Source organism: Mesorhizobium sp. B2-3-6, from assembly GCF_006442305.1.
In the GTDB taxonomy this organism is placed as follows: Bacteria; Pseudomonadota; Alphaproteobacteria; order Rhizobiales; family Rhizobiaceae; genus Mesorhizobium.
On the sequence record NZ_VFVW01000005.1, the window covers coordinates 342,230 to 399,576 of the forward strand.

Here is a 57,347-nt window from a genome sequence, read left to right on the forward strand (position 1 = left end):
AGTTCCAGCACCTGGCCGAGAAAGACCAGCGCGACGATGACGGCTGCGGCCTCGAAATAGACCGGCACCGCCCCGCCATGGCCGCGGAACTGATGCGGAAAAATGTCCGGGAACAGCGTCGCGACGACGCTGTAGAGATAGGCCGCACCGACGCCGAGCGAAATCAGCGTCCACATGTTCGGGCTGCGGTTGCGGATCGAATCCCAACCACGATGAAAGAACGGAAATGCGGCCCAAAGCACGACCGGGCTCGCGAGCGCCAGCTCGATCCAGACCTTTGTCCGGTCATCTATCAGGTTCTCGAGCGACAGACCGATCATCGGCGCCATGGCGACGATGAGAAGGGGCACCGAGAGCACCGCACTGACCCAGAACCGCCTGGTGAAATCGACCAGTTCGGGATTTTGCCCCTCATCGCCTGTCGGCACGCCCATCGGCTCGAGAGCCATGCCGCAGATCGGGCAGGAGCCGGGCTTGTCACGGATGATCTCGGGATGCATCGGGCAAGTGTATTGCGTGCCCTTCGGCATCGCTTCCGGCGCCGGTCTGTCGCCGAGATAGGTTTGCGGCGCCGCCTCGAATTTCGACTTGCAGCCGGCGGAGCAGAAATAGAAGCCTTGGCCGTCATGGCGCAGAAAATGCTTTGCCGTGGCGCGGTCCACGCTCATGCCGCAGACGGGGTCGGTGGCGGTCAGGTATGTTTCCGGCTTGGCCCGGAATTTCGAACGGCAGCTTTCGCTGCAGAAATGATAGAGACGGCCAGCATGCTGCGATGTCGGCTTGCCGGCGGCTGGATCGACGGTCATGCCGCAGACCGGATCGCGTGTGACGGCGCCCGCATCCACGGCCGCACCTTTTGCCGCGCAGCAACCACCATGCGCGTGATGATCGTGATCTGAATGCGTCATTTCGAATGCCTCTATCAAACTGCTTCGAGCCGGAGGTAGTCCTTCCAGTAACTGGAAGGTCAAGGACTGGCTTGAATTTTATTGTCGCGGGTGTCCCGCACCATGGAAACGCGTCAACCCGCCCCCATACCCAGCGCCGCGGAAACGCGCTATAGACGCCGCCCAAAAGGCAAGGCCAACCGGTACCATGGCGAAAATCTCCTTGAAGCTCGATGAACTGATCGACGGCGACGCCTTGCGCCGCGAGATGACCGCGCTGACGGCGGCCACGACCGGGGACGGCTCCGGATCGGCCGCCCGCGCCGGGGTTCTCCAGCTTCTCAAGGGCCGGCTCGCCGCAGGCCGCAAAACAGCCGAGGCCATGCTGAAGCAGGATGGCGGCGGCAATGCCTGCGCCGAGCGGCTGTCGCATCTGATGGATGAGCTGATCCGGGCGCTCTACGATTTTGTCGCGACCCATGTCTACCGGGTAAAGAACCGGTCGGTCGCCGAACGCATGGCCGTCGTCGCGGTCGGCGGCTATGGGCGCGGCACGCTGGCGCCGGGATCCGACATCGACCTCCTGTTCCTGCTGCCCTACAAGCAGACGCCGTGGGGCGAACAGACAGTCGAATACATGCTCTACATGCTGTGGGACCTGGGGCTGAAGGTCGGCCACGCGACCCGCAACATCGAGGAATGCCTGCGGCTGTCGCGCACCGACATCACCATCCGCACCTCGATCCTGGAAGCGCGCTTCCTGTGGGGTGAGCAGAAGCTCTACGACGAACTGATGCTGCGCTTCGACCATGAGGTGGTGCGCACCACCGGACCGGAATATGTGCAGGCCAAGCTCGCCGAACGCGACGAGCGCCATGCCAAGGCCGGCGAAAGCCGCTATCTGGTCGAGCCCAACGTCAAGGACGGCAAGGGCGGCCTGCGCGACCTGCAGACGCTGTTCTGGATCGGCAAATATTTCTACCGGGTGCGCACCGGCGAGGAGCTGGTCGAGAAGGGCGTCTTCACGCAGGCCGAATACCGCGAATTCCAGAAGGCCGAGGATTTCCTGTGGGCCGTGCGCTGTCACATGCATTTCCTCACCGGCAAGGCCGAGGAGCGGCTGCATTTCGACATCCAGCGTGAGATCGCGGAGCGGCTGGGCTACACCACGCATCCCGGCCTGTCGGCGGTCGAGCGCTTCATGAAGCACTATTTCCTCGTCGCCAAGGATGTCGGCGACCTGACCCGCATCTTCTGCGCCGCGCTCGAAGAGGAGCAGGCCAAGCATGTGCCGGGCTTCAACCGCATCTTCCTCACCTTCCAGCGCCGCAAGCGCAAGCTTGCCGGCACGTCGGATTTCATCGTCGACAACCACCGCATCAACATCGCCGACGACCAGGTGTTCGAGCGCGATCCGGTCAATCTGCTCAGGCTGTTCTGGTTCGCCGACAAGCACGGGCTGGAATTCCATCCCGACGCGCTGAAGCTGCTCACCCGCTCGCTCGGCCTGGTCAACAAGTCGCTGCGGCGCGACGAGGAGGCCAACCGGCTGTTCCTCGACATCCTGACCTCGGACCGCAATGCCGAGCTCAACCTGCGCCGCATGAACGAGGCGGGGCTGCTGGGCCGGCTGATCCCTGATTTCGGCAAGATCGTCGCCATGATGCAGTTCTCGATGTACCACCACTACACGGTCGACGAGCATCTGATCCGCTGCATCGGCGTGCTGGCCGAGATCGAGCGCGGCGACGGCGAGAAGGTGCATCCGCTGTCGCATTCGCTGATGCCGGGACTGAGAAAGAGCCGCGAAGCGCTCTACGTCGCCGTGCTGCTGCACGACATCGCCAAGGGCAGGCCGGAGGACCATTCGGAAGCCGGCGCGCGGATCGCCCGGCGCATCTGCCCGCATATGGGACTTTCGACCGCCGACACCGAAACGGTGGCCTGGCTGGTCGAGAACCATCTGGTCATGTCGATGACGGCGCAGACGCGCGATCTCAACGATCGCAAGACGATCGAGGACTTCGCCTCGATCGTGCAGTCCGTCGAGCGGCTGAAGCTGCTTCTCATCCTCACCGTCTGCGACATCAGGGGCGTCGGACCGGGCGTCTGGAACGGTTGGAAGGGCCAGTTGCTGCGCACGCTGTACTACGAGACCGAACTGCTGCTCACCGGCGGCTTCTCGGAAGTGTCGCGCGCCCAGCGCACGGCGGCGGCGCGCGAGTGCCTGGCCGAAGCCCTCGCCGGCTGGCCCGACAAGATCCGCAAACGCTATGTCGGCCTGCACTATGAGAATTACTTGTTGACCGTCGACCTGCCGGACCAGCTTCGCCACGCCGAATTCATCCGCGAGGCGGATGCGTCCGGCAACAAGCTCGCCACCATGGTCAAGACGCACCAGTTCGAGGCGGTGACCGAGATCACCGTTTTGGCGCAGGATCATCCGCGCCTGCTGTCGGTGATCGCCGGCGCCTGTGCGGCGGCCGGCGGCAACATCGTCGACGCGCAGATCTTCACCACCTCGGACGGCCGCGCGCTGGACACGATCCTGATCTCGAGGGAGTTCGATCGCGACGAGGACGAGCGCCGGCGCGCCGAGCGCGTCGGGCGGCTGATCGAGGACGTGCTGTCGGGCAAGAGCTGGCTGCCGGAGATGATCGAGAAGCGCACCAAGCCCAAGCGCGGCGCCAAGGTCTTCCGGATCGCGCCGCGCGCCGAAATCCGCAACACGCTGTCGAACCGATTTTCGGTGATCGAGGTCGAGGGGCTGGACCGGCCGGGCCTGTTGTCGGAGATCACCGGAACGCTGTCCGACCTGTCGCTCGACATCGCGTCGGCCCACATCACCACCTTCGGCGAAAAGGTGATCGATACGTTCTATGTCACCGATCTCACCGGCCAGAAGATCGACAGCCCGTCACGCACCACCACCATCCGCAACCGGCTGACGGCGACGCTCGAGGGCACGGCCTCCGAACGCGGCAGCAGGACCAGGGCCGCCGCCGAGTGAGCGCCACCATCACTTTGTCCCAATCGCGCAGGCAGTCTCCAAACGCATGAGCCTCGTCAAGAAATTCGCTACGGTCGCTTCCGGCACGCTGATGAGCCGCGCGCTCGGTTTCGGCCGCGAGATGCTGATGGCGGCAGCACTGGGCACCGGACCGGTGGCCGACGCCTTCAACGCCGCCTTCCAGTTTCCCAACACCTTTCGCCGGCTGTTCGCCGAAGGCGCCTTCAACGCCGCCTTCGTGCCGCTGTTCGCCAAGGAGATCGAGACGCACGGCACCGACGGCGCCAAGCGCTTTTCAGAGGAAGTGTTCGGGGTGCTGTTCACGGCGCTGCTGGCGCTGACCATCGCCATGGAACTGGCGATGCCGCTGATCGTGCGCTACCTAGTGGCGCCGGGTTTCGCCGACACGCCGGGCAAGTTCGAGACGACCGTCACTCTGGCGACGATCATGTTCCCCTATCTCATCTGCATGTCGCTGGCCGCCATGATGGCGGGCATGCTGAATTCGCTACGCCGCTATTTCGCCGCGGCGATCGCGCCTGCCTTTCTCAACATCATCCTGATCAGCGTGCTTGGCTATGCCTGGTATCATGGGCTGGATGCGCATGCCGTCGGCTTCAGCCTGTCCTGGGGCGTTCTGGCGGCGGGCCTCGTGCAGCTCGCCATCGTCTGGGTGGCGGTTCGCAACGCCGGCATCTCGATCGGTTTCCGCCGGCCGAAGATGACGCCGAACGTGAAGCGGCTCCTGATCCTGGCGCTGCCGGCGGCGATCACCGGCGGCATCACCCAGATCAACCAGCTGATAGGCACCGCCATCGCCTCGGCGCAGGACAGCGCCGTCTCCTCGCTCGCCTATGCCGACCGCGTCTACCAGCTGCCACTTGGCGTGGTCGGCGTCGCCGTTGCGATCGTGCTGTTGCCGGAACTGTCGCGGGCGCTGAAGTCGGGCAATCTGATCGAGGCGGCCAATCTGCAAAACCGCTCGGTCGAATTCACCTTGTTCATGACCTTGCCGGCTGCGGTGGCGCTCTGGGTCATGTCTGAGCCGATCGTGCGGCTGGTCTATGAGCGCGGCGCGTTCGCCGCCAACCATTCGACGCCTGTCGTGGCGGCGATCCTGGCGATCTTCGGGCTCGGCCTGCCGGCCTTCGTGCTGATCAAGGCGTTCACCCCGGGCTATTTCGCCCGCGAGGACACACGCACGCCGATGATCTTCGCCGCCATCTCGGTGGCGGTGAACGTCGCCACCGCGCTGACGCTGTTTCCGAGGATGGGCGCGCCCGGCATCGCCGTGGCCTCGGCGGTGGCCGGCTGGGTCAACGCGCTGATGCTGCTCGGGGTGCTGATCCGGCGCGGCCATTGGGGCCGCGACGTGCCTCTTTTGAAGCGCATTCCGCGTCTGGTGCTCTCGGCGGCGGTGATGGGCGTCGCCCTCTATTTCGCCGAACACTGGCTGAGCGCCAGGCTCGGCTCCGGCTCGCCGCTGGTCGTCAAGGCGACGACGCTGCTGGGGCTGGTGGCCGGCGGGGCGCTGCTCTACTTCGTCACGGCCTTTGCCAGCGGCGGCGCCGATTTCGGCATGATCCGCCGCAATGTGAAGCGCGGCTCAGGCAAGGCGACACCACCAGCCGTAAACGCCGAGCTGGACGAGTAGGCCGGGCAGCCCGACTGCAATAGCAGTCTTGATTGCAGCGTCATGTTCGTCCATAAGCGCGCCGTCGCAAGACTTTCGCCGCACGCGGTTTCCAGCCGCGTGATTGGCTCCGAAAAGTCTGCAACTTTTCGGAATCACGCTTATACGGCCCTCCACAAGCCACGAGGAAACCATGTCCGCCTTCAAGCCACTCGTCTTCTCCGGCGTCCAGCCGACCGGCAATCTGCATCTTGGCAACTATCTCGGCGCCATCAAGAAATTCGTCGCCCTGCAAGAGACGTCCGACTGCATCTACTGCGTCGTCGACCTGCATTCGCTGACGGCCCAGCTGGTTTATGACGACCTCAAGGACCAGACGCGCTCCATCACCGCCGCATTCCTTGCCTCCGGCATCGATCCGAAGAAGCACATCGTGTTCAACCAGTCGCGGGTGATGCAGCACGCCGAGCTCGCCTGGATTTTCAACTGCGTGGCGCGCATCGGCTGGATGAACAAGATGACGCAGTTCAAGGACAAGGCCGGCAAGGACCGCGAGAACGCCTCGCTCGGCCTGCTTGCCTATCCCTCGCTGATGGCAGCCGACATCCTGCTCTACCGCGCCACCCATGTGCCGGTCGGCGAGGACCAGAAGCAGCATCTGGAACTGACGCGCGACATCGCCCAGAAATTCAACAACGACTTTTCGGACCGCATCGCCGGTCTTGGCGTCGGCGTCGAGATGCAGGTCGGAGAGGAAATTGTGAACGGCTACTTTCCGATCACCGAGCCGGTCATCGGCGGGCCGGCGGCGCGCATCATGTCGTTGCGCGACGGCTCCAAGAAGATGTCGAAGTCGGACCCGTCGGATCTGTCGCGCATCAATCTGACCGACGATGCCGACGCCATCTCCAAGAAGATCCGCAAGGCCAAGACCGATCCGGAAGCCTTGCCGAGCGAAGTGGACGGCCTCGCCACCCGGCCGGAAGCGGAAAACCTGGTCGGCATTTATGCCGGCCTTGCGGACATATCGAAAGAGGCGGTGCTGAAGGAGTTCGGCGGCCAGCAGTTTTCGGTGTTCAAGCCGGCACTGGCCGACCTGGCAGTCGAAAAACTGGCTCCCGTCGCCGCCGAAATGCGCCGCATTTCCGATGACCGCGCCTATGTCGACGCGGTGCTGAGGGACGGCGGCGAGCGCGCCGGCGTGCTGGCCGAAGCGACGATGAAGACGGTGCGCGACATCATCGGGCTGCTGCAGGACTGATCCGCATCCTTAGGCCCCGCACCATACCGGCCAAAGACCGGCGGCTTGCCGCCGGTCAGCCGCAGTGGCAGATTGCGGCCGAAATGACATCGAGTAAATAGACATGGTCTCCAAACGCCTCAGCCGCGAAGCCGGACATCGCCGGAAGTTCCTGGCGATCATCGACGATACGCCCGAATGCGAGCGCGCCGTCGCCTACGCCTCGAAGCGGGCGCTGAGCACCAGCGGCGTGCTGGTGCTGCTCTATGTCATCGAACCGGACGATTTCCAGCACTGGCTGGGCGTCGAGAAGATCATGCGCGAGGAGGCGACCGCCACCGCACGCACCGCGCTCGACAGCTACGCCAACAAGGTGCGCCAGAAGCTCGGCATCGAACCCGAGATGGTGGTGCGCGAGGGCAAGCCCACCGAAGAGATCCACAAGCTGATCGAGGAAGATCAGGATATCGCCATCCTGGTGCTGGCGGCCGGCGCCGGCAAGGAAGGGCCAGGGCCGCTGGTCGGCGCCGTGGCCGGCAAGGGCGCCGCCTTCCCTATCCCGGTGACCGTGGTGCCGCAAAACCTTTCGGACGAGGAAATCGACAGCCTCGCCTAAAGCGTATCGATATTCGGGTGATGCCGGCCTACAAATGCCGGGTTCCTGCGCTTCCGGTGCTCACGTACTTCAAGTACGCTCCGCTCCGGTTCTCGGAAACCACCATTTTCGACTCGGCCTGACCCGAATCTCGACACACTTCATAGTGCTTGGCAGGAGTCGCAAAAACATTCCGCCAGCCAGCCATTCGGGCGATGCGTTTCGCTTGAATGTCCAGCCGATAGGGCTTATTTAGAATTATTCCAAACTATCTGCCCGAGACGGGCACGGAGACGGCCATGTTCATCCAGACCGAATCGACGCCAAACCCGGCGACGCTGAAATTCCTGCCCGGCAAGGAAGTGCTTTTGGAAGGCACCGCCGATTTCCGTGATGCCGATAGCGCGGCGACGGCCTCGCCGCTGGCCGGCCGGCTGTTCGAAATACCGGGCGTCACCGGCGTCTTCTTCGGCTACGACTTCATCACCGTGACCAAGGACGGCCCCGACTGGCAGCATCTCAAGCCGGCGATCCTGGGCGCAATCATGGAGCATTTCATGTCCGGCGCGCCTGTCATGGCCAACGCCGGCCCGGCCGCGGAGACCAGCCAGACCGGCGAGTTCTATGACAAGGCCGACGAGGAACTCGTCATCACCATCAAGGAGCTGCTCGACACGCGGGTGCGCCCGGCAGTGGCCCAGGATGGCGGCGACATCACCTTCCGCGGTTTCGAGAACGGCACCGTGTTCCTGCACATGAAGGGCGCCTGCGCCGGCTGCCCGTCATCGACGGCGACGCTGAAGCACGGCATCCAGAACCTGCTCCGCCACTTCGTTCCCGAGGTCCAGCAGGTCGAACAGGTCGCCTGACCGTTCGCCTTCGCCGAGCGCGACAACGATTCTCAAATGCAAGCAACAAAAAACCGGGCCGAATTGCCCGGTTTTTTGTTGGGGACGTCCGTTGTTGCCTAGACGGTCCGCGTACGAACGGTTTTGACCATGAACCTCGCGGTCACGGTCAGAGAACGATGACTTTGGCGCCGACCTCGGCGCGATCGTAAAGGTCGATGATGTCCTGGTTCATCAGCCGGATGCATCCCGACGACATCGCCTTGCCGATCGAGTTCCATTCCGGGCTGCCATGCAGGCGATAGCCCATGTCGCCGCCCTTGTTGAACAGGTACAGCGCGCGCGCGCCGAGCGGGTTCTTCAGGCCCGGCTCCATGCCGCCGGCGAACTTGGCGAGTTCCGGCTGGCGCTTGATCATCTGCGACGGCGGCGTCCAGGTCGGCCATTCGCGCTTGATGGCGACATGGGCGGTGCCATGCCACTCGAAGCCCTCGCGGCCGACGCCGATGCCGTAGCGAATTGCCCGGCCGTCACCCTCGACGAAGTAGAGGAACTTGTTCTGCGTATCGACGATGATGGTGCCCGGCTTTTCCTTGGTGTCGTAGCTCACCTCCTGGCGGTGATACTTCGCGGGCACCTTTTCGATCGGGATGCGCGGCAGCTGGTAGCCGGCGTCGGTCACCGCGCCATAGTCGTTGGAGAATATCTGCCCGCCAATGGTGCTGCAACCGGCGAGTGCGGTCGACAGCGCCAGTGCGGCAATTACTGCAAGCGACTTCATGCGCATGAGGTGATCCGTGCCCCGCCAAACATCCGCGGCACGAGTCGGCCGCTTTCTTGCCATCATTCATGCTGGCATTTGCTTTGCTTGCCAAGTACGCGATGCCTATATGCAAGACCTCACCTGCCGGTAAGCCAGCAACTGCGGCATTTCGGCAACAGCCTTCACCGGATTGTGAAGGAAATTCAATGGCCATGACTCTCGGGCCAGCAGGAATCGAGGAACAACCATGAATGTCGGCGACGCCGCCCAGCGTTCCGGTCTGCCAGCCAAGACCATCCGCTACTATGAGGAAATTGGCCTGATCGCGCCTGCGCGTGCCGGCAACGGCTATCGCGACTATTCGGGCGACGACATCCATCGGCTGACCTTCCTGCGCCGTGCCCGCAACCTGGGCTTTTCCATCGACGATTGCCGCCAGTTGATGGCGCTTTACCAGGACCGCAGCCGCGCCAGCCACGACGTGCGCGAGATCGCCACCGCCCATGTCAGGGCGATCGAGGAGAAGGTGCGCGAGCTGCAGTCGATGCGATCGACCCTGCAGAAGCTCGTCCAGGCCTGCCATGGCGACGACCGGCCGGACTGCCCGATCATCGATGACATTGCGGGAACCGCGCCGCTCGGCGATAAAGCCGTCACGGTCGCATAGATCCGTGCCGGCCAGGCCCGACGCCTCTCGGCTACGGAGGGAGGATGCCGATGGCCTCGATGACTGTCGAACTGCACAATGTCGAAGGCACCGAAGCCGCCATGGGCTGGGCCGGCGGCCACACGATCGTCGTCGACCGGCCCGAGGGCAAGGCCGGCGGCATGGGCCTGGGCTTCAATGGCGGCCAGCTGCTGGCGCTGGCGATTGGCGGCTGCTTCTGCAACGACCTTCGCTATGTCGCCGACGAGATCGGCGTGAAACTCGGCAGGATCGCCGTCTCGGTGAGGCTTGACCTCGACGGCAAGCCCCTGCTGGCGACCGCGGCAAGGATGACGGTTTCCTGCGAGACCTTGGACGGGTCCGATCCCCAAAGGATCATTGACCGTGCAAGCGTGGTTTCCACGGTCAGCAACTCGTTGCGCCAGGGCGTGCCGGTTACGATCGAAACGACGGGGCCTGGTCGCTCATAAACGCCAGGACTTCTCCCGCGCCGTAGGTCGTCCCGCCACGTTCACCCATCACGGAAAGTGAAGGTGGCCATACGGTTCTCCGTGCCTGCTCATGCTATCGAGCACCCATTGATTTGGGTGGCCACCAAATGAGCGGTACGGGTTCAAATCGTGAACAAAATCTGGCATGGTCCCGTCATGCCAATCATCTCACCGATTCCCCTGAACCCGCTCATCGATGGTCGCCAGTCCGAACGCGCCATGCTGGTGCGGCGCGGGGTGCAGCGCCTGCTCCGCGAAATGGGCGCGCATGTGCTGCCCGAACTGTCCCTGGCGACCGGCCGCCGCGCCGACCTCGTGGCGCTGACCCGCCAGGGCGACATCTGGATCATCGAGATCAAGTCCTCGGTCGAGGATTTTCGCGTCGACCGCAAATGGCCCGACTACCGGCTGCACTCGGATCGCTTCTTCTTCGCCACCCATCCCGGCGTGCCGGCGGAGATTTTTCCCGAAGAATGCGGCTTCATCCTCTCCGACGGCTATGGCGCCGAGATTTTGCGCGAGGCGCCCGAGCACCGCATGGCGGCGGCTACGCGCAAGGCGCTGATGCTGCGCATCGCGCGGGCCGGTGCCGCGCGGCTTTTGGCGGCGGAACTCGCCGGAGTGGCCGTGCCGGCGCTGGAGGGGGAGAGCGAGTAGGCTGCCTCGCAGAACCTGCGCTTGTGGACCTCTACTCCTCGCCTTCATCCGCCCCGCTCGCCGCCGGCGCCATCAGCAGGACCGCCGCTCCGAGCAGCGCCGCGACCAGGGAGCCGGAGAGAATGCCGACCTTGACCGCGTCCTGCAGCGCCGTGTCGTTGGCGAAGGCGAGCAGGCCGATGAACAGGCTCATGGTGAAGCCGATGCCGCACAGCAGCGAGATGCCGATCATGTGCAGCCAACCGGCATGGGCCGGCAGGTCGGCGAGACCGAAGCGGATGGCGAGCGCGGAGGAACCGAACACGCCGACCAGCTTGCCGACGACGAGGCCGGCGGCAACGCCGAGTGTCAGCGGCTCGAACAGCGCGCCGACGCTGAGGCCCGCCAGCGAAACGCCGGCATTGGCAAAGCCGAAGATGGGGATGACGACGAAGGGCACTATTGCGTGCAGGCCGTGCTCGAGCCGGTGCAGCGGCGAATGGTCGAGATCGTGTTCGATGCCGGCTGTGCGTTCGAGCGGAATGGTTAGCGCCAGCGCCACGCCGGCAAGCGTGGCATGCACACCCGACTTCAGCACCAGCACCCACAGGATCGCACCGAGCACGAGGTAAGGCACGAGGCTCATCACCCGCATGCGGTTGAGCACGACAAGCGCGGCGATCACCGCGAAGGCGGCGCCCAAATAGGCAAGCGACAGACCGCTCGTGTAGAAGATCGCGATGATGATCACCGCGCCGAGATCGTCGATGATGGCAAGGGCGGTGAGAAAGATTTTCAGCGAGGCCGGCACGCGGCTGCCAAGCAGCGATAGCACGCCGAGCGCGAAGGCGATGTCGGTGGCGGTCGGGATCGCCCAGCCGGACAGCGCGCCCGCATTGTCACGGTTGATGGCGACATAGGCCAGCGCCGGCACCACCATGCCGCCGGCCGCCGCGATGCCGGGCAGCACCCTGCGCGGCCAGGTCGAGAGCTGGCCGTCCAGCATCTCGCGCTTGATCTCCAGGCCGACGAGCAGGAAGAATACCGCCATCAGCCCGTCATTGACCCAATGCGACACGCTGAGCGGGCCGAGATAGGCGTGGAGGACGGCAAAATAGGTTCCGGAGAGCGGTGAGTTGGCGACGATCAAGGCCAATGCCGCCGCCACCATCAGCATGATGCCGCCGGCCGCCTCGCTGTCGAGAAATTCGCGCAAGACGGAAACCGGCCGCTGTTTCAAGTCCCGCATTTCACCCTCCGTTATGCCGCCCTGTCCGGCAGGCTTTATTGTCGAGGCCGGCGCCGCCCCTCATTGCCCTGCCGGGCATTTCTCCCCGTATAGTGATGGGGAGAAAGAGGCTGGCCGCAGCGTCGGCGCCTTTTTGCAACGCTGGTGGTTAGCGAAATCGGCGATGACAGCGCCCCTCTCCCCGTCACTATACGGGGAGAAATGCCCGGCAGGGCAATGAGGGGCGGGGCCGAGTTCGACAATTGGATGCTTCCCCGTAAGCAGAAACCGGTCCGAAGGAATGCTCAGCGCATCGCGCTCCTAGCGCGGCGCGCGCTTGGCCAGGATGCGCTGCAGGGTGCGGCGATGCATGTTGAGGCGGCGCGCGGTCTCGGAGACGTTGCGCTCGCACATTTCGTAGACACGCTGGATGTGCTCCCATCGCACGCGGTCGGCCGACATCGGATTTTCCGGGGGCGCGGCGCGCTCGCCGGCCGTGCGGGTTAGCGCAGCAAAGACGTCGTCGGCGTCGGCCGGCTTCGACAGATAGTCGACGGCGCCGAGCTTCACCGCCGTCACCGCGGTGGCGATGTTGCCGTAGCCGGTCAGGATGATCGCGCGGGAATCCTCGCGCTTCTCACGGATGGCGGCCACGACGTCGAGGCCGTTGCCGTCGCCAAGCCGCATATCGACCACCGCGTAGGCGGGCGGATTGGCGCGTGCCTTGCCGACCGCCTCCTCGACGCTCTCGGCCGTTTCGACCACGAACCCCCTGGTTTCCATGGCGCGGGCCAGACGGGTCAGGAACGGTTTGTCGTCGTCGACGATCAGAAGCGAGGTGTCCTCGCCCTCAACCATTGCGCCATTGTTTTCATCGCCTGTCATCGTCTTGAAATTCCTGCTGCCTTAATTTTACGCAGATATAGTTTTGCGTGGCGATTGTCCAATTTACGCGGTGTCAAACATCGTCGCGGGCGCCGATTCCGGGTTCAGGAAAACATTTCTGGGCCATGAAATCCGTACCATGGCGCCCTCGCCCAATCCGCTCGAATTGCGAAAGTCGAGCGTGGCGCCCGATCGCTCGAGCAATGTCTTGGCGATGAAAAGGCCCAGCCCCAGCCCGCCGCCGGCCTCCGTGCCCTGGCGTGTCGACATATAGGGCTCGCCGATGCGGTCGATGATCTCGGGCGGAAAGCCGGGACCGTCATCGATGATCGAGAAGGTGACGGTGGCCTCGTCCCAGCTCCAGCGCACGGTGACGCTCTCGCGGGCGAAATCGACGGCGTTCTCCACCAAATTGCCAAGGCCGTAGATGACGCCGGGATTGCGGCGCCCGACCGGCTCGGGGCCGCTGCGCTCGCCGGGCCTGAGCTTGATCGAGATGCCGAAGTCGCGGTGCGGCGCGGTGACCTCCTCGACCAGCGAGGTCAAAGGCAGGCGGGACAAATGCGCCTCTCCCTCGGACGACAGGCTGGTCAGGCGCTTGAGGATCTCGCGGCACCGCTCGCTCTGGGAGCGCAGCAGCGTCACATCCTCCCCATATTTCGCGTCCTTGCCGAGCGCCTTTTCCATCTCCTTGGCGACCAGCGTGATGGTGGCGAGCGGCGTGCCGAGCTCATGCGCGGCGGCGGCGGCCAACCCGTCGAGCGCCGACAGATGCTGCTCGCGCTGGAGCACCAGTTCGGTGGCGGCGAGCGCATTGGCCAGCAGGCGGGCTTCCGCGGCCACGCGGAAGGCGTAAATGGCGGTGAAGGCGATCGAAGACAGCACCGCCATCCACATGCCGGCAACATAGATGAAGGGCATCGCCAGCGGCGCGCCTTCATGCCAAGGCAATGGCAAGTGGAAGAAGACCAGCAAGGTCGCCGCCGTCATCACCAGCCCCCCAAGCACCGCGGTCAGGCGCAAGGGCAGCGACGTCGCCGAAATGACCACGGGCACCGTCATCAGCAGCGAGAACGGATTGGTAAGGCCGCCGGTCATGTAGAGCAGGCCGGCAAGCTGGAGGCTATCAAAGATCAGGATGCCGAAGGCCGCGAACGGCGTGAGCCGGTGCGCGGCCGGGAACCGAAAGGCAAGGAGCAGGTTCATCCAGGCCGAACAGGCGATCAGGGCAAAGCACAGGCTGACCGGCAGTGGGAATTTCAGGCCGTAGGCGACGAAAAGCACCGTCACGCTCTGGCCGACAATGGCAAGCCAGCGCAGCCGGATCAGCGTGTTGAGGCGCAGTCGCTGGCTCTGCTGGAAGTCGGGAGAACGCAATACGTTGATCATGGCCATGAAATACAGCCGCGAAGCGGCGAGCGCTAGGTGGATGACGAAGCGATGGCGTTTGCGCCAATCGCCAAGCAACTACGTCCCGCGCGGCTTGGCGCGGCTGGTGGCGGCGGCGAGCAGCGGATTTTCCGGCCACACGTGCTTGGGATAGCGACCGCGCATGTCGGCGCGCACATCGGCCCAGGAGCCGCGCCAGAAGCCGGGCAGGTCACGCGTCGTCTGGATCGGCCGGTGCGCGGGCGACAGCAGTTCGAGCGTCAGCGGCACGGTGCCGCCTGCGATTGCAGGGTGCCGGTCGAAGCCGAACAGTTCCTGGACACGAACCGCCAAAACGGGCCATTCGCCGTCATAGCGGATCGGCACGCGACTGCCGGACGGCACGTCGAAATGGGTCGGCGCAAGCGCGTCGATCCGGCGCTGCAAATCGTGCGGCACAAGCGCCGTCAGCCCGGCCGGGACGACACCCGGATCGATGGCCGAGAAGGATGCGGCACCCGACAGGAACGGCAGCAGCCAGTCGTCGAGGCGATCGATAAGTGCCGTGTCGGACATATCGGGCCACGGCGCCCCAAGGCCGCGATGCAGCCAGGACAGGCGCTGGCGCAGCGTCTCGGCCTCCTTGCTCCAGCTCAGCAGCGAAAGTCCATGTTCGCGCAAGGCGTCAAGCATGGCGCGGTCGGCCTCATTGCCGGTTGGCGGAGGCAGCATGCGCTCGGCCAGCGTGATAGCGCCGAGGCGTACGGTTTCGCGCACGCGCACGGCGCGGCGCTCGCGATCGAAGCTCGTTTGCCTGCGGGTTTCGATCCTTTCCGCCAGTGCTGAACGAATATCGTCCTCGCTGATCGCCGCCGCCGCCGTGATGCGCGCATTCTGCGCCTTGCCCTGCAGGTCGGCGACAACCAGAAACGCCTCGCCGGCAAGCGGATCGGCAGCATCGAGCATGGCACCGGAGCCGTTGGCCAGCACGAAACGCCCGCGCTCGCCGCGCGCCTTGGCGACGCGGTCGGGCCAGGCATGGATGAGGAGAGGACCAGCGCTGCCACCCTCCCCCTTGTGGGGAGGGTCGGCGCGTAGCGCCGGGGTGGGGGTGCGGCGCCAAAGCCCCCCGCCCCGCTCCGCTTCGCGGATCGACGTTCCGGGGCGAGCCACGGGTCTCGCCCGTCCTTCGGACCCCCATAAGGGGGAGGGTGAAGAGGCCTGCCTCGCCAGGCGTTCGGCGAGTTGCCGCGCGGCGGTGGCGCGCGGCGATCTTTCCTGGCGAAAGCGCATCAGCCGGCGTTCGAGATCGGCGCCGTCACCGCCCAACCCGCGCTCGGTCAGCAGCACCGCGAGCATGGCCGCCTCGCCGGCATGGCCGCCGCGGGCCGCCTCGGCGACCATATGCGCCAGCCGCACCGGCAGAGCGAGCTTGCGCATCGCGGCGCCCGCTTCCGTCAGCCGCCCCGCCTCGTCGATGGCATCAAGCGCGCGCAGCAGCGCCCTTGCCTCGTTGAGCGCCGGGGCCGGCGGCGGATCGAGGAAGGCGAGGCTCGTCGGATCGGCGACGCCGAAGGCGGCGCAGTCAAGCAGCAGGCCGGAAAGGTCGGCCTCGAGGATTTCCGGCGGGGTGAAGGCTGGAAGCGACGCCGTCTGTTCGGCGCGCCACAGTCGGATGGCGACGCCGGCCTGCGTGCGTCCGGCACGGCCGGCGCGCTGGTCGGCGGAGGCCTTGCTGGCGCGCACCGTCTCCAGCCGCGTCAGGCCGCTGGCCGGCTCGTAGCGCGGCAGCCGCGACAGGCCGGAATCGATGACGACCCGCACGCCGTCGATGGTGATGGAGGTCTCGGCGATCGACGTAGCCAGCACCACCTTGCGGCGGCCCGCCGGCGCCGGCCTGATCGCCGCGTCCTGCGCCTTGCCATCGAGCATGCCGTAGAGCGGCACGATATCGGTGTCGGCGCCGACCTTGCCGGCAAGCCGCTCGGCGGTGCGCTCGATCTCGCGCTGGCCGGGCAGGAAGGCAAGCACGCTGCCGCTCTCGTCGGCAAGAGCGGAGCGGATCGCCTTGGCCATGGCATCTTCGATTGCGATGCCGGCCGGCCGTTCGTCGTAGCGGATGTCGACGGGAAAGGCACGGCCTTCGCTTTCGATCACCGGCGCGCCCGACAACAGCCTCGCGACACGGGCGCCGTCCAGCGTCGCCGACATCACCAAGACGCGCAGGTCCGGCCGCAGCGCGCCTTGCACGTCGAGCGCCAAAGCGAGGCCGAAATCGCCGTCGAGCGAGCGCTCGTGGAATTCGTCGAAGATCACGGCCGAGATTCCGGGCAGTTCGGGATCGTCAAGGATCATCCGCGCCAGCACACCTTCTGTGACGACCAGTATTTTTGTCCGGGCCGAAGTGCGGTTCTCCATGCGCATGGCATAGCCGACGGTGGCGCCGGGCTCCTCATCAAGCAATTCGGCCATGCGGCGGGCGGCGGCGCGGGCGGCGAGCCGGCGCGGCTCCAGCAGCACGATCTTGCCCGTGCCCAGCCATGGCGCATCGAGCAGCGCCAGCGGCACCAGCGTCGTCTTGCCGGCGCCGGGCGGCGCCACAAGCACGGCGCCGTTGCCGGAGCCGAGTGCATGGCCCAGCGCCGGCAGCACGGCGGATACCGGAAGCTCCGGCAAGACTTTTGTCGTCATCGCGCCCGCATATCAGCGCTCGTGGTCGCCATGCAACCGGCGCCAGATCAAAGCCGGGTGCGCGAAAATGGGTTCCAGCGCACCGTGCCCAACCGTACTTCCTCGCGCACCATGGTGAGCAGGCCGGACCCACCGACGACCGCGAGGCCGACCAGCGACAGCCAGTCGGGATATTCCCGGAAGAACAGCGCACCGAGGATGACCGCCCAGACCATCTGCGAGTAATGCGTCGGCGCGATCCGGTTGGCGGGCGCGTATTTGACGGCCAGCAGCTGCAGCAATTGTCCGCATGCGGTGAAGGCGCCGGCCATTATCAGCCATGCAAGCTGCCTTGCGTCGGGAAGCGTGAACGAGGTAGCGGCGATGCCGATGCCGTTGAACAACAGGCCGTAGCCGATCAGCACGCCGAGCATGGTCGTGCGCTTTTCCTGCTTTGCCAGCGAGCGCATCAGGATGACGCTGGCGGCTGCCAGAAAGGCCACGCCAAAGGCGGCGAGGTGTCCAAGATTGAGTTCGCGAAAACCCGGTCTCACCACCAGCATGACGCCAGCAAAACCGGCGACCACCGCCAGCCAGCGCCAGGGCCCGACCTTTTCCTTGAGGACGACCGTGGAGAGGATGGTGACGCAGAGCGGCGCCAGGAAGACGAGCGCGTAGACTTCGGCCAGCGGAATGGTGGTGAAGGCATAGACGCTGAGCACGCCCGAGGCGATACCCGCCCAGGCGCGCGCCTGCACCGCCCAGGGTCGTTTGGTGCGCCAGAAATCACGCCAACGCTCGTCCGCCGGCCGGGTGAAGAAGAGCAAACAGCCGGCGAACAATATCGAGAAGAAACCGATCTCGAACACCGTGAACTGCCCGCCCAGGCTTTTGACAACGGCATCGCTGCCCGAATAGCTTGCATAGGCGATCAGGGCGAGCAGGATTCCGTTCGTCACGTTTTTCCATTTCCGGGGAGAGAAGCGTTGAAAATACTGGCGCTCGGCGCGCATCCTGACGACATCGAGATATTCATGTTCGGTACGATGGCGGCCTATGCGGCGCAAGGCGCAGAACTGACTTTTGCCATAGCCACGGATGGTGCCAGGGGCGGCAAGAGCGATCCCACGGTTCTCGCCCGTGTCCGTCGCGAGGAGGCAACGGCCGCGGCCGCGCTGCTCGGGGCGGCGCCGCGCTTCCTCGACTTTCCCGACGGCAGGCTGGTGGCGGATAACGCGCTGATCGGCGCGCTGAAGACGCTGATTGGCGAAACCGGACCGGATCTGGTGATTACCCATGCGTCCAACGACTATCACGCCGACCACCGCGCGCTGTCGGACGCCGTGCGCATCGCGGCGTCGTTCGCCGTACCGGTGCTGCATGCCGACACGATGGGCGGCACCGGATTCTCCCCGACCCATTATGTCGAGATATCAGCCCAGGCCGAGATCAAGGCCAAGGCGATCCGCCTGCACCAGTCGCAGGATCCGGAGCGCTTCGTCGACATCGCCCGCACGCAGAATTTTTTTCGCGCCGGCCAGTGCAACGGCGCGCCGGGATCACAGGCCGAAGCCTTCCGCTTCGAGCCGATGTTTCCCTTTGCAGACATTCGCGACCTGCTGCCGCCGGCGCCGCCGATCCGACCGGTCATCGTGAGCACCAAAAGGGTCGACTGAGCCGGGAGACGGCTGCTCCATCGCGGTGACAGTGCCCGACGACGAGACCACCGGCTGACGCACCGGTGCACACGGCCACATGGGCACGCCCGGGCCGGACCGTTGCTTTTCTTCCCGGAGGCCACGATGTCGCACCTTTGCGGCCAGGACCGGGCCGGATCAGACGAATTGAGGGAAGACATCGCCGGAAAAAACAGCATAGGCTATCGCCGGAGCGGCAAATCTTCCCGGGGAGGAAACGGATGGCTTCACGCTATCACGAGGTCTATGACGGCTGGAAACGCGACCCGGAAAAGTTCTGGGCGGATGCGGCGAACGCCATCGATTGGTACACGCCTTACGACAGGGTGTTCGATGCGGAAGCCGGCGTTTATGGCCGCTGGTTTACCGGCGCCACCTGCAACACCTGCTACAATGCCCTCGACCGGCATGTCGCCGGCGGGCGTGCCGACCAGATCGCGCTGATCCATGACAGCGCCATCACCGGCACCGTGAAGACATTCACCTATGCCGAGCTCAAACGCGAAGTGGTGGCGCTGACCTCGGTGCTGAAGAACCGCGGCGTCGGCAAGGGCGACCGCGTCATCATCTACATGCCGATGGTGGCGGAAGCGGCCATCGCCATGCTTGCCTGCGCCCGCATCGGCGCCGTGCATTCGGTCGTCTTCGGCGGTTTTGCCTCGCATGAGCTCGCCACCCGCATCGACGACGCCAGGCCGAAGGTGATCATTTCGGCCTCCTGCGGCCTGGAGCCCGGCCGCGTCGTCGCCTACAAGCCGCTGCTCGACAAGGCGATCGAGATATCCCGCCACAAGCCGGACGCCTGCCTGATCCTGCAGCGCGACCAATTGCGCTGCGAGCTCAGGGACAATTACGACATCGACTATGCGGACGCGGTCGCGCGCGAGCGGGCGGCCGGCGCCAATGTCGACTGCGTTCCGGTGCTTGCCACCGACCCGCTCTACATCATCTACACGTCAGGCACGACCGGCCAGCCCAAGGGCATCGTTCGCGACAATGGCGGCCACATGGTGGCGCTCGAATGGACGATGGAAAACGAGTTCGGCGTCAAGCCCGGCGAAGTGTTCTGGGCGGCGTCCGACGTCGGCTGGGTGGTCGGCCATTCCTACATCGTCTACGGGCCGCTGCTGCATGGCTGCACCAGCATCCTGTTCGAAGGCAAGCCGGTCGGCACGCCCGATGCCGGCACCTACTGGCGGGTGATCGCGCAGCATGGCGTGGTCGCCCTGTTCACCGCGCCGACGGCGTTCCGCGCCATCAAGGGGCAGGATCCCAGGGGCGAATTCGTCGCCAGATACGACCTGTCGAAATTCCGAACGCTGTTCCTCGCCGGCGAGCGCGCCGATCCCGAAACCATCAAATGGGCGGAGCAAAAACTGAACGTGCCGGTCATCGACCATTGGTGGCAGACCGAGACCGGCTCGCCAATGACCATCAACCCCGCGGGCCTTGGCCTGCTGCCGGTAAAATACGGCTCACCCGGCGTGCCGATGCCCGGCTACGACATCCGCGTGCTCGACGATGCCGGCCACGAGGTGCCGCGCGGCACGCTCGGCAATGTCGTGGTCAAGCTGCCGCTGCCGGCGGGCTGCCTGCCGACGCTGTGGAACGCCGACGCCCGTTTCCGCCAGGCCTATCTCGACGAGTTCCCCGGCTTCTACAAGACGGCCGATGCCGGCATGATCGACGAGGACGGCTACCTCTACGTGATGGCCCGCACCGACGACATCATCAATGTCGCCGGCCACCGGCTGTCGACCGGCGCCATGGAAGAGGTGCTGGCAACGCATCCCGATGTCGCGGAATGCGCCGTCGTCGGCATCGCCGATTCGATGAAGGGCCAGGTTCCGCTCGGCTTCGTCGTGCTCAACGCTGGTGTCTCGCGCGAGATCGGCCTCATCGAGAGCGAAGTGGTGGGGCTGGTGCGCGAGCGCATCGGCCCGGTCGCCGCCTTCAGGACGGTGGTGACGATCAAGCGGCTGCCGAAAACGCGGTCGGGAAAGATCCTGCGCGGGACCATGCAGAAGATCGCCGACAAGGAAGACTGGACCATGCCGGCGACGATCGACGACCCGGTCATCCTCGACGAGATCACGGCCGTGCTGAAGGAGCGCGGCATCGGGGTCTAGATGATCGGGCGCAGCAGACCCGATCCTTCCGTTTGTTGAGCGGTCGGCGCCAACTGTCACATCTGGCCAATCTTTTGTTGTGCAATGCAACAACAGACTCTAGGGTTTGGCTTGGGGGGCCATTCCAAAGGCACGGCATGGCTCAGCACAAGGCGACATTCGGCGGCGTCGACATATTGCGTTTCCTGGCCGCCGTCATGGTGATGTTCTATCACTATGGCTTCTGGGTATGGGCATTCCCTGACGGGGTTTCGGCGCGCGCGACCGGCGGCATCCCGCCCCATCCCGAAATGGCCTTGGTCGGCTCCGGCTGGGTCGGCGTGCAGATATTCTTCGTCATCAGCGGTTTCGTCATCGCCTTCAGCGCCGAGAATTCGACGCCGCTGCGGTTTTTCGAGGCAAGGGTGAAAAGGCTGGCGCCGGCGGTCTGGATCTGCGCGCCGGTGACCGCGGCGGTGCTGCTGCTCACCGGTCTGAGCTGGCCAACCGATGCCGTGATCAGGCTCGTTCGCACCGGCCTTTTCGCGCCCTACGGCCCTTGGGTGGACAGCGTCTACTGGACGCTCGGCATCGAGATCGCCTTCTACGCTGTCGTCTGGATCCTGTTGCGGCTTGGCCGCTTCCACCTGATGGAGACGGTGGCAATCGCGATCGGCCTCGTCAGCACGCTGTTCTGGTGCCTCTATTATCCGCTCGGCTGGTCCGACCTCGCCGAGACACGCTGGCTGCAGCTCGTCCTGGTGCACCATGGCTCTTTTTTCGCCGTCGGCGTGCTCATCTGGCTGATGCGGTTCAAGGCGGTGACGGCCTCGCGCCTGGCCTTCTGCCTGCTGTTCCTGGGCGGGGGCGTGCTGCAAATCGCCAGCTCGGTCGACGTCCACAGCATCAAGGTCGGTGCCGCGATGCCCTATGCGCCGCCGATCCTTGTCTTCCTGGTCGCCATCGCCCTAATGGCGTGGTCGCTGCGGCTCGACCTCAGCTGGAGCGGCTGGCGCCGGATCGGCTTGATGACCTACCCGCTCTATCTGATCCACGACGTCATCGGCGCGGCGATGCTCGGCGCGATGGTCGGCGCGGGATTTCCCTATCTCCTGTCGATGGCAATGGTCGGCGCGACCATGATCGCGGCAAGCTGGCTGGTGGCGACCGAAGCCGAACCGCGCATCCGGCTGCTGCTCGACCACACGGTGTTCCGCTACCGGCTCAGGGCCGCGTAGTCGCGATCTTGTTGACCAATTGACCAACGGGCACCTCGGTGCCTTCCTCGCAGGAGCGCACTGTCCAGCCGCAGGGTTCCGAGGCCTGGATAGTGAGTCGCGGCCCTGTACAAAGTTAGGGACCAATCGATGCGGATCGTCAGGATAGCCGAACTGGAAATCGATCCTGACCAGATCGACAGCTACAAGGCCCTGATTGCCGAAGAGATCGAGGCCTCCGTGCGAATCGAGCCGGGCGTGCTTTTCCTTCATGCCGTGTCGGAAAAAGGTGCGCCTGAAAAGGTGCGCGTGATCGAATGCTACGCCGATCAGACGGCGTACGAAGCCCATCTGACCACACCGCATTTTCTCAAGTACAAGACGCAAACGGCGAACATGGTGCGGTCGCTTCGGCTTATCGAAACCGACCCGATCGCGCTGTCTGCGAAACCCGGTCAGAACTCAAACTGACCAGGGCTTGGATCGACACCGCCGTCCATCCAGAGCGGACGACCGACCTGCCGTCGAAATCGCTGGCAAGCGAAATAGACTGATCTGCTCTGGGGCCGACCTGCTTCCAATCCATGTCGCCAACCTCAAAGCGCGTCGATTCCGCACAATCCGATATTGCTCCGGATGTCATTTCATAGACATCGCCAATCAGCCAAAGAAACCGGGCGTCACGGGCTAGCATGGCGTCTTTGGATCGGGCGCGGCTGCTTGAATCCGCCAAGCAGTACGGAAGCTACCTCGTTATAAATTCGACCCTTGAAGATGCCCGTACTTGTTTCGCCGGCTTGTTCGCTTTACGAACGGCAATGACCCTCATCTCTCGCATTGCCGCCCTTGCTTTGCTCGCCGTCATTGTCTTCGCGACGCTGTCGCCAATCCAGATGCGGCCCCACCTGGGTGACCCAGATTTCGAACGCGCCCTCGCCTACGTTCTGTTCGGCGTGGCGATGGGGCTCGGCTTTCCAAACCGCTTGGCTGGAACTGTCACTATAGTTGTCGTCGTAGCCACTGTGCTGGAGCTGATGCAGCTCCTCGAACCCGGACGGCATGCGCGCCTTTCGGACGGCTCGCTGAAGGCTTTGGCAGGCATCCTCGGAATAGTTGTCGTCCATCTCAGTCTTTTGGTGGCCAGCCGCTATTGGCCGCGTAAGCTGACATTGCCTGCCGGATGATGCCCGGGTTTAGACTCCCACTGTAGCCCGCCGTGGCCACATAGGCGATGACCTGCCTCGTCACTCAGGCACGGAAATCGCCACGGTTGAACTCAGACCGTTGTCTTGCTGCGCACTTCGGTCTTGTCGAGATAATAGCTCGAGTACTGGCCGAAGAATTTTTCGGACGCTCCGAACGAGCCGTATTTGGCGAGCTTCTTGAGATCGACCTTGTTCAGCACCGCGCCGACGATCTTGTTGGCGACATAGGGTTCGGATTCGAGCATCGACCTCACCATCGCGCGCGGCGTGCGGCCCCATTCGGTGACCAGCACGAAGCCGTCGACAAGCGGCGCGAAGGCCTTGGCGTCGACCACAGGCCCCAGCGGCGGCAGATCGACGACGATGTATTCGAAGGTCTCCTTGGCGTTGTCGATGAAGCGCCGCATGCCGGCCGAGGAGAGAAGCTCGCTGGTATGCGAGAAATTGCCGCGCAGCACGGCCGGAATGATCGCCAGCTTCGTCTGCCGGTCGATCTTGCCGACCGACTGCCAGGTCTGGCCGCTCACCACCGCTTCCATCAGTCCCTGCTCGGCCTCCATGCCGAGGCTGCGGCTCAAGCCCGGATTGCGCAGGTCGCCGTCGATCAGCAGCGTCCTGGCGCCGTTGGCGGCGAGCAGTCCGGCCAGATTGGCCGCGACCGTCGACTTGCCTTCGCCGGGAAGGACCGAGATGACGCCGATGACGCGGCTGCCCTGCCCTTCCATGACGACGTCGAAGGCGATCTTTGCGCTGCGCAGCGTCTCGGAGAACATCGACGCCGGAGCATCGACGCTGACGCGCATGCGCGCGCGCTTTTCGGCCGCGGCCGGCGATTTGGCGGTTTTGAGATCCGGGTCGGCCGGCTTTTCCTCCCTGGCGGTCTTGCCGCCGATGACAGGCAGATAACCGAGGAATTTGAGGCCGACGCGGTCGCGGACATCCTCGCCGGTCCTGAAGAAACGCTCGTTGAATTCGTTCAGGCCGCCGAGCCCGGCACCCATCAACGTGCCCAGCACAAGCGAGAGCGCCAGCACAACCACCGTGCGCGGGCTGGAGGCGCTGAGCGGCGTCGATGCATCCGAGATGATGCGGATCTTGCCGACCGGGAAGGATTGCTGCTGGGCGGCTTCCTCGTAGCGGCCGAGGAATGTCTGGTAGAGCGTGGAGAGCGCCGTCGCCTTCTGGTCGAGTTCACGCAGCTTGACCTGCGACTGGTTGTCGATGGCGCTCTTGCCTTGCGCCGCGGCGACATTGGCCCTGAGCGCGGTCTCGCGCGCCAGCGCCACTTCATATTCGTTGCGATAGCTTTCGGTCAGCTGCTTCAGCTCGCCGAATATCTGCGCCGATATGTCGGCCTTCTCCTTGGCGAGCGCCACCGCCTGCGGATGCTGCGGCCCAAAATTGGCCTCGACATCCTGCTGCCGCTTGGCGACGGCGAGATAGCGCGTCTTGAGCGCCGCGATGACCGAGCTGCTCGGCTGGTCGCTCGATATGGCGGCATCCTTGAAGGCGTTCTCCGAACCGCTTTCAACGATGGACTTGTATTGCTGGTAGCGGGCGCTGGCCCGGGCCGTATCGGCCTGCGCCACGATAAGCTGGGCGTTGAGGTCGGCAAGCTGCTTGGCGCTCATCAGCTGGCCGTCGCTGTTGGCGGACAGGCCGTGCTCGGCCCTGAATTTCTCGACCGCGAGCGATGCCGCCTGCGAGCTTTCGCGCAGTTCCGTCAGCCGGCCCTGCAGCCAGACCGCTGCGCGCTCGGTGGCATCGAAGGAGGCGTCGAGCTGGTCGGCGAGATAGGCATCGGCATAGGCCTTGGTGATCGCGGTCGCCAGTGCCGGGTCCGTCGCCTGGTAGCCGAGCGCGATGACATAGCTTCGCCCGACGCGCTCCGCCTGCACCTCGTTCTGCAATTTGAGGATCGCGTAGTCGCGACGTGAGGTCGCGATCAGCGCATCGCGGGTGGCGGGGTCGAGCTTGGTGACGTCGCCGACGCCCGGCATGGGAGGACTGGGGCGAACATACTGGATCAGGCCGCGGATCAGGCCGATGCCCTGGGCGAGCGCCGACTGGGGCGGGTTCATGAATGCGTCGTTGCGGTCGAGCTTCAGCTTGTCGACGACCACGGCGGCAAGCCTCGTCGAGGTCAGGATTTCGATCTGGCTCAGGATGGCCGAATCGGTCTGCATGGTCGTCGACGCCGCCGAAATGTCGTCGACGATCTTGTTCAGCCCCTCATCGATCAGCACGCTCGAGACCGATTGGTATTTGGGCGGCGTGGTCTGCAGATAGAGCAGGCCCAGGACAAGACCAATGACCGCGCCCAGGACAACCACCTTGGCCTGCCGCGCTGCCATGCCAAGCAGCCGCTCGACATCGATGAAGTCTTCGCCGTCTCCTGCTTCCGAATTCGGCAATGGCATCCTCTTGTCGAGAGGAAAGTTGGCATAGTTCATCTTCGGTCCAATTCCAGAGCCCGTCCATCCCAATCATCGGGATGGGCTCTATCTCACTGTTTGAACATGATCTTTTCCGAAAACCGCCTTGCGCTTTCCGGGATCATGCCTTGGCTCCCAGGCACTTCGAAGATCGGGAGCATTGCCAAAAAGCAACGCAAGTTCCATGCCGGACGCCACAGGGCGTTGCGCGCATCGCACCGTCAGCCGTCCGACAATGCTCCCGAAACATGGGCATTATGCGGCTTCTTCCTGTCGTTCATGCGACCGGACGAACTCCTGGAGCATCTCGAAAACCGGACCCTTCATGTCGTCGCGCGCCAAGGCGAAGGCGATGTTGGCCTGGATAAAGCCCTCCTTCGAGCCGCAGTCGAACATGCGGCCCTTGAAAGGCTGGGCAAAGAAGGACTGCTCCTGCGCCAGGCGGACCATGGCGTCGGTCAGCTGGATCTCATTGCCCGCGCCGCGCTGCTGGTTGCCGAGCAGGGCGAAGATCTCGGGCTGCAGGACATAGCGGCCGTTGATGTAGAAGTTCGACGGCGCATTGGCCGGCGCCGGCTTTTCGACCATCGCCGTCACCTCGAAACCGCCGCCAATGTCGGCGCCGCGGCCGACAATGCCGTATTTGTTGGTCTCGGTCGGGTCACAGCGCTCGACCGCAATGACGTTGCCGCCGGTCTCGGCATAGAGGTCGGCGACCTCGGCCAGGCAGCCGCGGCCGCCGAACGAGACCATGTCAGGCAAAAGCAGGGCGAAGGGCTCGTTGCCGATGACCTCGCGCGCGCACCAGACGGCGTGGCCAAGGCCTTGCGGGGATTGCTGGCGGATGAAGCTGGTGGCGCCGGCCACCGGCAGCAGGCTTTCCAGCGACTGCAATTGCGCCTTCTTGCCGCTCTGCTCCAGTGTTCCGATCAATTCCGGATGCAGGTCGAAATAATCCTCGATAACCGCCTTGTTGCGGCCGGTCACGAACACGATGTGCTCGATGCCGGCCTCGAAGGCCTCATCGACGGCGTATTGCACGACGGGCCGGTCGACGACGGGAAGCATTTCCTTCGGCATCGACTTGGTCGCCGGCAGGAACCGCGTTCCAAGCCCCGCCACCGGTATCACGGCCTTCCTGATTTTCTTCATCGCAAGTTCCTTCTGAGGAGATCGACTTCAGTCCATTCGCAGGCCAGGAAAAATCCCTCCATGTGCCTGCATCTTCACCTCCCCGCCCCTACGGCAAATTGTGCCGCTACTCGTCGCAACCGCACGGCGATCGGCATGCCCATATGCCTGACCGCCGCCGGGTCGCTGAGCGCCGTCCGGATCGCCTTGAGCGGGGACCGCGCCTTGATGTGCTGGACCATCGACAGGAACGAGGCTGCCTTGCGCAGGCTGCGGCTGCGCCGGGCGAAGGCCGCTTGCGCGGCCGCGTCCATCTGATGGCTTTGAGCGAAAATTGCATCGGCCTTGCGCATCGCCTCGACATGATGAGGCTCGAGCACGCGCGAAATGGAGCCGCTGCGGATGTGATAGACATAGCCGATGTCAGGCTCGACCACGCACCTGCCGCCCTTGGCCAGGGCGTTGGCCAGGAAAATGTAATCCTCGCCGATGATCAGGTCCTCGTCGTAGCGAAGTCCGTTTTCTTCCAGGAAGCGGCGCTCGAAGATCGGCTTGAGGTAGCCGAGATTGAACTTCGATTCGAAGACGACGTTGCCGGCGATATAGCTGGCTAGCGAGATCTCGCCCAATTCCTCCAGATAGCGCGTCGGGAACATCGCATCCTCGATCACGCCGTCGTCGCGGACGACCTGAAGGTTGTCGACGGCGATTTGCGCGCCCGCCCTTCCGGCCCGCGCGATCATGGCGGCGATGCGGCCGGGATAGACCGCGTCGTCGGAATCGAGGACCGCGACCCAGCGGCCGCGGGCAGCCTCGAGGCCGGCGTTCCTGGCGCCGCCGGGGCCCCGGTTCTGCGCGAGCGCCACGACGCGCACGATGTCCTGCGGATAGGCCCTTGCCACGTCGAGCGTGGCGTCGCGCGACTTGTCGTCGACGACGACGACCTCGACGCTGACACCCTTTTGCGCGATGGCGCTGGCGATCGCCCGGTCGAGGGTCGCCTCGGCGTTGTAGGCTGCAATGACGAAGGAAACGTCCGGGACGAAGCTGACGTCAGGCTGCACGCTTGCCTCCTTCCTGTGGCGAGGGCTGGCCGTAGAGACGAATCTCGCGGATGCCGACAAGGCCGCTGACGACGCCGACATGCATAATGCCGCGCAGCACGCTGCGGTTCCGCCGCACGGGGCTGGCAAGGAAGGGAAACGCCGCGGCGAAGCAATAGGCTGCCTTTGCCGAGGCAATGCCGACCTGTTTGACCAGGCCAATGCCGCTCGCATTGCGCCCCAGGAGATGGCCATGCGTCTGCCCGACGCGGAAGCGGCGGCGGCCAAGCCAGTCGAACGCGGCCCTGGTCCGCGGCACGGCCTCGTCCACCCAAGCCTCCGGAGAAAAGGCGATCGTGCCGCCTGTCTTGTGCATCTGGTCGAAGAACTCGGTGTCCTCGCCGCCGGTCTGGCCACGCGCCAGGCTGAAGCGGCGTCCGCGCAGGCTGTCCGACCCCATGTCGAGCAGCACGTTGCAGGTGTAGCCGGTGCGGATCTCGCCGCGCACCCAGACCGGCAAGGTCGAATGGAAGTCGCCACGCCGCATCCAGTCCGGCGCATCGGCCCCATAGCGCGCCTTGACCGGGCCCAGCACGGCGGCGGCGCGACTTGCCTGGGCTGTTGCGACGAGCTCGGCAAGCCAGCGCGGCGAAGCCGTCTCGTCGTCATCGATGAAGGCGACGAAATCCGACGTGCTGGCGTCAAGACAGGCATTGCGGGCGAGCGAGATGTTGCGCGCCGGGCAGTGGTGATAGCTGATCGGCAGCGTCAGTTCCCGCGCCAGGGCCGCCACCAGATCCGTGGCGCTCGGCGTGTCGTCATTATCGGCGACGATGACCCGGACGTCGAAACCGGCCGGCCTGTCCATGGCATCGAGCGAGCGCAGCGTGTCGGCCAGTTCCGGCCGGCGGAACGTGCACACGCCGATATCGATGCTGCGGTTCTTGCCTGGAAGCGCCATCACGCGACCCCGCGCTGTTTGCCAAGGCCGAGAAGCTGCAGCCAGAAACCGACGGACCAGCCGAAATGCATGACCATCGCCGAGATGCCGGCAAGCGCGATGTCGGCATTGCGCTGGCTTACCGCCGTCCACAGGCCATAGCCGAGGCATACGGATGCCCAGATCAAAAGCGGCACCGCCGCCAGCCAGTGCACGAAGGAAAAGGCCGCGAGCACCACCACCGGGAACACCAGCAGCGGCACCATCTGCCGGACCTTCGGGATGACGCGGTGCTTCAGGACGTTCTTGGCGCGTCCGCGGCCGTAGCCGAGATACTGGAAATAGAGGCCGCTGAGCGACGCGCGCGGATAGTAGACCATCTGCGTCCTGCCGCTCATCCAGATCCTGTAGCCGGCCTGTCTCAGCCGGTAGTCGAGCTCGGCGTCCTCATTATGGCTGAACGTCTCGTCATAGCCGCCGACGGCCCGGAAGGCAGAAATCCGCATCAGCGCGTGATGGCCGTGATCGACCCATTCTCCGGCGGACAGATGCCTGTGCTTGGAACCGCCGGTGCCGAGCTTTGAATTCTGTGCCGCCGCGGCCGCCTTCTGCACGGTGCCGCTGCCGCTGGTCAGCATCGAGACCACGACCGAATCGGCGCCCGTTGCCAGCGCTTCCTCGACCAGTCGGTCGCAATAGTCGGCGGGATAGCCGCCATGGGCATCGATGCGGATCAGATATTCGGCACCATCGCCGAATCTGGCGACGGCAAGATTGATCGCCGCGCTCTGGATGCGCTTTTCATTGTGGAGCAGGACGATGCGGGGATCCTCTTTCGCGCGTTCGCCGACAATGGCCGGGGTACCATCGGTGCTGCCGCCATCGGCAACGACGATCCTGGCACCGAGCCTCGCCGCCGCGGGGCTGAGCTGGTCGAGCAGCACACCGATATGGGCTGCCTCGTTGAGGCAGGGGATCACGATCAGGCTGGAGGGGAACGCTTGCATCATCGGGCGATCTCCATCCTAGGCCAAGGCCTCGGCCGCGAAGGGTTCGCGTATGGCGGCCAGGCTGCGAAGCTTCTCGACCAGCGCCCGGCAATCGCTGCGATCATAGCTCCATATCCTGGGGTTGCGCGACAGAACGCGCTCCTTCAACGTGCTGAAGCGGCGTTCCTCCATCTTGCCGATGGCGGCCTGGAGTGCGTCGGGTGAGGCTTCGGGCAACAGAATGCCGATGCCCTGCCGGCCGAGGAACCGCCCGGTTTCCGTGTTGGCCATCGAGATCGGCACCGCGCCGAATCGGCAGCCTTCATAGAGGCGATTGGGCAGCAGCCATTCGGAATTCTGGCCCGCCTCGAAGAAATCGATCGCCCAGGAGAAATGCACGTCCCGGTAGATCGCCGCCATGTCCTCCGGGTTGCGGTAGGGTCCGCGAAACGAAAGCCAGGGCTCCGCCTCGACGAAGGCGTGGAAATCCGGGAATTCGGTCAACGCCGGGCGGCCGCGCAGCACGATCTCGAACCGGCCGTCGGCGCGGCGCGAGAAATCGGCCAGGAGTTCGAGCGAGCGGCGGCAGCGCAATGCCCCGAACCAGCCGATGCGCCAGGGTGGCGCGACAGGCGCCTCGGCCATCTCATGCTCGGCCGGCAGGATCGCCGCTGCCTCGAAATATTTGTTTTCGACCAGTTCGACCGGCGCCGTCACCTGGCCGAACGGTTCGAAATAATTGGCGGTGAACGCGGGCGAGCTGGTCACCAGCAGCTTTACGTCCCTGGCAAGGTAACGTTCCGTGGCACGCAGCGCCTTGCCGACCGCATCGCTGCGAAGCATCAGGCGATGGATATCGAGGCATTCATAGACGATCGGCACCGCGGCGCCGAATGTCGTGTTGGCGCGCCGGGCGAGCGCCAGCATTTCCAGGTTGCGCGCGATGATGAGATCGGGCCTCGGCATGCCGCGGAGCCTGGTGCCGATCGAAACCGCCGCCTTGGCGACTGCCGTCAGGCGCTGGGCGAATCGCCTGTCACGCGTCGCGCCGAGATCCAGCGGCCGCAATCCCTCGACGTCGGCAATGGGATTTGCCGTGCGACGGAAGCCTGCGAGCGTGACCTGGGCGCCACCTGCCCTGAGCATTGTAATCCGCCGGCGCACTGCCGGGTCGGAAACGTCATGCACAAGGTACAAGACATTCAGCATGAAAACTCGACCGCTGTTGGCCCACCCACGGCGAACCTAGTACAGGTCTTGCTGCATCGCAACATTTTTGGTGCAGCGTAGCAAAATCCACGTTTTTTGTTGCACTGCAAAATAAATGCCGTAATTTGGCCGCGGCGGCGGTTGCAGGGTTCCTGGTCGGAACCTGCATAAGAATCAGGAATCCTGAATTTGGAAGCCAATCCATTCGATCCGCCAGAAGGCTCGCTGCGCAAATCGGTCGGGCGTGGCGCGGTCGTGACGGCCTTGTCGCAGTCCGTGCGGGTCGCCACGCAGATCATTTCCGTCATCGTGCTGTCGCGTCTCCTGTTGCCGCAGGATTTCGGCGTCGTGGCGATGTGCGCGCCGGTGCTGGCCTTCATCGCGCTGTTCCAGGATTTCGGCCTCACCCAGGCGACCATCCAGAAATCGGGCATACGGCACGACGAGGTGAACTACCTGTTCTGGATCAACGTCGCCGTCAGCGCCATCCTGGCCTGCGTGCTTGCCGGCGCGGCACCGCTGGTCGCCGCCTTCTACGGCGAACCGCGTGTGGCTGGCCTGGTGGCGGCGCTGGGCCTGCAGATCATGGCCTACGGCCTCGGTGCGCAGCATCTGGCGCTCCTGACGCGCCGCATGCAGTTCGGCCGCCTGGCCATCATCGATGTCGCAGGCGCCGTGGCTGGTCTTGCCGTGTCGATCGCCTGGACCTTCATCGACCGCTCCTACTGGGCACTTTTCGCCGGCACCTTGACCGGAGCCGTGCTGCCGACGCTGTGCTACTGGGCCAGTTCGCGCTGGCGGCCCAGCTTGCCGCGCAAGGTCGCCGGGATCAGCGAGCTGATCAATTTCGGCGCCGGCATAACCGGCTTCAACTTCGCCAATTTCTTTGCCCGTAATCTCGACAACGTGCTGATCGGAAAATACTGGGGCGAGGCGCAGCTCGGCCTCTATGACCGTGCCTACAAGCTGCTCCTGTTCCCGCTGAGCCAGATCACGAACCCGCTGTCGAAGGTGATGGTGCCGGCTCTTTCCAGGCTGAAGGACGAGCCCGACCGCTACCGCAGCGCCTATCTTCGCGTCATGCCGCTGATCCTGCTGGTGGCGCTTCCCGGCGTCGCTTTCGCCACCGCCATGTCCGACATACTCATCCCCTTCGTGCTCGGTGAGCAATGGCGCGCGAGCGCCGGCATTTTCCTGGCGCTGGGCTTCGCCGGGCTGCTGCAGCCGCTCAACAATCCGGCCGGATGGCTGTTCGTCAGCCAGGGCCGTTCCGGCGACTTCATGCGCTGGGGCATCATCACGGCGGCGACGTCGGTGCTCGCTTTCGTGCTGGGCCTGCCTTATGGCGCGCTCGGCGTGGCGATCGCCTATGCCGTCAGCGAATATCTGCGCACGCCTTTCCTGTGGCTCTATGTCGGCAGGAGCGGGCCGCTGCGGGCAAGCCACGTGCTTCGCGCGGCGACGCCGTTCGTGCTCGGCGCGCATGTGGCGCTGGCGGTGGTCTGGTTGGTCAAGCCGCTGCTGCCGCAGCAGCATATCATTGCCTTGGCCAGCGGCGCGATCCTTGCCTATCTCATCACCATCGTCATCGCGCTGGCCTTCGCAGCCGGCCGTGAAGCCTTGCGCGAGGCCTTGAAAATGCTGCCGGCAAGGCCGCCGGCGGCAGCACCGCGCGAGGCGCAATAATTTTGGCGCTTTCGACCCTTACCGTTCACCCGAGCATCAGGCCTGATCCATGCATTACCGATCGATCTCAGACATGAACGACGCGATCGTCAGCAACCTTCACCGGTTGCCGCGCGACATCGACCTGGTGGTCGGCGTCCCCAGAAGCGGCGTGCTGGCGGCGACGCTGGTCAGTCTCGCGGCGAACATACCTATGACCGACCTGGACTCCTTCCTCGAGGGTCGCGTCTACACATCGGGCATCACCAAGCGCCGTGCGGTGCTCGACCGCAAGGTCGCGGAAATGCGCAAGGTGCTGGTGATCGACGACAGCGTCTCCGGCGGCAACGCCATGCGCGACGCCCGCGCCCGCATAGAGGGTGCCGGCATCGAGGCCGACTACACCTTTGCCGCCGTGTTCGGGCTTGAGCCGCAGCATGCCGAGACCGATGTCGTCTTCGAGGTCGTGCCGCATCCGCGCATGTTCCAGTGGAACTTCATGCACCACAAATTCCTGGCGCAATGCTGCGTCGACATAGACGGGGTGCTGTGCCTCGATCCGACCGAGGCGGAAAACGACGATGGTCCGGCCTACGAGAAATTCCTTAGCGAAGCGCGGCCGCTCCACACTGCGACCCGCAAGATCGGCTGGCTGGTGACCAGCCGGCTGGAGAAATACCGCGCGCTGACCGAGGCATGGCTGGCCAAGCACGAGATCAAGTACGATCATCTGATCATGCTCGACCTGCCGAGCAAGGCGGAGCGTCAGCGGCTTGGCGCGCATGGCAGTTTCAAGGCCGAATTCTACCGCAAATCCGATGCCATCCTGTTCATCGAGAGCGAGCACGAGCAGGCGCTGAGGATCACCGAGCTGTCGGGCAAACCGGTGCTGTGCGTCGAAACGCACATGGTCAGCTTTCCCAACGCGCTGTCGCTCCCGGCGCTCGGCCAGGCGGCGCGCAACCTGCCGGCCAGGTTGCGACAGGCCAAATCACAGGAAGGCCGCAAGGGCGCCGCCAAGGCCCTTGCCCGCGCGCTGCTTGGCGCCCGCGGCTACGAGACGCTGAAAAGCCGGGTCAAGCGCCTGGCCTGATCCGCCAAGGCTGCGAATCCAGATTAACGGGTTCCTTCGGAGTGTTTCGCCGGCGTGCCGGTCGAGAAGCATCAAACGAAAAACCCGCCTGTGCGGCGGGTTTCCGGCGCAACTCAGCACCATGACCAAAAATCTACCATAGCTGCCTTCACCCTGTCAAGAAAAAATTCCTATTACAGGGCTGCCAGGTCCGGTGCCAGCCTGAGCCCTGGCTACGCCGCCTGTCGCGAACGCTGCTGTGTGGCCTTGTCCAGTATGGAAAAGAAGGTGAGGAACTGGCGGTCCGGATCGAGCTCCGGACGCTCGGAGAAGCTGCGCGCCGTGGCCGAGAGCCGGTCATATTCCTGGCGGTCGTTCCACAGCAGCCTGACAGCCGCGATCCAGTCGGCGAGCGGCGCATCGTAATCCAGCACCACGCCGCCCGGGCCGATCGCTTCGGGCAGCCCGCCGCGCCGCGAGCCGATGACGGGAATGCCGCTGCAATGGGCTTCCGAGGCCACACGGCCCCAGGCCTCTTCCCATTTGCTGGGCGCCAGCAGGATCCTGGTGCGGCCATAGACGGTCTTCATGTCGCCGGTGCGGTTCTCCAGCCTGATGTTGGAGAACGGGGCGATGGTTTTCTCGATGCGGGCGCGATGATCGTCGGCAAGCTTCCAGCTCTCCACGAACAGGAACGGAATCTCGGGGCAGGCGCCGGCGATGCGCACGGCGAGCTCGAAGCCTTTCTCCTCGTACGGATTGATCAAGGTGACGAACTGGCCCGTGGTCGGCGTGCTGTAGAGGGCGGCATTGATGGTCGGCGGCAGCACCGCCGCATCGATGCCGAACTTCTTTTTGTAGGCGCGCGCGGTGAATTGCGAATTGGCGATGTAGAGCGCCGAATGCAACTCGCGCAGATCGCCGCCCAGCTCATGGAACTCGACGTTCCTGAGATAGACGACCAGCGGCACGCCTTCGGCCTGCAGCGCCTTGCCCACCGGAACCGACTTGTGGCATTGGACGACGGCCACATCCGGCTTCAATCTGCGGACGGCAAAATCGGCCGCCTTCCAGGGAAACCAGGCCCGCACCACCGGATAACCGGGAAAACTGTCGATGACCGCCGGCTGACGCAGCAGCTTCATCTTGGCGCGCGCCTTGAAGCCGAAGACACCGTCGCCGAACAGGGCGGCCAGTACGGCCGCCTCATGGCCGTGCTCGATCAACTGTTCCGCCAGATGATGGGTGCTCGACTGGACGCCGCCGCTGAATTCGGGCGTGTATCCGTTGCCGCCTGCAAAAAGAACTTTCATGGTTCCTGGCTCCTGGTTCTTTCGCGTTTCGTTCAATGTGGCCCGAGAGCTTGCTCCGACACCGCCTCAGGCACTCTGTTGCTCGAGATTGGCGAACGGATTGGTGCATGGCTGCCATCCGGTGAACCGGATCGGATCGCCCGGCGAACTGCGCCAGGCGTAGTCGGTCAGCATGTGGAATTCGGCGATCAGCCAGCGGTCGAAATGCAGGAGGTCCTGCTTCTTCTGCTCCGGCAGCAGAGCGCGGGCTTTGCCCAGCCTTGTCTCCTCGAGCAAGGTGACGGCGTCGCTGAGTTTCTTGCTCGGGAATATCCATGGGTTCCTGTCGCGGAACGCCAGGACGAACTGCTGCAAATGCTCGATGCGCATGTTGAGCTTGCCGAAATATTTCTCGAGCGTGACGCGCACCAGATCCTCATCCGAAAACGAGGACACTGCCGCGTAGGCAATGCCGGTCGATACCACCCCGCCCGCCATGACGGCCAGTGCGGAGCGTCGCGAGATCTCTATCATCTGGTTTGCTCCTCTCACGCCATCCGGCTCGCCGCCCGCAGGGACAGCGCTGCCGCGGTCAGGCTCGGATTGGCGCATGAACAGCTCGGATATGTGCTGGTGCCGACCACGACCAGGTTCCTGAGCTGGTGATGAATCATGCCGCTGTCGACCACCGAATCGGCCGGGCCCGTCCCCATCCGGAGCGTACCCTGGACATGCGATTCGGTTGGCCGGATGCCGCGATCGAAAAGCTGTTCGACCGGTAGCGGGGCGAGCAGCCCGGGCAGTTTCTCCAGCGCCCGCGCCATGCCCTTGACCGCGTAGTCCGACGGCGCCTTGAAGCTGACGAAGGCGTTGTCGTCCTCGTCGAGCGTGACGAAATTCTCATGGTCGAGCAGGTTCTCGGTCACCACGACAAGCGGCAGAGCCTGGCGCAGCCGTCCCTTCTCGGCGCGCATGCCGTGTTGCCAGCGGTTCTCGAAATAGACCAGCGCCGCGGCGTGCTCGGACCGGTGCGGACCGTCATAGAGGCCGAAATTCAAGCCGGTGGTGATGGTGCTGCCGTCGAAATTGTCGACACCGTCGAGATAGACCTCGAAATTCCAGCCATAGGATTCATGCAGGCCGCGGCCGACGAATTCACCTCCCAGGCCGGAGCGCAGCATGATCGCCGCGCTCTGGATGGCATTGGCGCCGAGAACGAAGAGGTCGCCGCTGACCTGATATTCCTTGCCGGCGTGGACGAAGGTGACCGAGCGGACCGTCCCGCCGACATGGTCGAGCCGGCGCACTTCCGAACCGAGGCAGACCGACACGTCGGGATGCTCGAAGACATGCATCAGGCCGTTATTGGCGGTGAACTTGGCGTCGACCGGGCATAGCCAGCATCTGAGGTTGGCGCAGCACGAGGTGCGCTGCGCGGTCGGCACGCGGGCGCGCGCGGTGGGCATGACGAAATGCTGGCCTGGCTGCGCCGCCTTCATCATCCGGTCGGGCGTCGACATGCGGTGCGGCGGCTGCGGAAAGGGCTTCGAGCGCGGCAGCATCGCCGCCATGTCGGGATCGCCCGAGATCGACATGATGTCTTCGGCGTCGCAATAGAACGGCTCGACGTCGTCATAGCTGATCGGCCAGTCATTGCCGATGCCGTAAGTGCTTTTCAGCCTGAAGTCGTTGGGATGGAACCTCGGCGTCTGCGCGAACCAGCAGTTGGTGCCGCCGCCCAGCCCGATCGTGTAGTTCCAGGGCTTGTCGGAATTGGTCTTGTAGGTCGACTCGTCCTCGATGTCGGTGTTGACGTTCTGCTTGAGCTGCCATTCATGCGTGTTGTGCCGGCCCCATTCCAGGAGCAGGATGCGCGCCTTACGCCGCTTCGTGAATTCGTGCAGGAAGAAGGCCGAACCGAAACCGGAACCGATCGCGACAACGTCGAAGTGGTCCTTGGTGATCTGCTCCGGCTTTACGTCCAGCACCATCAGCCGCAACTCCTTTCCGGGTCTTGTGCGTTCGTCATGGCAAGCACACCGGCCGGCCGCGGCGATCCCACATTGGATTGCCCAAACCCGGTCTCATGCCGCCATCCTGCCGATCGAGTGATATTCGATGCCGTGGCGGGCGATGACCTTGGGATCATAGAGGTTGCGGCCGTCGAAGATGATCGGCGTGGTCAGCGCGTCCTTCAGCGCGTCGAAGGACGGCGCGCGAAAACTCTTCCACTCGGTGGCGATCAGCAGCGCATCGGCGCCGCGCAGCGCCGCTTCCTTGGTGCCGCACAGAAGCAGGTCGTCGCGCAGCCCATAGATGGCCTGGCATTCCTGCATCGCCTCGGGATCATAGGCCTGCACGGTGGCGCCGACGTTCCAGAGTGCCTCCATCAGCGTGCGGGCGGGCGCCTCGCGCATGTCGTCGGTGTTGGGCTTGAAAGCCAGGCCCCAGAGCGCGAAGGTCTTGCCCTTGAGGTTGCCCTTGAAATAGCGGTTCACCTTGTCGAACAGCACGGACTTCTGCTCGTTGTTGCGCTCCTCGACGGCGCGCAGCAGCTTGGCGTCGAACTTGACGCCTTCGGCGGTCTTGATCAGGGCGCGCACGTCCTTGGGAAAGCAGGAGCCGCCATAGCCGAGGCCCGGATAAATGAAGTGGTAGCCGATGCGCGGATCGCTGCCGATGCCCTTGCGCACCTCCTCGATGTCGGCGCCGAGCTGTTCGGCCAGATTCGCCATTTCGTTCATGAAGCTGATCTTGGTGGCGAGCATGCAATTGGCCGCGTATTTGGTGAATTCGGCGCTGCGCACATCCATCACGATCATCTTCTCGTGGTTGCGGTTGAAGGGGGCGTAGAGCTCACGCATCACCGCCTCGGTGTCCTCGCTCGATGTGCCGACGATGATGCGGTCCGGCCTCATGCAATCGGCGACGGCGGACCCTTCCTTGAGGAATTCCGGATTGGAAGCGACGTCGAAGGTCAGGTCCTCGCGGCCTCTTTTCTTCAGCGTTTCGGCGATCCTGGCCTTGATCTTCTCGCAGGTGCCGACCGGCACGGTCGACTTGCCGACGACGATCTTGGGCGCATCCATTTCCCGGCCGATCGCCTCGGCGACCGCCAGCACATATTTGAGATCGGCCGAGCCATCCTCGCCGGGAGGCGTGCCGACCGCGATCATCTGGATTTCACCATGCCTGACGGCGGCGGCCGCGTCGGTGGTGAACTTGATGCGGCCGGCGGCATGGTTCTCCCTCACGATGCTTTCCAGGCCCGGCTCGAAAATCGGGACGAGACCTTGATTGAGCCGCTCGACCTTGTTCGCGTCGATGTCGACGCAGACGACCTGGTGGCCCACTTCGGCAAGCACAGCAGCCTGCACGAGACCGACATAGCCGATACCAAACACCGTCAAATTCATTCTGTTTTGTTCCTGTCCAGGGCAGCGGACCGTGTTCGGCCCGGCCGGTTCAAATCGACTTTTCCAATAGGTTCTATTTTACGCTGCATGCCAGCGATTCCGGAAACTGGCAGGGTTCGCCCTGCGCGGTGAAGGCGACGCGCTCGATCTGCAGCGAAAGCTTGCGTCCGGGATCGGCGAATGCGCCCAACCATCCGGTCATCGTATCGCTGCCCCAGAGGCTGAAGAAGATCTTCTGAGCATGGCTGGGCAGCTTTGCCGGATCGGTGATGGTGTTCACCAGTTGGCCGTTGACGTACCAGCGCAAACTGTCCTTCTGCCAGACGAAGGCGTAGTCGTTGAAGGCCTTTTCCGTGCCGCCCGGCACGTCGACCAGCTTCTCGTTCTTGCCCTTGCCGGCGATGTAGGCATTGACCTGCACCTTGGACGTGTCCTTGGTCAGGATCTCGAAGTCGATCTCGTCCCAGGGCTGCTTGTCCGACGGGCCGATATAGGAGAAGAAAGCCGCGTTGAGGCCGGGACCGGTGTCGGTTTTCATGCGCGCCTCGTAGGTGCCGTAGCCGAATCGCTGCTTGGTCTGGATTTCGCCGCAAGCGTAGTCGCGATCCTTCGTCTTCTGCTTCTCGAAACCCAATGACAGCACGCCGTCCGCCAGGCTGACCTGCCCCTTCGCCCAGGTGCAATTCTGATGGCCGCCATTCGTCCAGCCATCGGAGACATACCAGCGCTGGCGGTTGAAGCTGGTGAAATCATCGACGAATGAGGGCGCCGACTTCAGATCCTGCGACCAGGATGGCGCCGGCCCGGCGAACAGGCCAGCGAGAGCGGCCAGCGCGACCAGGGCAGCCCTGCGTCCGGTGGAACCGCCCGGGCGGGCTTGCCTGGCCTGGCGCGTTGACGATATGCCGCGAACTGCGACGGTGAACGTGGTTCTCGGATCCGCATTCATACGAAACTCAACCTTTGCGCTGTGCATCCCCAACCCAAAGTAGCCATTCGAGCCGTTGCCAAACGGCGCTTTCTTTCTCTCGTCAGCCCCTCCCCAAGCTGCCTTCTCGCCTCGCGCCAAATCCACCCTTCAGCCTTCACCCTCTGCCGGCGCCTGCCGGTTTGGCGAGCCCCTCGCTGGCCGTCATATCGGACGACCCGTCCTCATCGAAAACCATATCCAGCGAATGACGAAGCTCCCGGACCATGCCGTTCTGGCGCGACAGCGCCGCGATGCGGCGCTCGCAATTCAGGATCGACGTCGTCAATTCATCGACCTCGGCGGAACGGCGCGCAGACGCCGAGCCGTTCTCCATGGCCTCGACCAGAAAGGCGGCGTTGGTGGCCGTCGCCTTGTAGCGATTCTCCAGCCCGTTTCGCTCGGCCTCGATCTCGGCCGCGATCTGCTCGAACAGCTTCGCCAGGCGGTCGAGGCGCGAGATGTCGGTCTGGCGGTCGCGGGCCGGATTCCTTGATCTGAAGCCGAATATCGAGGCCATGCGTTCAAAGTCCTGTGGTAGTCCGGCCGTCGGCCGGGCCCCTTACCGGTTCAATATCGGGCAGTCCGATCGGAGGCCGGTTCGTTGGCCATCCTAATTGCTGCACCGCAACATAGACTGCCATCCTCCGGCCGGCTAGGCAACCACCCAATTCGTAAACTCATAAATCCGCCGGAAATGCTTTGCGCGACGGGCTGGCAAGAGCGCGGCCGGACGCCCGCATTCAAGGCTGCTTGCCCGTGCTGGTGCCGGCCATGAGAAAACGCATTGGCGGCACATGTTGACGACGGGAGGCGAACCCGACGCGGCGAAACAGCGCCTCGAGCTTGTCGGACGCCACGCCCTGGACGATGGGAACCAGGTTGGATTGGCTTGCGAAGGCATAGGCCGCGGCCGACGCCAGGCCCCGCTCGGCCTTGACGTCGAGGAAATTGCGCAGCCGGTATTTGTCGCGCACGTGGCGCTCGTGGCGGCGCAGCACCGCTTTGGAACCCTCAGGCAGGCTGTCGATCGCCAGCAGCGCCAGGTCGGCGTCGGCAAGACGCTTCAGGTCCTGGGTCTTGTGGCGGCCGCTCAGCGAATCGGCCCGCACGATGGCGCCGTAACCGCAGGAGCGGATGACCTTGAAGCGCGCGCCGCTGGCGACCGCGCGCGCGTAGAGTTCGTAATCCTCGCCCAGACGCAAGCTCTCGTCATAGCGCAAGCCGTGCCTGTCGAGAAAAGCGCGGCTGATCACCGGCTTGAGGAAACCGAGTTCGCCTCTGCGCACGTTGCGCCTGGAGATGTTGCCTTCGACGAAGCGCTCCAGGTCGAGGAATTCCGGCTCGGCCGCGAACTGCGGTGCGACGATCTGGGTGACATCGCTCAAGGCGTCGTCCCTGATGAGCATGATGTTGTCGGCCGCGAAATCCCAGTCCGCGCCGGCAAACAGATTGTGAAATCTGCCCGCGAGAAAGAAGTCGTCGGCGTCCAGAATGGCGATGAATGGCGATTGCGAGGCGGCGATGGCGGCGTTGCGGGCGAAGGAGGGGCCGCGATTGACGTCGAGACGGATCACCGCGAGCCGGTCGCTGCCGTCATCGGCGGCGCGGGCGACTTGGGCCGTGTCATCGGTGGAGGCGTCATCGACGACGACGACTTCGGCCACTTCCGGTTCGCGCAGCGCGGACGCGATGGCGACCGCGATTGTTCGCGCCGCGTTTCGGGCCGCGATGATCACGCAGACCTTTGATTCCGTCATCGACATGAATTTGCCTCTTGCACAGGTTCCATTCTGCCCTCGCCCTGTACGTGTTCGATGCCCGACAGGCTTCCCGTCACGGGCTGCCCTGCCGTTCGAAGATGCGGCGGCTGATGTCGGCCGATGCCGCCCAGCCGGCTTCCGCCAGATAGCGGACCGGCGCACGACCGCACAACTCCCACAACACGGTGCGCCGCTGCGGCCAGCGCAGGGATGACAGCCATGGCGCGATGACCATGTTGAGCAGGTCCTCATTGCCGATCCGCGACAGCATCCGCGCGGCGCGCTGCGACAGGAGCGTGTCGGCGCCGCCGAGGAGCACGTCGGCGGCGCGCAGGCCAAGCAGCAGCGTGTCGTCCAGCCCCTGCGCCGCGGCGGCATCGAGCAGGCGCTGCTGCTCGGCTTCGTCCAGGCGGTCGGCGCTGGCGCGCACGTCGCAGACGTAACCGGCGCAGGGTTCCCGGTTGAAAAGCGCCTTGGCGACGCTGATGCAGGACAACAGCAGAGTGTCGGCCGCCGATGTGAACGGCACCTCGACGCCGGTGATCTCGACATGCCGTTTGCGCCGCAGGAAGCCATCCGCGTCGCGCGGGCTGGGCGAGCCGGGCTGCTGGAGCCGATAATGCAGATCGACAGTGGATTGCGTCGGCCCGTCGCCGCGGATCATGTGCTGTTCGCCGAGGAAACGGACCCACCAGACGGAGCGCGACTTGCCGGCGATCTCGTAGCCGATCGAGCGGAGCGCCTCGCGCGCCCTGAAAAACCCGGCCGGCGCCACCAATATGTCGACATCGCCCGAAGGCTTCATGAAATGATCGTCGTAAAGCAGATGCTGCTGGAAGGGACCTTTCAGGAAAACGAAATCGATCTGCCTGTCGCGCAGCGCCGCCTGGATCGCCATCGAATCCATGATGCAGGACGCGTTCATCGAAACGGTCTTCCGGCGGTAGGCGTCGAGCCATTGGGAGAGCTGGGCCGGCGGCCCGTTCGCGGGTGCGCTCGACAGCACCTTGAGGATAAAGGTCGCGACCTTGTTCAACCTGGCTATGTCGGTGACATTGGTTACGGAGAGGCCGGAGGCATCGCCGGGCGCGGCGCCGGATCGCGCCGCGAAGAACAGCCGCAGACAGGCCTGCACATAGGCGATCTCGCTGGCGCAATCGGCGGCGCGCAGTCGCTCATATGAACGTTCGGTCAGGGCCATCGGGCGCACGGTTCTCCAGAAGCGATCGGCGCGACGCCTATGCTGCAGGTGCGAAGCAAAGCATCGCCAAAAACTTTTGCGCCGTCCAGTTTTTCCTTTTGCAGCGCAAAAATCCGGCCCCGACGTTTATCGAAACCGGCTCGGGCGAACGATGAGGAGAACTGCTGGACCACAAGGGACGAGTGGCCTTTTCGGCGTTCCGTAGCAAACCTACCGGGAGACCCGGTGCTACGGCATTATTGTCGCCATGCCTTGAAGTGACAGGGCTTAAAAAGTTTATATATGCAAATCAATTTCTTATGCTGACCTAGTGCATTAGGCCCATATGCAGGGATCTCGAGGCGATCAAGGCCAAAGCTTGAGATCGTTACTCACGACTGTGTCTGCGCGCGCAGTCCATAATTGATTAATGCGCGGTAAATCAGGCTTGACTCATAAATGCTGCCATGCAGCTATTGCATCGCAGCATGAAAGTGCCGCCGGCAATCGACAGGCCGTTTCCAGTCCTTGATGGAGTGTAAAATGGAACAGAATGTTGAAAAACAGGAGTACGAAACGCCCAGCCTGACGGTTCATGGTTCGATTGAAACCATCACTCAGGGCGGTGGCGGCAACACGGCGCTCGACGCAGCATTTCCTGCGCACACGCCGATTGGCGACCTGACGTTCTCCTGAACCTGTCCTGATTCTGGAGGGACACGTTGGGCCTCTGGAATCCAAGAACCATACAGGGAGTCGGGGTGAAAATCCCGGCTTCTCTTCATTGCCTGACCCGGCTTTTCTTCATCGCCAGAATGGTCGGCACGCATTGCGGACAGTGTGTAGCAAACGAGGTTTTCGGATGAACTGGAACCCATCTGACCACGATCGCGTAAGTGCGACCAAGGAAGCGGTTGCCTGCGAATTCGGCAATGGCCTGGCGCTTCTTAACCTGAAATCCAACATCTACTACAGCCTCAACGGGGTGGGCACGTTCATCTGGGAGTTGATCCAGGAGCCGAAACCAATTGCCGAAATCCACCGGGCCGTGCTCGCGCGCTATGATGTCGACGCCGAGCGCTGCAGGGCCGATGTCGACGCACTGTTGAAAGGTCTGGCCGATAGCGGACTTGCGAGGCTGCATCATGAGGAACCTGTGTAAGCAGGTTCCGCAAAAGCGGGTCACGGTTTTGCGGCAAGAACCTGCGACGGAGAAAAGTCCCGGCCAGACGAAGCACCGGCGGCGCCTGCTTCGAGCTCTCTCCCTGAGCGGCCCGGAAATGCTGTTCCTCTGCCGCTGCCTGCTGGTGGTCGCGGCCGTTCGCCTGGGGCTGACCCTGTTCTCCTACAACCGCCTTCGCGGCATCGTCACCCGGCTGGAGGCGCGTGAATGCGCCAGCACGGGAGAACTGCGCCGTGTCGCCTGGGGCGTTGCCGCCGCGGCCCGCCTGGTGCCGCGCGCAAGCTGCCTCACCCAGGCGCTCGCCGGCCAGTACATTCTCGCCCGCCAGGGCAACGCCTCGAAGATCCGCATCGGCATCGAGCGCGACACCGGCCGGCAGCTGAAGGCGCATGCCTGGCTGATCAGCGGCAACCATGTCGTCCTTGGCGGCTCGATAGACAGGTTTGTCCCTCTCGTCGACTATGGTCAATGACCGATGAGCGGCGTGGCCGGTATCCTGCACGGGCACGAGGCGCCGGAGTCCGCAGCCGATATCCAGCGCATGCTGGCCCGCATGCGTCATCGCGCCCGCGACGGCAGTTCGTGGTGGACCGACAAGGCTGTCGCGCTCGGCCACGCCTGGCTCAACACGACCGATGAAGCCGGCCCCGGCCCGCTGACGATGGCGGGCGGCAAACTGGCCGTCACCGCGGATTGCCGCCTGGACAATCGCGACGAGCTGACGGCACGGCTCGGCGTCCGCGACGCATCGGTTGCCGACGCCGTGCTCCTGATGCGGGCCTATTTGCGCTGGGGCGAAGCCTGTCCCGTGCACCTGCAAGGCGATTTCGCCTTCGCCATCTGGGATGCCGAGCGGCAGGTGCTGTTTTGCGCGCGCGATCATTTCGGCGTCAAACCGTTCTACTATCACGCGGACGGGCAGCGCTTTGTCTTTGCCTCCGAGATCGGCCCGATCCTTGGCGTCACCGGGGCCGGCGCCCGCCTCAGCGAACATCAGATCTCGGGTTTCCTGGCAGGGCTGCCAGACGATCCGCAAGCGACGCCTTATACCGATATTTTCCGCCTGCCGGCGCGCCACAGCCTCACTGTGACGGGGCAGCGCGTGACGCTGCAGCGATACTGGCAGATCGAGCCGTCGTCGCGGCCTATGCGGCCGGACGCCGCCGAGGAATTCGCCCACCTCTTCTCGCAGTCCGTGCGCAACCGCATGCGCGGAAGCGCGGCGGTCGGGGCCATGCTGAGCGGCGGCCTGGACTCCTCTTCGATCGCCTGCGTGGCGGGCCGGCAAAACCTGTCCGAGGAAAAGCCGAGGCTGCCCACCTTTTCGCTGGTTTTCGAACGCGGTTCGGCGATGGACGAAACCCCCTTCATAGACGCGGTGCTGGAACAAGGGCGCGTCGACGGCACGCTGATCCCGGTCGGCAACTACGCGCCGTTCGCGGAATTCGAACGGGTGCTGGAAGAGCAGGAAGGAACGTTCCTGGCGCCGGGCCTTACGCTCACCCGGGAGGTATACAGGACGGCGGGCGCCAAAGGCGTCAAGGTGCTTCTCGACGGCCATGGCGGGGACGAAGTCGTATCGCAGGGGCACGGCCATCTGCACGAGCTTGCCAATGCAGGCAAGTGGCTGGAGCTGTGGCGCGAGATCCGCAGCGCTTCCAACACCTATGGCGACGGCATGCTCGGCATGTATTTCCAGTTCCTGACCATCTACGGGCCTGCCTGGCGCGTGGCCAGGCTCAGGCACGCCGCGAACCGGCTCCTGCACAGGCTGCGAAAGCCGGCCCAGGGCGGAAGCTGGCGCGACCTGATCAATGCCGATCTTGCCGGCCGCACCGAGCTCATCGAGCGGGTTCACCGAGCCGGCTACAAGCCGCCCGACGTCAGCGCCAGCGAGGCGCTGACCCACCGCTGGATTCTTTCCAACGGCTATGTGCCGCATGCTTTCGAAGTCCTCGACAAGGCGGCCGCCAATTTCGGCGTCGAACCTCGTTATCCCTTCTGGGACAAGCCGCTGGTCGAGTTCTGCCTGGCATTGCCGGGCGAGGAGAAGCTCAGCCGCGGTTTTGGCCGCTACGTGCTGCGCCGCGCCATGCAAGACGTGCTGCCGGCGGCGGTCCAGTGGCGGCGCGACAAGATCGATTTCACCGGCAATCTCGTCAACGGCATGCTGCGCAACCACCGCGACCTCCTGGAACAGGTGCTCGGCCCGGACGCCGGCCGCATCGAGCCCTATATCAACCTGCCGGCCGTGAACGCTGCCTATGCCCGGCTGCTCAGTCGGCCCGACCGGCCGGCGCCGCTCGACGTCCAGTATGTCTGGCGCTCGGCGTCGCTGTCGCTGTGGCTGCGGCAGGTGCAGCGTGCCGGGAGTGCCGCATGACGCCGTTGAACGAGCCGCTGGCCCTCCGCCCGCGCGCGCAAGGCTGGCCGCGCGGACAGCGCCGTTTTTATCGAGCCTACGGCCTGACCATCGCTTCCGAGGTGACATTGCCAGAACTGGAGCCGGCCGAACCCGCAGCGGCGGATATCGTGATCAGTGTCGGCGCGATCGATATGCCGAAGCCTTCGCCCGAGGCCGCGACCATTTTCCGCTTCGAACCGGATCGGCAATATCTGGCATGGCACGCTGTCGCCGCGTTCCTGATCAGCGACGCCTGCCGCATCGAGGTCGAGCCGGCGCCCGGCATCGACGACGCGCTGATCGCGTTCCCGCTGCTGGGACCGGTGATGGCGCTCATCCTGCACCAGCGCGGCCTGCTCGTGCTGCATGCCAGCGCCGTCGCGATTGCCGGCAAAAGCGCCATCTTCATGGGCGACAAGGGCGCCGGCAAATCGACGACGGCAAGCGCCATGATCCGTGCCGGACACGAACTGCTTACCGATGACGTCGTGGCGCTCGATCTCAGCCATCCGGACGAGCCGATGATCGTGCCGGGTTTTCCCCAGATCAAGCTGGCGGCCGACGCGGCTGCCGCGATTTCGCTCGAAGGGGCACAAGTGCGGCCGCAGGTGCATCCGGCTATCAACAAGGCCCAGCACCGATTGCACGGGGCGTTCTCGCGCGACAGGGTTCCGGCGACCCGCATCTATATTCTCGAGCGCGGCCAAAAGACTGAGATCTTGCCCATGCCCGGCATCGCCGCTTTGCCGGCCGTGATCAGATTTTCATACGTCACGCGTTTCGGCCGCGCCGCCCTGGTCGGCGATTTCGCGGCGGCGCATCTCGGGCATTGCGCACGGCTCGCCGATCGCGTCGGCGTGTGCAGGCTCGAAGTGCCGACGGGCCTCGACAGGATCGGCGAGGTCGTGAGCCTCGTCGAGCATGACCTGATGGCCGGACAGGGATAGCAGGAGATGTCGAAATCATCGCTCCTTCGCCCGTCATTGTTTCGGGAAATCGCCGGGTTCGGCGCCGTTATCGCCCAGATAGGCGGGCGGCGGGCCTGGACGGCGCTGCTCTTCCTGATCATGGGCAGCCTGACCGAAGGCATATCCATCCTGTTGCTGGTCCCGCTGTTGCAACTGGTCGGACGCTCCGGCCAGGACTTCGCGATCAAGCTGCCCGACAATGATTTCATGCGCTGGCTGGTGCCGGACGGCACGCTGAAGCTGACCACGATGCTGTGCATGCTGGTGGCGCTGGTCGCGCTGCAGGCCGCCTTCAACCGCTTCAAGTCGGTCTACATGGCCAGTCTTCTCTTCGATTTCATCAACCGCCTGCGCATGAACCTGTTCGAAAGCATCGGCAAGGCACGGTGGGGCGTCTTCACGCGCATGCGCGGCTCCGACCTCGACCATGCGCTGACCGGGGACATAGACCGCGTCCAGGGCGCGGCCTTCTCGCTGCTGATGCTGGTGCAGATCGCCGTGCTTCTGGCCGGCTATCTCGTGATCTCCATGTTCATTTCGCCGGTCATGACGCTGTTCGCCGTGGTCATTGGCATCCTGATGTTCCTCGCGCTGCGGCCATTCCGGTCGCGGGCGACCGCCTTTGGCCAGGTCCTGACCACCAACCGGCAGGATCAATACCGGACGGTCTCGGAATTCCTCGGCGGCATCAAGGTGGCCAAGAGCCTGAACATCGAGGCGACCTATTTCGCGCAGTTGCAGGCGACACTCGAAAGGATGAAGGCCGACAACATCGCCTATGTGCGCAACAGCTCGACCGGCACCGCCCTGTTCCAGGTGGCGAGCGTGATCGGCTTGAGCCTGTTCATCTATGTGGCGCTGGTTCGCTTCGACCTCTCACTGGCCGAGATCGTGGTGCTGCTGCTGGTCTTCATGCGCATCGCGCCGCGCTTCATGGACATGCAGACGCAAGCGCAGCAGGTCCTGATCAACCTGCCCGCCTATGCCGCGATGCGCAGCCTGCAGATGCGTTTCGACGCCGAGCGGGAACCTGGCCATGCCGGGATCGAGGACGCTCGAAAGCTGTCGCTCGATTTCGGACTGAATGTTCGCGGCGTCTCCTTCGCCTACGAGGACGGCGCCGCCAAGACGGTGGTGAGCGACATCACCTTCGGCCTTCCGGCCGGCAAGGTCACCGCCCTTATCGGCCCTTCGGGATCAGGCAAGAGCACGATCGCCGACATGCTGCTCGGCCTGCTCGAGCCGACAGCCGGCACGATCCTCGTCGATGGCGTCGAGATCGACGCCGCCAATCGCCGGGGCTGGCGCGACCAGGTCGCCTACGTGCCGCAGGACGTGTTTCTCCTGCACGACACGATCGCGGCGAACCTGCGCCTGGCCGCACAGCAAGCAAGCGACGATGAATTATGGGCCGCATTGCGATCGGCCCATGCGGCCGAATTCGTCGAACGGCTCGACCTCAAGCTCGAAACGGTGGTCGGCGACCGCGGCGTGCGGTTGTCGGGCGGCGAACGCCAGCGGATCGCGCTGGCGCGCGCCTTGCTGCGCAAGCCGTCGCTGCTCATCCTGGATGAAGCGACCAGCGCGCTCGACTGGCAAAACCAGGCGCTGATCGCGCAATCGATCGACGGGCTGCGCGGCTCGATGACGATCCTGACCATCGCGCACCGGCCATCGATGATCGCGTTCGCCGACTGGGTGGTCGCGATGGAAAACGGCCGTGTCGTCGAGGTCGGGCAATATCGGCGGCTGAAGGCGAAAGCAGGAAGCCGGTTGTCCCGGATGCTTTCGGGCGAACAATCTGAGTCCGAACCCGCCGACGTGGCCTGAGGCCAGCCTGGTCTGGGTCAGTGAAGGCTTCGCCCGGCGCCGCCCAGCTTTTCACCCTCGGCCACCTCGGCCGAACCCAGCTTTCTTTCGGCCTCGCGTGTCCTGTCGGCCGGCGTCGGCGCGCTTTTGACGATCATGGCATAGACGAGCACGAAGTAGCCCGCCTGGATGACCACGGCACAGATGATGACGCGCAGCAGCGTCGTGCCTATTGAAGCGCCGCCCAGCCATGACCAGCCAACGACGATCGCAAGAGCGAAAATCATCCCAACGATGAATTTTGGAAGCGACATACCCAACAGCCCACAAACCGGCCCGGGTATATTCCAATCATTGCCCCACCCGAGCGTCGTCCCTTGTCATGCGGGCTTGTTAAGTCGCCCGCTCCCGGCCGGTTGCTTCCGGCCTTTCAACCTGTCGCCACTTTGACAGGTATAATTTGCAATTCTATTAAGGCGAGCAAAAGGCCGCAAGGGCAACTGCATTTATTTTTAGGTGAGCTTTTGCGCTCGACTCGCTCATGCTGCAACGCACACGACGGGATTACGCGCAACTTCGGCTCTTTGGTGTTTTTCAGTAGAATCTACAATATTGAATAGTATTTTATGTGAATACGATCGAATATCATGCCACACTAAAGCACCAACGAGCTCCACTCAGGGGCATAAAGAACGCCCCGCCTAGAAGTTGCCCCAAAAGCGCCTCTATTTTTCCCGCTATGCCCATTTATTGTCTTAAATGTGCTAAATATTCCGAAATTTGTGCAGGGCGCGCTTATTATTTAGTCAATTCATGACGTGACTATTTCAAAGGTGCGGGAAATTGTGTGTTGCGCTGCAACATTTTTTTGATATCGTGCCGTAAACCATCCGGTCAACGCATGGAGTTTTGGCATGAGGGATGTTGCCAAGTCGGCCACAGCGGAGTTTTCGCAGGCTGGCGTCGATTTTCCACCGCCGATCGGCGGCCTTATCAAGCGCAGTTTCGATATTGCCGGTTCACTGGCCGCCCTGATCGCTCTCAGCCCGCTGTTCGTGATGATAGCGCTGCTCGTCAAATTCTCCGATGGCGGATCGATTTTTTACGGTCACCGGCGAATCGGGCGTGGCGGACGGGTTTTCCCTTGTCTCAAGTTCCGCACCATGGTGCCGGACGGCGAAAGGGTGCTGGCTGCCTATCTGGCGGCCAATCCGGAAGCCAAGGCGGAATGGATAGCCACCCGCAAGCTGAAGAACGATCCGCGCGTCACCCGGGTCGGCGCGGTCCTGAGGAAACTCAGTCTCGATGAGTTGCCGCAGGTCATCAACATCCTTCAGGGCGACATGAGCCTTGTCGGACCTCGCCCGGTCGTGCGCGACGAACTGGAGATCTATGGCAGCGCCGCCGTGTATTACCTGAAGTCCCGCCCCGGCCTGACCGGCCTGTGGCAGGTCAGCGGCCGCAACGACGTCTCCTATGACAGCCGCGTCGCGTTCGATCGCCACTATGTCGAGAATTGGTCACTTTTTGAGGATATTCGCATCATCATCAAGACAGTTCCGGCTGTCTGGATGTCGCGCGGCTGCTACTGAGCGGTCGCGAACCGGATCGCACGCGGGAGATTTCTCCCGGCAGGCATCGGGCGCAGGCTCATCGGGCTGGTGGGGCCAAAGCGGATCGGAACATTCAGTTGAAGATAGACATGTTCGAAGTTTTTTGCAGCGGCCCGCATTCGGGCCGCTCGCGGCGTTTGCGGCTCGTGGCCAGCTGCCTGGCCCTGTCGCTCGCCCTGCCTCGGATCGCCATTGCCGACGAGTACCATCTCGGATCGCAAGACAAGCTCACCATCCGTATCGCGGAGTGGCAGACCGTCGAAGGCACGTTCCGCGACTGGTCGGCGGTGAATGGCGTATACACGGTCGGGCCGGCCGGAATGCTGTCGGTGCCTTTCGTCGGCGAGCTGCCGGCATCCGGCAAGACAACGGCCGAAGTCGCGGCGGCGATCGGCGAGGCGCTGCAGCACAAGCTCGCTTTGTCGGACCGGCCCGAGGCATCGGTCGAAATGGCGCAGTTCCGGCCGTTCTATATTTCGGGCGAGGTGCAGAACCCCGGCCAATTCCCCTATGTGCCCGATCTTACGGTGCTGAAGGCGGTCAGCATCGCGGGCGGCATCCGGCGAAGCGCCGACTACGGCCCGCAGCTCGGCAAGGACCTGGTCACCGCCAAAGGCAATTTCGACATATATGACGATCAGCGCGTTCGACTGATCGTCAAGCGCGCGCGCATCGATGCCGACCTTGCGGGCAAGTCGAGCTTCGACGTGCCGAAGGAGGTCGAGGGCGATCCTAGACTGCAGGCCATCGTCGCGGACGAGATGACGATCCTCACGGCTGACCAGAAGGCGCTGAAGCTGAAGCTCGAGGCGCTCAGCGATCTGAAAGGAGTTCTGCAGGCCGAGATCGAATCGCTGCAGAAGAAGATCGTCAACCAGCAGAAGCAGGTCGACCTGGCGCAGCAGCAACTCACCAGCATCGGTCCGCTGGCCCAGAAAGGCCTGGTCGCCAACGCAAGACTGCTGGATTCGCAGCAGTCCGTCACCGACCTTCAGGGCAAGATCCTGGACTACGAAACGGCCATCCTCACCGCCAAGCAAGCGATCAGCAAGGCAACGCAGGATGCCATCGATGCCCAGAACACGCTGAGCTCGAGCCTCGCCGCCGACCGGCAGCAGACCGAAGCCGACCTGAACGAGGCCGCGCTGAGGGTCAACATGCAGAAAGGATTGATGGCCCAGGCCACCGATCCCGCCACCGTGGCCGCCAGCGCAACCAACGAAGAGCCCACCCTGATCTATTCACTGCTGCGCGCTGCCGACGGCAAGACGAGCGAGATTGCGGTCAAGGAAGACACGCCGGTGCTGCCGGGCGATGTGATCAAGGTCAAGCTGGCGCCAATGCCCAGCCAGTAGGCGATCGAACCGCCTAAGATAAGAGCAGTTCACCGTTCACGAAAAACCGCAAGCTGCTCTATCCCTTTGTTTTTGCGCAATTCCGGACGGAAAGCGCTGCGCGCGTTTCCCGGGGAAGCCGTACACACTTTCCTGAAATTGCTGGAGCGGGGCGGCGTTTGAGGGAATCGCCAGCCGCTCTATCGCCTTGCTTTGACGCAATCCCAAACGGGAAACCGATCGGTATTCATCGAGCGGCGTCCGTGCCAGGCTCGGGGCCGCTCCAGCCTCTGGCGGCATTTGCCTCTTCGATCCTTGCCGCAGACAGGCGAGGACGGGCAACGGGCAGTCGCGCCAGCTTGAAGAAGCTGAAATACATCAGGAAGGAACCCATGATGTAGGGGTTGAGGATCTCGACCTCGACGAAGGAGCGGATCAGGAGCAGCACCATGACGCCGGCTAGAACGACCGAATCCGCCCGCCATGTTCCGAACGCGACCGCCGAGACATGGCCGTAAAGCGTGCGCAGGATGACCAGCGAAACCAGCGTCGCCCCGACGAAGCCGAGTTCGACAAGGGCTTCGATGTAGGTGTTGTGGAAGTGGAAGCCGGTGCGGGTGGTGATGTAGAACTCGTTCCACAGGCGCTCGGCCTCGGCAAAACCCTGGACCCAGTATGCGGCATAGCCGACGCCGAGCATGGGCGCCCTCTGCGCGGCGTTCCAGCCCTGCTCCCACAGATAGGTGCGCCCGGTGAGCGTCGAATCCTTGCCGAACAGGCCGAGGACGAAGTCCATGAGGCCAAGATTCAGCGCCACAAGGATAGCGACGACCAGCATGCCTGTGCCGACCAGGAAGATCACCCGGCGGTAGCGTCGCGACAGCACCTTGCTCATGGCAAGCAGCATCACCAGCGCCAGCACCGCCGGTGTCGAGGCCATCGAGGTGGCCGAATGCGAGATGACCAGCAGATAGGCCGACAAAAGCACCACCGGCACGGTCAGGAACAGGCTTAGCCGGCCGTGCCTGAGGAAGGCGATGAAGACGACGCTGAAATAGATACCGAGCGAGGCGACGAAGCCGATCTGGTTCTTGGAGGCGAAGGCGCCGACGAAATTATAAGTGCCGTCGAGGACGTCCTCGGAATAGGCCCCGACCTTGAGAGAGTAGAGCAGGACGACGAATATGCCGACCAGGGCGCCTATTGTCAGGGTCCGCACGCTAACGGCGCGCGCCGCGACATAGGCGCAGGCGATGTGGGAGAAGTACTGGACGGCCGTTCTCGCGGTGATGCCGGGAGCGTCCGACCAGAAGACGGAGAAGCATACATAGGCCGCGAACGACAATGGCAGCCAGGCGCTGGACAGATGCCGCAGGAACCGCCTGTAATCGACCATGATGAGGGGCAGCCACACCGCATAATAGGCCAGGATCAGCACCTGGCCGAATATGACGGAGTAGGAGAATGCCCAGACCGAGACGGCAACGGCAAAACTGCCGTAGACCGAGTTCCTCTCGGGATCGACCAGCAAGGACTTTGGAATCTTCATCTCAGGTTCTCGCCGAGCCTACCCCGGACCGCCGCGTAGCCGGCAGGCATCTCCGTAAGAAGGGTGCAATCGACGGCATCTCCATTGTGCAGTGCAATATAACCTATCGCGCCCTGCGCTCAATGGCAAATCCGGTCACCTTGTCTTACAGACAGGCGAGCGCCGAGAGATCAAGTCCGGGACACGCCCGGACGGGATCGGACTTCTCTTTCCATTGCCGGCCTCTCCATCGAGGCGGCAACCAGCCGTGCGCGCTACCAAAGTGCTCCGCCGGTGACCTGTATGTTTTCCATGGTGATGCCCTTGGCCATATCCGAGCAGAGGAACACGGCCAGCGCCGCGATCTCCTGCGGCTGGAGGATGCGCTGCTGCGGGTTGCCCCTGGCGATCTCGGCCATCGCGTCCTCGGCCGTGCGGCCCTTGCCCTCGCGCTCGACGACCTGCGCCACGTTGCGGCGCATCAGTTCGGTCTCGACCCAGGTCGGGCTGATCATGACGCAGGTGACGCCATGCGCCGCCCCTTCGAGCGCCACGCAACGGGTGAGGCCGAGGAGACCGGCCTTGGAGGCGCAGTAAGCGGGATTGTCCTTCCAGCCGACCGAGGCGGCGGTCGAGCCGATGTTGACGATGCGGCCCCAGCCGCGCTCGATCATGCCGGGCAGCACAGCGCGGGTGGCGCGGAAGGCGCCGGTGAGATTGGTGTCGACGATCTTGTCCCACAGCGCGTCGGAATGGCCGCAGACCGGCTGCTCGGCCGTGGTGCCGGCGGCGTTGACCAGGATGTCGACAGGACCCACCGCCGCCTCGGCGTCGGCCGCGAAACGGTTCGTGACGTCGCTGTCGCGCACGTCAAGATAGGCGGCGTAAATCCTCGTTCCATGCGCGCCGAGAGCCGAACGCACGCGCTCTATCTCGTCGGCGCCGGGATAGTAGGCGGCGTCGGATCTCTCCACGCCGCCAGGTGCGACATAGGAGCCGACGGCGACATTGGCGCCGGCCTGCGCCAATGTCGTGGCAATCGCCAGGCCCATTCCGGAGAAGCCACCGGTGACGATTGCGCCGCGGCCGGAAAGGTTTGTCATCGGGCATGGCCTCCGCGCGGCACGGGACGGTCCATCAGTCCCGAGAGTATCCGAACTTCATAGGCCAACATAACCTCAATCGCCCGTTTCGGAGCCGGTGACGAAACTTGCGTCCTTGGCATCAGCTTCCCTTGTCCATCGGCTCGAGCGGCTTGCCCAGCCAGTCGCGGTAGAAACCTTCCAGGTCGGGTTCGAAATCATGGACGATGGGATAACCCGGCGCCGCGGCCTCGACCTCGTGCAGCGTGCCGCATTGCGGACAGATGAACTCGCGGATTTCCATCCATTCGGGATCCGGCAGGTCGCTGTTGGGATAGATCTCGCGCAGCGCCTCCTCGCTGTCGCGCACGATGATCGAAGCCTTCAGCTTCCAGTTCTTGCGGTAGTCGCCGAAGGAATGGCCGCATTCGCAACGGGTTACCCGCTCATCGCCGCTCTGGCAGATGAAGAGGTGGTCGCCGACGGGGAGCAGTATCGGATCGCTCCAGCCGACACGGTCCTGCAAAACCGCGACATATTTGAAGAACCGGTCGTCGTCCTTGTAGGCGCTCATGACGCGGCGCGTCTGCGGCCAGGGCAGCGTGCCCGCGACCAGATCGGCGATGACTTCCTTGCTGTATGAGGTCATGGTCCCTACTCCACGCCGAAGGTCGATTTGGCGTCGACATCCCAGAAGGTTGAAAAATCCCTGGTGAAGCGCGGCGAAAGCTTGATGGCGCTGGCATACATCTTCTTCACCTCGGGCGCGAAATCGGCCGCCTTCACCCGCTCGCGCTCCTTGGCCATCCACTCCGAGACCGGCCTGGCCCGAGCGAGCCGGCGCGACCGCATCTCGGCGCGGTGGCGCTTGGTGGCTTCGAGGTTGGCGACGGGATAGCCGTCCTCGTCCTCGTCAAGCACGATCCCGAAGATATTTTCGGCAGCTTCCCTGGTGAGATAGCCGTTCTCGACGTCCGATGCCGTCTTGAGCGGATCGCGCTCCAGCACGTCGCCATAGCCGCCACCGCCATTGTAGGAATGGGTGAACACGTCGCCGGTTTTGTGGGGCGCGGTGATATAGGGCCCTTCCATCGTCACGTGCTGGCCTTCGAGCCGGACCTCGAGTTCGGAACGATAAGGATTGGTGCCGGTATGGTGCGCCAGCGGCGCGCCCTTTTGTGCAAGCTCGAAGATGTTGCTGTCGCGCACCGCACGGTGTTTCTGGCACGTCGGCGCCGGATACCCGCCGCAGAGCCCGCCATTGTCGAAGACGCGCGAGGAGTGTTCCGAGGTGACCAGCCGGAGATGGTCGGTCTTGCTGACCAGCCAGGTCGACAGGAAGGCGCAGCCGCCGCGATATTTGCCGGCGCCCCCGGAATTGGCAACGATCGAACGACCGATATAGACCATCGGCATGTTCTGTTCCCAGATCTCGATGTTGCCCATGTCGGATTCAGGGTTCCAGCCGACATAGGCGGTGTCCAGCCCGTCCTTGATGGCAAGCGCGCCGGAACCGGCGGCCGCGCATTCGAAATGCGCCATGCCGAACAGCGTGCCGTACTGGCTGGTTCCCCCCATCTCGATCATCGGGCTGTTGACCTGGCCGACGAAGGCCTCCTCGACGAAGCCGCGGGCGATGAATGATCTCGACAGGAGCCGCTGGAAGACGCCATAAGCCGGCAAGAGCAGCGCCCAGGACGTGGCGGTGGCCACCATCTCATTGTCGGGATTGGTCCAGGTGCCATGCGGCAGCTTCAGCTCCGTCGCCATCCAGGCGCCGTCATTGACCAGGCCTTCGAAATTCATGTGCTGGGTCAGCGTCACGAACATGCCGCCATCCATGCCGGCCGGCGTGCAGTTCATGGAATGGTAGCCCCAGGGCTGCGTGCCCTCGAAATCCATGATGATCTTGCCGCCTGTGGTGATCTCCATTTCGATCGGTATGTTGTAGAGCCAGTCGGGATCGCCGAGCGGCTGGTAGCCCGGCTTGCCCTTGGTGACGTGACCGTAAAAAGTATGCCCCCGATAGATGCCGGGAACGGTCAGTTGCCGCGTGCGGGCGAGTTGCGCGCGGCGGCCCTCCTCGATGAATTCCTTCGACACCTTCATCCAGTAGTCGAGGCCGATCTCGTCGATCAGCGCCTTGACGCTTTCGCGCATGTCGATGCAGGAGGCGACCTTGGCCTTCTCGTCCAGCACCCAGTAGATGGGCATGCGCAGATTGCGCTCGCAGCGGATCACGTAGTCGCGCCGCAGTTCGTCGTTCTGGCCGACTTTTTCGGCACAGACGAACAGGCCTTCGGTGAAGCGCTCCTGGGCCAGCGCCACGTCGCCGCCCGGCGTGATGCCGCCGGCCTCCAGCTCATGGCAGACGGCGCCGGCCCAGCCGACGAGCTTGCCCGAGTGGAAGATCGGCACCACGTCCATCACGTCGGGCACCTGCACCGTGCCGATGAAGGCGTCGTTGTTGGCGAAGATGTCGCCGTCGACGATGCGGGGATTTTCCTCGTAGCCCTGTCTGATCATCCATTTGATGAAGCGGCTCATCGTGTGCACATGCACCATGATGCCGTTGGAGAGCGCGATCGCGTCGCCCTCGGGCGTGTAGATGGCGACGACCATCTCGCCGACCTCGCGCACGCCGGGCGAAGCCGAGATGCGACGCGCCATCTCGCGCGCCGAGACGCAGTAGGCGCGCAGCTTGGTGTGCAGCGTCTCGAATTTCAGCGGATCCTGGTTGCGCAGTTCGAGATCGGTAATGCCGTCATAGCAGCCGGTCTCGTCCATGAGCCGTTCGGATTCGATCAGCCGCTCGCGGAGGCGCAGGGCGGAGGCGGGTTTGTCCAGCATGGCGTTCGCCCTCTCAAGCGTGGGAGTAGTGGAGCAGCGTCCATTCGTCGACGAAGACACGGTCCCGCGGATGGACGACGAGGGTGGTGGCGGGGTGTTCGATGATGGCCGGGCCGGTCACCTCATGCCCCGGCAGCAGAAGATCCATCTCGTAGAGATCGGCCTTGTGCCAGCGGCCGCCAATATAGGCCTCGCGCACGCCCTTGTGCGCGGATGCGGGGTTTGAGGGGCCGAGCGGCCGCTTGAGCAGCACGGGCTTGACCTTGTCGGCGGTGGCGATCAGGCCGAGCTCGGTGATCGAGAAGCCGGCTTCGCCATAACGCGAG

The 57,347-nt window shown here is 64.1% G+C and carries 50 protein-coding genes (2 of these 50 running past the window's edge); 23 read left to right on the forward strand and 27 right to left on the reverse strand.

The genetic code is table 11. The features are described from left to right. Positions 1-908, reverse strand: the 5' end (the start) of a protein-coding gene (locus FJ953_RS17610; protein WP_140624881.1) for a heavy metal translocating P-type ATPase. The gene continues 1,597 nt to the left of window position 1, outside the view; the window shows 908 of its 2,505 coding nt (coding positions 1-908); it begins with the start codon at positions 906-908; the stop codon falls past the left edge of the window. Positions 909-1,095: 187 nt separating this feature from the next. Between FJ953_RS17610 and FJ953_RS17615 the strand changes: the two genes are divergently transcribed. The 5 genes from FJ953_RS17615 to FJ953_RS17635 all read left to right on the forward strand — a co-directional run bounded on the left by FJ953_RS17615 (position 1,096) and on the right by FJ953_RS17635 (position 8,234). Continuing rightward, positions 1,096-3,897, forward strand: coding sequence for a [protein-PII] uridylyltransferase (locus FJ953_RS17615; protein ID WP_140559740.1), 2,802 nt, complete (start codon positions 1,096-1,098; stop codon positions 3,895-3,897). Between the two features lie 46 nt (positions 3,898-3,943). Next, positions 3,944-5,551, forward strand: a complete 1,608-nt coding sequence (gene murJ / locus FJ953_RS17620) for a murein biosynthesis integral membrane protein MurJ (protein ID WP_140556847.1) — start codon at positions 3,944-3,946, stop codon at positions 5,549-5,551. Between the two features lie 172 nt (positions 5,552-5,723). Further along, complete coding sequence (gene trpS / locus FJ953_RS17625) at positions 5,724-6,791, forward strand: tryptophan--tRNA ligase (protein ID WP_140497129.1); 1,068 nt, start codon at positions 5,724-5,726, stop codon at positions 6,789-6,791. Positions 6,792-6,894: 103 nt separating this feature from the next. Next, positions 6,895-7,386 carry a universal stress protein gene (locus FJ953_RS17630; RefSeq protein WP_140497131.1) on the forward strand — a complete coding sequence of 164 codons (492 nt, stop codon included), beginning with the start codon at positions 6,895-6,897 and terminating at the stop codon, positions 7,384-7,386. A gap of 278 nt (positions 7,387-7,664) precedes the next feature. After that, positions 7,665-8,234 (forward strand): NifU family protein, encoded by a 570-nt coding sequence (locus FJ953_RS17635; protein ID WP_140497133.1) that lies wholly within the window; start codon positions 7,665-7,667, stop codon positions 8,232-8,234. A 148-nt stretch (positions 8,235-8,382) separates the two neighbouring features. Here FJ953_RS17635 and FJ953_RS17640 read toward each other — a convergent pair whose 3' ends face one another. After that, positions 8,383-9,000, reverse strand: coding sequence for a L,D-transpeptidase (locus FJ953_RS17640; RefSeq protein WP_140624882.1), 618 nt, complete (start codon positions 8,998-9,000; stop codon positions 8,383-8,385). 223 nt (positions 9,001-9,223) lie between these two features. Between FJ953_RS17640 and cueR the strand changes: the two genes are divergently transcribed. From cueR to FJ953_RS17655, 3 genes are all read left to right on the forward strand, one after another. Further along, positions 9,224-9,643, forward strand: a complete 420-nt coding sequence (cueR, locus tag FJ953_RS17645) for a Cu(I)-responsive transcriptional regulator (protein ID WP_140497137.1) — start codon at positions 9,224-9,226, stop codon at positions 9,641-9,643. Positions 9,644-9,693: 50 nt separating this feature from the next. Next, the gene (locus FJ953_RS17650) at positions 9,694-10,113 is read left to right on the forward strand and encodes an OsmC family protein (protein ID WP_140497139.1); all 420 of its coding nucleotides are present in this window, start codon (positions 9,694-9,696) and stop codon (positions 10,111-10,113) included. A 177-nt stretch (positions 10,114-10,290) separates the two neighbouring features. Beyond that, positions 10,291-10,791 (forward strand): MmcB family DNA repair protein, encoded by a 501-nt coding sequence (locus FJ953_RS17655; protein WP_140513550.1) that lies wholly within the window; start codon positions 10,291-10,293, stop codon positions 10,789-10,791. A gap of 31 nt (positions 10,792-10,822) precedes the next feature. On the opposite strand, the gene nhaA is transcribed toward FJ953_RS17655, so the two are convergent. From nhaA to FJ953_RS17685, 5 genes are all read right to left on the reverse strand, one after another. After that, entirely contained in the window at positions 10,823-12,019 is a 1,197-nt protein-coding gene (gene nhaA, locus FJ953_RS17660; RefSeq protein WP_140624883.1) for a Na+/H+ antiporter NhaA, read from the reverse strand. Between the two features lie 300 nt (positions 12,020-12,319). Continuing rightward, complete coding sequence (locus FJ953_RS17670; RefSeq protein ID WP_140624884.1) at positions 12,320-12,883, reverse strand: ActR/PrrA/RegA family redox response regulator transcription factor; 564 nt, start codon at positions 12,881-12,883, stop codon at positions 12,320-12,322. Between the two features lie 63 nt (positions 12,884-12,946). After that, the gene (locus FJ953_RS17675) at positions 12,947-14,278 is read right to left on the reverse strand and encodes an ActS/PrrB/RegB family redox-sensitive histidine kinase (protein ID WP_140513548.1); all 1,332 of its coding nucleotides are present in this window, start codon (positions 14,276-14,278) and stop codon (positions 12,947-12,949) included. Positions 14,279-14,350: 72 nt separating this feature from the next. Further along, on the reverse strand, positions 14,351-16,942 hold the full coding sequence (gene hrpB / locus FJ953_RS17680) for an ATP-dependent helicase HrpB (protein ID WP_140624885.1): 2,592 nt from the start codon (positions 16,940-16,942) through the stop codon (positions 14,351-14,353). Positions 16,943-16,989: 47 nt separating this feature from the next. Beyond that, the gene (locus tag FJ953_RS17685) at positions 16,990-17,880 is read right to left on the reverse strand and encodes a DMT family transporter (protein ID WP_140624886.1); all 891 of its coding nucleotides are present in this window, start codon (positions 17,878-17,880) and stop codon (positions 16,990-16,992) included. A 27-nt stretch (positions 17,881-17,907) separates the two neighbouring features. On the opposite strand from FJ953_RS17685, the gene FJ953_RS17690 reads away from it, so the two are divergent. The 5 genes from FJ953_RS17690 to FJ953_RS30525 all read left to right on the forward strand — a co-directional run bounded on the left by FJ953_RS17690 (position 17,908) and on the right by FJ953_RS30525 (position 23,127). Then, complete coding sequence (locus FJ953_RS17690) at positions 17,908-18,597, forward strand: PIG-L deacetylase family protein (RefSeq protein WP_140523588.1); 690 nt, start codon at positions 17,908-17,910, stop codon at positions 18,595-18,597. A gap of 242 nt (positions 18,598-18,839) precedes the next feature. Then, the gene (locus FJ953_RS17695; RefSeq protein ID WP_140624887.1) at positions 18,840-20,747 is read left to right on the forward strand and encodes a propionyl-CoA synthetase; all 1,908 of its coding nucleotides are present in this window, start codon (positions 18,840-18,842) and stop codon (positions 20,745-20,747) included. Positions 20,748-20,884: 137 nt separating this feature from the next. Then, positions 20,885-21,964 (forward strand): acyltransferase, encoded by a 1,080-nt coding sequence (locus FJ953_RS17700; protein ID WP_140512945.1) that lies wholly within the window; start codon positions 20,885-20,887, stop codon positions 21,962-21,964. 129 nt (positions 21,965-22,093) lie between these two features. Beyond that, positions 22,094-22,414 (forward strand): putative quinol monooxygenase, encoded by a 321-nt coding sequence (locus tag FJ953_RS17705; RefSeq protein WP_140497155.1) that lies wholly within the window; start codon positions 22,094-22,096, stop codon positions 22,412-22,414. Between the two features lie 221 nt (positions 22,415-22,635). Further along, on the forward strand, positions 22,636-23,127 hold the full coding sequence (locus FJ953_RS30525) for a hypothetical protein (RefSeq protein WP_181171602.1): 492 nt from the start codon (positions 22,636-22,638) through the stop codon (positions 23,125-23,127). 92 nt (positions 23,128-23,219) lie between these two features. Here the strand turns inward: FJ953_RS30525 and FJ953_RS17715 are convergent, their stop codons facing one another. From FJ953_RS17715 to FJ953_RS17740, 6 genes are all read right to left on the reverse strand, one after another. Then, the gene (locus tag FJ953_RS17715; RefSeq protein ID WP_140497157.1) at positions 23,220-25,601 is read right to left on the reverse strand and encodes a polysaccharide biosynthesis tyrosine autokinase; all 2,382 of its coding nucleotides are present in this window, start codon (positions 25,599-25,601) and stop codon (positions 23,220-23,222) included. Positions 25,602-25,838: 237 nt separating this feature from the next. Further along, positions 25,839-26,735 (reverse strand): UTP--glucose-1-phosphate uridylyltransferase, encoded by an 897-nt coding sequence (locus FJ953_RS17720; RefSeq protein WP_140624888.1) that lies wholly within the window; start codon positions 26,733-26,735, stop codon positions 25,839-25,841. A 74-nt stretch (positions 26,736-26,809) separates the two neighbouring features. Continuing rightward, positions 26,810-27,778, reverse strand: coding sequence for a glycosyltransferase family 2 protein (locus FJ953_RS17725; RefSeq protein ID WP_140624889.1), 969 nt, complete (start codon positions 27,776-27,778; stop codon positions 26,810-26,812). Beyond that, on the reverse strand, positions 27,768-28,718 hold the full coding sequence (locus tag FJ953_RS17730) for a glycosyltransferase family 2 protein (protein ID WP_140624890.1): 951 nt from the start codon (positions 28,716-28,718) through the stop codon (positions 27,768-27,770). Before FJ953_RS17730 ends, FJ953_RS17725 begins: the two co-directional genes overlap by 11 nt. Continuing rightward, entirely contained in the window at positions 28,718-29,707 is a 990-nt protein-coding gene (locus FJ953_RS17735) for a glycosyltransferase family 2 protein (RefSeq protein WP_140624891.1), read from the reverse strand. The genes FJ953_RS17730 and FJ953_RS17735 overlap by 1 nt, the downstream gene beginning before the upstream one ends. A 15-nt stretch (positions 29,708-29,722) precedes the next feature. Further along, positions 29,723-30,895 carry a glycosyltransferase family 4 protein gene (locus FJ953_RS17740; RefSeq protein WP_140624892.1) on the reverse strand — a complete coding sequence of 391 codons (1,173 nt, stop codon included), beginning with the start codon at positions 30,893-30,895 and terminating at the stop codon, positions 29,723-29,725. 189 nt (positions 30,896-31,084) lie between these two features. Here FJ953_RS17740 and FJ953_RS17745 point away from each other — a divergent pair, with 189 nt between their 5' ends. Continuing rightward, on the forward strand, positions 31,085-32,581 hold the full coding sequence (locus FJ953_RS17745; RefSeq protein WP_140624893.1) for a lipopolysaccharide biosynthesis protein: 1,497 nt from the start codon (positions 31,085-31,087) through the stop codon (positions 32,579-32,581). 49 nt (positions 32,582-32,630) lie between these two features. After that, positions 32,631-33,653 (forward strand): phosphoribosyltransferase family protein, encoded by a 1,023-nt coding sequence (locus FJ953_RS17750; RefSeq protein WP_140497171.1) that lies wholly within the window; start codon positions 32,631-32,633, stop codon positions 33,651-33,653. Between the two features lie 212 nt (positions 33,654-33,865). Here FJ953_RS17750 and FJ953_RS17755 read toward each other — a convergent pair whose 3' ends face one another. The 8 genes from FJ953_RS17755 to FJ953_RS17790 all read right to left on the reverse strand — a co-directional run bounded on the left by FJ953_RS17755 (position 33,866) and on the right by FJ953_RS17790 (position 42,271). Next, on the reverse strand, positions 33,866-34,945 hold the full coding sequence (locus tag FJ953_RS17755) for a glycosyltransferase (RefSeq protein WP_140624894.1): 1,080 nt from the start codon (positions 34,943-34,945) through the stop codon (positions 33,866-33,868). 66 nt (positions 34,946-35,011) lie between these two features. Then, positions 35,012-35,458 carry a hypothetical protein gene (locus FJ953_RS17760; RefSeq protein ID WP_140497175.1) on the reverse strand — a complete coding sequence of 149 codons (447 nt, stop codon included), beginning with the start codon at positions 35,456-35,458 and terminating at the stop codon, positions 35,012-35,014. Between the two features lie 14 nt (positions 35,459-35,472). Next, a complete protein-coding gene (locus FJ953_RS17765; protein WP_140624895.1) occupies positions 35,473-36,915 on the reverse strand; it encodes a GMC family oxidoreductase in 1,443 nt (480 codons plus the stop codon). Between the two features lie 93 nt (positions 36,916-37,008). After that, positions 37,009-38,340, reverse strand: a complete 1,332-nt coding sequence (locus tag FJ953_RS17770) for a UDP-glucose/GDP-mannose dehydrogenase family protein (protein WP_140497179.1) — start codon at positions 38,338-38,340, stop codon at positions 37,009-37,011. A gap of 73 nt (positions 38,341-38,413) precedes the next feature. Then, positions 38,414-39,289, reverse strand: coding sequence for a family 16 glycosylhydrolase (locus FJ953_RS17775; RefSeq protein WP_140497181.1), 876 nt, complete (start codon positions 39,287-39,289; stop codon positions 38,414-38,416). A gap of 136 nt (positions 39,290-39,425) precedes the next feature. Further along, positions 39,426-39,827 carry a hypothetical protein gene (locus FJ953_RS17780; protein ID WP_140512927.1) on the reverse strand — a complete coding sequence of 134 codons (402 nt, stop codon included), beginning with the start codon at positions 39,825-39,827 and terminating at the stop codon, positions 39,426-39,428. Positions 39,828-40,050: 223 nt separating this feature from the next. Continuing rightward, positions 40,051-41,073 carry a glycosyltransferase gene (locus FJ953_RS17785; protein ID WP_140512925.1) on the reverse strand — a complete coding sequence of 341 codons (1,023 nt, stop codon included), beginning with the start codon at positions 41,071-41,073 and terminating at the stop codon, positions 40,051-40,053. Between the two features lie 70 nt (positions 41,074-41,143). Next, positions 41,144-42,271 carry a nucleotidyltransferase family protein gene (locus FJ953_RS17790; RefSeq protein ID WP_140624896.1) on the reverse strand — a complete coding sequence of 376 codons (1,128 nt, stop codon included), beginning with the start codon at positions 42,269-42,271 and terminating at the stop codon, positions 41,144-41,146. Between the two features lie 522 nt (positions 42,272-42,793). On the opposite strand from FJ953_RS17790, the gene FJ953_RS17795 reads away from it, so the two are divergent. The 6 genes from FJ953_RS17795 (at position 42,794) to FJ953_RS17820 (ending at position 48,635) form a co-directional block, all read left to right on the forward strand. Continuing rightward, positions 42,794-42,946, forward strand: a complete 153-nt coding sequence (locus FJ953_RS17795) for a lasso peptide (RefSeq protein ID WP_140497189.1) — start codon at positions 42,794-42,796, stop codon at positions 42,944-42,946. Positions 42,947-43,112: 166 nt separating this feature from the next. Continuing rightward, the gene (locus FJ953_RS17800; protein WP_140564960.1) at positions 43,113-43,412 is read left to right on the forward strand and encodes a PqqD family protein; all 300 of its coding nucleotides are present in this window, start codon (positions 43,113-43,115) and stop codon (positions 43,410-43,412) included. Between the two features lie 118 nt (positions 43,413-43,530). Then, complete coding sequence (locus FJ953_RS17805) at positions 43,531-43,905, forward strand: lasso peptide biosynthesis B2 protein (protein ID WP_224618327.1); 375 nt, start codon at positions 43,531-43,533, stop codon at positions 43,903-43,905. A 3-nt stretch (positions 43,906-43,908) separates the two neighbouring features. Beyond that, a complete protein-coding gene (locus tag FJ953_RS17810; RefSeq protein WP_140624897.1) occupies positions 43,909-45,816 on the forward strand; it encodes a lasso peptide isopeptide bond-forming cyclase in 1,908 nt (635 codons plus the stop codon). Continuing rightward, a complete protein-coding gene (locus FJ953_RS17815; protein WP_140624898.1) occupies positions 45,813-46,784 on the forward strand; it encodes a serine kinase in 972 nt (323 codons plus the stop codon). The genes FJ953_RS17810 and FJ953_RS17815 overlap by 4 nt, the downstream gene beginning before the upstream one ends. A gap of 6 nt (positions 46,785-46,790) precedes the next feature. After that, positions 46,791-48,635, forward strand: a complete 1,845-nt coding sequence (locus FJ953_RS17820) for an ABC transporter ATP-binding protein (protein WP_140624899.1) — start codon at positions 46,791-46,793, stop codon at positions 48,633-48,635. A 17-nt stretch (positions 48,636-48,652) separates the two neighbouring features. Here the strand turns inward: FJ953_RS17820 and FJ953_RS17825 are convergent, their stop codons facing one another. Beyond that, positions 48,653-48,928 (reverse strand): exopolysaccharide production repressor exox, encoded by a 276-nt coding sequence (locus FJ953_RS17825; RefSeq protein ID WP_140624900.1) that lies wholly within the window; start codon positions 48,926-48,928, stop codon positions 48,653-48,655. 600 nt (positions 48,929-49,528) lie between these two features. Between FJ953_RS17825 and FJ953_RS17830 the strand changes: the two genes are divergently transcribed. Together FJ953_RS17830 and FJ953_RS17835 are read left to right on the forward strand one after the other, a co-directional pair. Beyond that, positions 49,529-50,206 carry a sugar transferase gene (locus tag FJ953_RS17830; protein WP_140497203.1) on the forward strand — a complete coding sequence of 226 codons (678 nt, stop codon included), beginning with the start codon at positions 49,529-49,531 and terminating at the stop codon, positions 50,204-50,206. A gap of 110 nt (positions 50,207-50,316) precedes the next feature. Beyond that, positions 50,317-51,582, forward strand: a complete 1,266-nt coding sequence (locus tag FJ953_RS17835) for a polysaccharide biosynthesis/export family protein (protein ID WP_181167418.1) — start codon at positions 50,317-50,319, stop codon at positions 51,580-51,582. A 226-nt stretch (positions 51,583-51,808) separates the two neighbouring features. Here FJ953_RS17835 and FJ953_RS17840 read toward each other — a convergent pair whose 3' ends face one another. From FJ953_RS17840 to FJ953_RS17860, 5 genes are all read right to left on the reverse strand, one after another. After that, entirely contained in the window at positions 51,809-53,110 is a 1,302-nt protein-coding gene (locus tag FJ953_RS17840; RefSeq protein ID WP_140512908.1) for an O-antigen ligase, read from the reverse strand. Between the two features lie 254 nt (positions 53,111-53,364). After that, on the reverse strand, positions 53,365-54,192 hold the full coding sequence (locus FJ953_RS17845) for an SDR family NAD(P)-dependent oxidoreductase (protein ID WP_140624901.1): 828 nt from the start codon (positions 54,190-54,192) through the stop codon (positions 53,365-53,367). Positions 54,193-54,313: 121 nt separating this feature from the next. Beyond that, the gene (locus tag FJ953_RS17850; RefSeq protein ID WP_140624902.1) at positions 54,314-54,820 is read right to left on the reverse strand and encodes an acetone carboxylase subunit gamma; all 507 of its coding nucleotides are present in this window, start codon (positions 54,818-54,820) and stop codon (positions 54,314-54,316) included. Between the two features lie 5 nt (positions 54,821-54,825). Beyond that, positions 54,826-57,021, reverse strand: coding sequence for a hydantoinase B/oxoprolinase family protein (locus FJ953_RS17855; protein ID WP_140624903.1), 2,196 nt, complete (start codon positions 57,019-57,021; stop codon positions 54,826-54,828). A gap of 13 nt (positions 57,022-57,034) precedes the next feature. Then, positions 57,035-57,347, reverse strand: partial view of a hydantoinase/oxoprolinase family protein gene (locus tag FJ953_RS17860; RefSeq protein WP_224684934.1) — the 3' portion only. It continues 1,829 nt past the right edge of the window; the window shows 313 of its 2,142 coding nt (coding positions 1,830-2,142); the start codon falls outside the window, past its right edge — the gene reads right to left on this strand; its stop codon occupies positions 57,035-57,037.

Coding starts and splice junctions, on each gene's coding strand:
- FJ953_RS17615 (WP_140559740.1), top strand. CDS start 1,096: ATGGCGAAAATCTCCTTGAAGCTCGATGAACTGATCGACGGCGACGCC.
- murJ (WP_140556847.1), top strand. CDS start 3,944: ATGAGCCTCGTCAAGAAATTCGCTACGGTCGCTTCCGGCACGCTGATG.
- trpS (WP_140497129.1), top strand. CDS start 5,724: ATGTCCGCCTTCAAGCCACTCGTCTTCTCCGGCGTCCAGCCGACCGGC.
- FJ953_RS17630 (WP_140497131.1), top strand. CDS start 6,895: ATGGTCTCCAAACGCCTCAGCCGCGAAGCCGGACATCGCCGGAAGTTC.
- FJ953_RS17635 (WP_140497133.1), top strand. CDS start 7,665: ATGTTCATCCAGACCGAATCGACGCCAAACCCGGCGACGCTGAAATTC.
- FJ953_RS17640 (WP_140624882.1), bottom strand. CDS start 9,000: ATGCGCATGAAGTCGCTTGCAGTAATTGCCGCACTGGCGCTGTCGACC.
- cueR (WP_140497137.1), top strand. CDS start 9,224: ATGAATGTCGGCGACGCCGCCCAGCGTTCCGGTCTGCCAGCCAAGACC.
- FJ953_RS17650 (WP_140497139.1), top strand. CDS start 9,694: ATGGCCTCGATGACTGTCGAACTGCACAATGTCGAAGGCACCGAAGCC.
- FJ953_RS17655 (WP_140513550.1), top strand. CDS start 10,291: ATGCCAATCATCTCACCGATTCCCCTGAACCCGCTCATCGATGGTCGC.
- nhaA (WP_140624883.1), bottom strand. CDS start 12,019: ATGCGGGACTTGAAACAGCGGCCGGTTTCCGTCTTGCGCGAATTTCTC.
- FJ953_RS17670 (WP_140624884.1), bottom strand. CDS start 12,883: ATGACAGGCGATGAAAACAATGGCGCAATGGTTGAGGGCGAGGACACC.
- FJ953_RS17675 (WP_140513548.1), bottom strand. CDS start 14,278: ATGGCCATGATCAACGTATTGCGTTCTCCCGACTTCCAGCAGAGCCAG.
- hrpB (WP_140624885.1), bottom strand. CDS start 16,942: ATGACGACAAAAGTCTTGCCGGAGCTTCCGGTATCCGCCGTGCTGCCG.
- FJ953_RS17695 (WP_140624887.1), top strand. CDS start 18,840: ATGGCTTCACGCTATCACGAGGTCTATGACGGCTGGAAACGCGACCCG.
- FJ953_RS17700 (WP_140512945.1), top strand. CDS start 20,885: ATGGCTCAGCACAAGGCGACATTCGGCGGCGTCGACATATTGCGTTTC.
- FJ953_RS17705 (WP_140497155.1), top strand. CDS start 22,094: ATGCGGATCGTCAGGATAGCCGAACTGGAAATCGATCCTGACCAGATC.
- FJ953_RS30525 (WP_181171602.1), top strand. CDS start 22,636: ATGGCGTCTTTGGATCGGGCGCGGCTGCTTGAATCCGCCAAGCAGTAC.
- FJ953_RS17715 (WP_140497157.1), bottom strand. CDS start 25,601: ATGAACTATGCCAACTTTCCTCTCGACAAGAGGATGCCATTGCCGAAT.
- FJ953_RS17720 (WP_140624888.1), bottom strand. CDS start 26,735: ATGAAGAAAATCAGGAAGGCCGTGATACCGGTGGCGGGGCTTGGAACG.
- FJ953_RS17730 (WP_140624890.1), bottom strand. CDS start 28,718: ATGGCGCTTCCAGGCAAGAACCGCAGCATCGATATCGGCGTGTGCACG.
- FJ953_RS17735 (WP_140624891.1), bottom strand. CDS start 29,707: ATGATGCAAGCGTTCCCCTCCAGCCTGATCGTGATCCCCTGCCTCAAC.
- FJ953_RS17740 (WP_140624892.1), bottom strand. CDS start 30,895: ATGCTGAATGTCTTGTACCTTGTGCATGACGTTTCCGACCCGGCAGTG.
- FJ953_RS17750 (WP_140497171.1), top strand. CDS start 32,631: ATGCATTACCGATCGATCTCAGACATGAACGACGCGATCGTCAGCAAC.
- FJ953_RS17755 (WP_140624894.1), bottom strand. CDS start 34,945: ATGAAAGTTCTTTTTGCAGGCGGCAACGGATACACGCCCGAATTCAGC.
- FJ953_RS17760 (WP_140497175.1), bottom strand. CDS start 35,458: ATGATAGAGATCTCGCGACGCTCCGCACTGGCCGTCATGGCGGGCGGG.
- FJ953_RS17765 (WP_140624895.1), bottom strand. CDS start 36,915: ATGGTGCTGGACGTAAAGCCGGAGCAGATCACCAAGGACCACTTCGAC.
- FJ953_RS17770 (WP_140497179.1), bottom strand. CDS start 38,340: ATGAATTTGACGGTGTTTGGTATCGGCTATGTCGGTCTCGTGCAGGCT.
- FJ953_RS17775 (WP_140497181.1), bottom strand. CDS start 39,289: ATGAATGCGGATCCGAGAACCACGTTCACCGTCGCAGTTCGCGGCATA.
- FJ953_RS17780 (WP_140512927.1), bottom strand. CDS start 39,827: ATGGCCTCGATATTCGGCTTCAGATCAAGGAATCCGGCCCGCGACCGC.
- FJ953_RS17785 (WP_140512925.1), bottom strand. CDS start 41,073: ATGTCGATGACGGAATCAAAGGTCTGCGTGATCATCGCGGCCCGAAAC.
- FJ953_RS17790 (WP_140624896.1), bottom strand. CDS start 42,271: ATGGCCCTGACCGAACGTTCATATGAGCGACTGCGCGCCGCCGATTGC.
- FJ953_RS17795 (WP_140497189.1), top strand. CDS start 42,794: ATGGAACAGAATGTTGAAAAACAGGAGTACGAAACGCCCAGCCTGACG.
- FJ953_RS17800 (WP_140564960.1), top strand. CDS start 43,113: ATGAACTGGAACCCATCTGACCACGATCGCGTAAGTGCGACCAAGGAA.
- FJ953_RS17805 (WP_224618327.1), top strand. CDS start 43,531: ATGCTGTTCCTCTGCCGCTGCCTGCTGGTGGTCGCGGCCGTTCGCCTG.
- FJ953_RS17810 (WP_140624897.1), top strand. CDS start 43,909: ATGAGCGGCGTGGCCGGTATCCTGCACGGGCACGAGGCGCCGGAGTCC.
- FJ953_RS17815 (WP_140624898.1), top strand. CDS start 45,813: ATGACGCCGTTGAACGAGCCGCTGGCCCTCCGCCCGCGCGCGCAAGGC.
- FJ953_RS17820 (WP_140624899.1), top strand. CDS start 46,791: ATGTCGAAATCATCGCTCCTTCGCCCGTCATTGTTTCGGGAAATCGCC.
- FJ953_RS17825 (WP_140624900.1), bottom strand. CDS start 48,928: ATGTCGCTTCCAAAATTCATCGTTGGGATGATTTTCGCTCTTGCGATC.
- FJ953_RS17830 (WP_140497203.1), top strand. CDS start 49,529: ATGAGGGATGTTGCCAAGTCGGCCACAGCGGAGTTTTCGCAGGCTGGC.
- FJ953_RS17835 (WP_181167418.1), top strand. CDS start 50,317: ATGTTCGAAGTTTTTTGCAGCGGCCCGCATTCGGGCCGCTCGCGGCGT.
- FJ953_RS17840 (WP_140512908.1), bottom strand. CDS start 53,110: ATGAAGATTCCAAAGTCCTTGCTGGTCGATCCCGAGAGGAACTCGGTC.
- FJ953_RS17845 (WP_140624901.1), bottom strand. CDS start 54,192: ATGACAAACCTTTCCGGCCGCGGCGCAATCGTCACCGGTGGCTTCTCC.
- FJ953_RS17850 (WP_140624902.1), bottom strand. CDS start 54,820: ATGACCTCATACAGCAAGGAAGTCATCGCCGATCTGGTCGCGGGCACG.
- FJ953_RS17855 (WP_140624903.1), bottom strand. CDS start 57,021: ATGCTGGACAAACCCGCCTCCGCCCTGCGCCTCCGCGAGCGGCTGATC.